This is a genomic window from Dictyobacter alpinus (assembly GCF_003967575.1).
GTDB lineage: Bacteria > Chloroflexota > Ktedonobacteria > Ktedonobacterales > Ktedonobacteraceae > Dictyobacter > Dictyobacter alpinus.
Genome location: NZ_BIFT01000001.1, coordinates 1557127 through 1614797, shown reverse-complemented (window position 1 = coordinate 1614797; position 57671 = coordinate 1557127). Strand labels below are relative to the sequence as shown.

The window sequence follows — 57671 nt, the reverse complement described above, 5'->3', positions numbered from 1 at the left end:
AGCAAGGCATTTGATCTCGAAAGAGCGCTGAATAGTTGCCCGATTACTATAGTATAGTGATCTGCTGATCAACGCTTTTCTCGTAAGTAAGGGATGAGCAACGCTCTTTTTAGGGACGTGTCTTCCCTGGTAGAAAGGGTATATGCAATAAGATCGCGGTCAGACTACCCCAGAGAGTAGCAAGTAGATTGACCATATCATTATCCATCCACTTCAAACCGCGTAGGTAGCTGGTGTTTGTGCCACAGCTATGCACACGCCGTTCAGTCTCTTTGTGGCAGACAGGACAATAATAGATAGTTTGTATGGTCGCACCCAGCAGACTATCGAACAGGCTACCGCTAAAGCCGCTAACCAGAGCGATGAATGGGAGTGACACTGAAGCCTGGCGCTGGAGCAGCTTAAAGACCAGTCCTATCGTGAAGGCGCCGATAGCTGATGCCCCAGCTCCTAGTGTGCTCACGCCACCTGATGTACCCGGTATGGTGGGTTGGCCCGTAGTAATAAGACGTGGAGGTTGCTGACTTAATACGCCAATCTCGGTTGCCCAGGTATCTGCGTTAGCCGTAGCCAGGGCTCCGACAAAGCCGGCCTCAAAGCTAGAGCGTAACGTGGGTGTCTGGCTTAGCCCATATCCCAGCGCCATTACGGTGGCCACACCACCATTAGCCGCTACCTGCGCCAGATCGCGTTGTGAGCCTTTGCTAAATTTATCCGCAGCCGTCGCTGCTTTGTCGGCGGCGCGAAAATGTGAGAAGAGGCTTGAGGAGACAAAAAAGAAAATCAGCGAAAGTCCCCATGAGGGACCACCCAGGCCAAAAGTTGTCGTACCAGTGGTAATTGCGCCCAGGATACCGCTACGGCTTAATGAGCGGCGTCTATAAGCCAGCAGACCAATAGTACTGCTAAACAGGAGGCCAAAGACCAATCGGAGCCCGGTCTGCTTTATCTCTTTGCTGTTAGTTGCATCCCGGGAAGTGAATAAATTGGACATCTACTAGTACCTCATCAAAAATTGCTATGCTTTCTGTTACAGAAATCAGTTCTTATCAGTTTTATCTTAAAGAAGGCATGGTATAAAGCAAGTATTGTTCTTTATGTAAGAAGAACGTACTCTTTGTCAAACTGCCAGTCGGGTATTGTCTCCAACTCGACATAGAGGTGAGGATGGAGTGGGTCGATATGTTTCATTAAATGAATATCCACCACACGATTGTCGTTAAGCCCCAATCCTTCACAGATTGCGTCTTGCGTAATTTTTAGCCCGCCGTCAAGATCGCGGCGGAGTGGTGTAGCGAAATAAAAATCCAGCAGGAGTGCCAGGTGACCTTGTTGGAATTGAAAACGTAATGTTTCAGAGAGCTTCCCCTGTTGTTCGAGCCTGCGTAGTAAACTATGCACATCGCGTTTAAAGCGTCGGGCAACCTGGGTACTGACCCGGTGACCATTGACCGTAGCATATTGTTGATTGATGCCCGGTGGTAATGGGAGAGTCAGACAGAGCCGTGGAGGAGATAGATAGACTTTTCCTTCTGGTTCATGTATTTGCTCATCCATAGCTTTCTCCTGCCTATATAGTACTTTTGGAATAAATAATACAGTGCGTATTGTATCATATCACCATGTCTTATCTTGTAAATCATGATCGTTGTCAAGCTGGAGAAAGAGTGATACACTGCCTAGAACGAGGCCTGGCGAAAGTGAGGAGTAAAAGTGATCAAGTGTAACCGCTGTGGAAATATGACCCCTGCTGGCGCAGTTTGTCAGGCATGTGGCGCACCACTCGCTGGCATGGTTGATAATGGACCAGCCCAACGAATGGGATTTCAAGACCAGCCAGAATTACCGGCATGGTTGGAATCGTTGCGTGCCGGTGAACGTTCGGCACCGCCTGCTAATAATCCTGGGAGTTTTTCTCCCGCCGATCTGATTGAAGAAGGGGCCTTTCCAAGTTGGATGCGCTCAGAACGTGGGGATTCACGTGATAACACGGCAGCTAATCCTCCAGTATCTGCGCGTCCCGCCTCTGAGTCAGATCAGGTGCCTGAATTTGGGAATGCTCCCTCTCAAGGCTTTACGGCCCAATCCTTAATTGATGAGAAGTCATTGCCCTCCTGGATGCAGGAGGGGAAGTCGGCGGCCCCCCCCGCTCCTTCCACACCTGGAAGTCTGGACGCATCAAGTTTGATTCAATCAGATAATTTGCCAGACTGGATGAGAACATTACAGCAGCAGCCTGGACCCAGAAATAATCCAGCGCCGCAGCAACCTGCACCGAGAGTTAACCCGGCGCCACAGCAACCTGTGCAACCACAGGCTCCGTTAGCGCCTGCGCCCTCCCCTGGAGTGGGTTTTTCGGCACGTGATCTGATCGATCAGCAAGCCCTGCCCTCATGGATGCAGCCGCAGAATGAGCGTACTGGTAATACAGGCAGTTCTTTCCCTGTGAACCAGAACCAACCGGCTCCGAATATACCAGCTCCACCAACTCCGGGCCAGACGGGTTTCTCAGCTTCATCTTTATTAGATATAGATGCTCTGCCCTCATGGATGCAGGAAGGTGGCAAGCATACTGGTCAGCAGCCAGGAAATAATCCACCGGCTCCAACTGCCCAGAGTGGAGCCTGGCCGACCGCGCAATCTAATCCAGCCTGGCCTCCTGTCAATCAGCAACCCGCGGCAAGCTTTCAGCAGCAGCCAATGCAAACGCCTCCAATGGGTGGGGGAGCGCCAGCCGAAGGAAATCAGTTATCGGCGGCATCCTTCATCGATCCTAATGCATTACCTGAATGGATGCGTTCAGCTGGTGGTCAGTCCGGTCAAATGCCATCAGCTCAGCCAGGAATGGGTTCTGGTGTGCGCCCCGGTGCTTACGGTGTTCCCCCACGTGTAGAGAACATGCGTGTTCCTAGTCGCCCACGTGGTGAGGTGAATTCCAATGAGAGCAGTGAGCTAGCCGCTAATGTTTTCGCTTCAATGCTTGGTGTTGCATCGGCGACTCCTAATTATCCTGCTCAGCAGCAGCAACCTCAGATGGAGCAGCCAGGTCAGGCCAATCCATTTGGGCAGAGCAATCAACCTGGTCAGGCGAATAATCCATTTGGACAACCAAATCAGGGAGCATCCGCTAATCTCTATGGTCAGCCCGATGTGGGCAATATGTATGGACAGCCCAGCCAGCCCAACCAGGGCAATATGTATGGACAGCCTGGACAAACTGAGCAAGGCAATCTCTATGGTCAGTCAGGCCAACCAAACCAGGGCAATATGTACGGTCAACTAAATCAACCTGGACCAATGGGGCAATCTGGTATATCGCAGCCTAGCATGGGTGGAATGCCTAACACTCCTCAAGGTATGAGTGGAGTATTTCCGCAGAACTATGGTGCAGGTAATAGTTTGTCTGGTATGTATGGCAATAATTATCCTGGTAACCAGGGACAGGGTAATCCCGCAATGGGTGGTCCATCCGCGCCTAATCCGAGTGCTGGTCCATCCTACTCTGGTAATGCTTATCCTACATCGGCGCAGTCATCCGCATCTGATGCCGCGTCCGATCAAAAGAATAACAAAAAACGTGGATTGTTCGAGGCAATTCGCGAGTGGCTTTCTCGTTAGTCGGAGAGAAGAAGGATACCGGAAATGTATACACAACCCTATCCAGAGGGTGGACAGGGTCCAGCTCAACAGAATTCAGCGACCCCCAACTCTCTGCTGGTCGCTGATTGCGGGGCCGTTTTTACCAAGGTCTCGCTTTTTGGCCTGGTTGAAGGCAATTATCGTTTGATGGCACGTGGGGAAGCGCCATCAACGATTAAACCGCCTCTAGAGGATGTTTCTGAAGGCATTATTCAAGCCATTAATGTGGTTGAATATGTGACCGGCAGAAAATTCATAGAGAATAAGCAGATTATTTCACCTGAGAGAGCAGATGGGGATGGTGTTGATATTTTCATTGCCACTGTGAGTGCAGGCGATCCTTTACGTGTCGCGGCTCTGGGAGCTGTGACTCCTGAATTAGATAGTCTGACCTCCCAGGCGGTTTCTGGCTTATATGCGCAGGTACAAACGGTCCCTTCTCCTTCCTATGTAGCGGTGACCACTCCAGCTAATGTGGGTGCTTCTGTCGGTGGTGGTAATGCTGCCTGGACGCAGGAGCGTATGGCGATGGAGTGGGAGCGGCAGGTGAGTCGCTTGCGTGAAATGCAGCCGCAGGCGGCCTTAATCGTTGGCGCGGCGGATGGTCCTGCTGGCCCTTCAGCTCTACAGGAGGCCTGCCAGCTATTGATTAGCGCTGCCAAACAGGGTACCACGCAGTCAGCTGATGGAACACCAAAACATTACTCGGTTGTCTATGCCGGTGCTCCTCAATATGTAGATGCGGTCCGCCGTATGTTACAAAACGTTGCCGATGTGACACGCATAGAAGCCCTGACAGGCGCGGCCCAGTTAGGTGCTGTCAGTGCGGCCATTGGTGCACTCCACGAAAAAGAAGGCTTGCAGCAGGTTCCTGGTTATGATCGGCTTCGTAACTGGTCCCCATTTAGTCTGGTCGCTTCGGCCACTTCGCTCAGCAGCCTGGTACGCTTCCTGGCCCAGCATTATGCAATGAATGTTACCGCTATTGATGTCGGTGGTAGCACAACCACCGTGATGCTGGCAGGGGAACAGGGTGAATTTATTCCGATGGTCAATGCGGGCATTGGTGTGGGAACAAATATTGGTGATATCCTCCAAAAAACGGGTTTGCAGAACATTACACGCTGGCTTCCATTCCTGATCTCAGAGGATGAAGTGCGTCAATTTGTCCTGAATCATATGCTTCATCCCCAGACCTTACCAACGGATTCGCGTGAGCTGGCCTTGATGCAAGCGTTTGCCCGTGAGGCGATTGCCCTGACGATTGAAGCTGCCCGTAAGAGTAGCCATCTGGAGTTGCCGGATACAGATCTTATTCTGGCGACCGGTGGTGTCCTCTCGCATGCGCCCAAATATGGACAGGTAGCGATGATGTTGCTGGATGCTTTACAGCCTCGTGGCGTCACCTCTCTGGTAGTCGATAGCACGATGTTGATCTCGCAACTGGGGGCTGTTGCGACCGCTGCTCCTGTGATGGCGGTACAAGTCAATGAGAATGATGCTGTCTCGCATCGACTAGGGACCTGTGTAATTCCCTTTGGTAATGTCCAGCAGGGCCAGCTGGCTGTGCGGGTTGGGGTAGAATATAGTAATGGCAGACAATTGAATGTTGATGTGATGGGTGGTTCAATCGAAGTTATTCCATTGCAGGTAAATGAGCAAGCTCTGCTAACATTATTCCCGGCTCCAACGGTCGATGTTGGGCTTGGACCTGGAGAACGCGCACGCGCCGCTGAAGAGATCGATGGTGGTCTGATTGGACTGATCATTGATGCCCGTGGCCGTCCGCTGGTTTTGCCCGCTGAAGACACTGAGAGGCAGGCCCGGTTACTTCAATGGTCTCAAGCACTGGGGGCGTAATCGGGAAGATTACTCTCGTGAGAGGTTACCGCCATGGCTTATCCGTCAGGCTGGCCTGTTATTCCGCGACTGATTGTAAAACGAGAGCGTTGGCCAGATGGGCATTCGGTCAGGGGTATCCCATTAGTGTATCGTAGCCAGGAGGTCGTTCCTGACCAACCTGTGCTGCGAATTTCAACCAATACAAACGTATCCGAGCATGAGAAGAGCCCCTCTTCTCATGCCTCATCTAAATCCACCTCTGAGATAGATATTCCATCAGGCCTCCATGGTCGCGTGATCGGCTTTACGCCTCGTAATGGCGTGGTAATTGAGAGTCATGCTGTATTGTTACAGGGCATCGTTGGCGCAGGTCGCCAGGTTGCCGGTGTACTGACCATGTGGCGTACTCCCAGTAACTATGTTTCCCAACCGATTCCCCCTGGGGCGATTCTCGTAGTGCCAGGTCAATTGAGCTTTGCTTTATTGCATCAGGCCTTGAATTCAGGTGTAGTTGGTGTCGTGGCCAGCAGTATTACCCTGAGGGACCTGGAAGGCTTTCTGCGTACCGATTATCTGCACCTGGTCAAAACCTCTGATAGCGAGCAGGCACAGGAGCAGTTGCCGCCTCTGACCATCCTTCTGACTGAAGGTATTGGCTCAGCAACCATGCCCATTCATATCTTGAACCTTTTACGTCAGTATCAAGGATCTGTCGCTTTGCTCTCCGGGGCACTCTCTTTACGGGAAGGATTGTCTCCCGAATTGGTGATCTCGATCCCATTGAGCGAGATAGAAAAGGATTGGCAAGCAATCCAGCCTGATATTACCCTGTCATTAGGTTCGCAGGTACGTATCAGTTCCGGCGAGCGTACAGGTACCACAGGGATGGTCGATTATTTCTTTGTATATGAGCAGCTTTTCCCTTCTGGTATTCGTGCGCGAGCCGTGCGACTTCGCCTGGAGGATGGATCTTTTGAAGTCGTGCCCCTAACGATGGTCGAGAGAATCAGCTAGTAAAGTTATCCACATTTTTGAGGGTTATCCACATCGTAAATAAAAATATGTGGATAACCCTCTATGCATCTTTAATACACTGTAATGGCCAGGTTAAGCTAGGGTAAAATGAGTGAATGGCCCTGCATATCCTTCGGCTGCGGAATATTCATCGCTTGTAAGACGGTGGGGGAGACATCCGCCAGAATGCCATCGCTGCGCAGTTTGGCCTGGGCGAAACGTGGTGACACAAAGTAGAGTGGTACCGGGAACGTCGTGTGCGCGGTAAATGGCTTACCAGTCCCATATTCGATCAACTGTTCCGCATTGCCATGATCGGCAGTAATTAAGACGCTACCACCTGCGGCCAGGGTTGCCTCAACTACACGGCCCACCTGTGTATCGACAGTTTCCACCGCCTTGATCGCGGCTTCAATAATGCCTGTATGTCCAACCATATCGGCATTGGCATAGTTCATAATGATCAGATCATACTGACCACTCCGGATACGTTCGATGGCGGCATCGGTGACTCCGGCCGCGCTCATCTCTGGCTGGAGATCATAGGTTGGTACCTTGGGTGAGGGAACCAGAATGCGATCCTCGCCTTTGAAGGGAACCTCGCGTCGGCCATTGATGAAGAAGGTGACGTGGGCATATTTTTCAGTTTCAGCGGTATGGAATTGGGTCATACCCTGCTCCGCAACTACCCGTGCGAGCGGCATCTCTACCTCATCGGCGCGATAAGCGACCTCCGCATCCAGGCCTTCTTCAAACTGAGTCATCATCACGTAGCTTAGATCAGGGATGCGTGGACCGCGCTCAAATTTACCTTCAGCCTGTGGTGGTAGATCCTGCATCACAAAGGCTTTGGTTAATTGTCGTGCTCGGTCTGGACGGAAATTGTAATGGATTACAGCGTCGCCAGCCTTGATGGTGGACACAGGATGTCCTTCTTCCATAATCACGGTTGGCAAAATAAATTCATCGGTAAGTCCGGCATCATAGGATTGTTGAATGGCGGCCAGCGGGGAAGGAGCCTGTTGTTTAGCCTCACCTCGCGTCATGGCCCAGTAGGTAGCTCCAGTGCGCTCCCAGCGATTATCGCGATCCATGGCATAATAACGTCCGGTGACTGTCGCGACTTTAGCTGGATGATCACCGCCAATTTCTTTGGCGCGTGTCTGCAGACGTTGCATAAAATCAATGCCGCCGGTAGGAGAAGTATCGCGGCCATCCGTAAACGCATGAATATAGACGTGCTCGATAGTATGTTTGGCTGCGAGGCGCAGTAAAGCCTCCAGGTGGGTCTCATGGGCATGCACTCCGCCATCACCCAGCAAGCCACAAATATGGAGTTGAGATTGATTTTTCTTCACATGTTCAATAACCTTCAGGAAGGCCGGATTCTGAAAGAAACTTCCATCCTGAATCGACTCACTGACACGCGTATAGTCCTGGAGAACGCGTTTGCCTGCGCCAATATTTTGATGTCCTACCTCTGAATTGCCCATCTGGCCGTCTGGTAACCCGACAGCGGCCCCTGATGTTTTGACCGCCGTGTGAGGCCATTCACGCGCAATTTTATCGATATTGGGGGTGCGGGCCTGGGCAATCGCGTTGCCCTCCTTGCGTGGATTGATACCCCATCCATCCATGATAATCAGAACAAAAGGGTGTTTCCGTCCGGAAGGTGTCGTGCTCATGTATTTTTTCTACTCCACGATGATATAAAGGGTTAAACGATGGTTGATCTTTTTATTGTAGCACAGTGATCTGATCGCCCAGAACAGCCGGCCGCTAACCGTTGTGTATCTATTCTATTGCCTGTTCCGTGTTCTTGAGTGTACTGGAAGTATTTTTGTCGGTATAATTAGAAATACAAGGAGTGAGAATGTGGTTGCGAATTTATTAAATTTATTCATCATTGTACTGATTGTACTTTTCGTGATTGCCATTATCATACTGGGATTTGCTTTGTATCGTTCGAGGAATGCTGGCAAGCGCGTTCCTTCCAGTACAGCGCCTATTCCTGATGCATCTCAGCGGAATGAACGGACCAGAGTGGATCAAGATCCCACAACTATGTCCGATGTTAATCGTAAATACAATGAGTCAACAAACGATGATGATATAGCGAGAGATCGTTAATATATTGGTGCGCGGATTGAGATTGGAGAAAACCGCTTAAGGCACGTTAAACTTAGGGATTGGTTATTTTTCAGCAACCAGACTGCTTGGAACTGCTAGCAGCAAAAGTTGAAAATCAGTTTTCCAAGCAAGTTGGAACGGAAGGATTAATATGGACAAGACATCTTCAGGCTCCTTAATACGAAGATCAAGCAAAGGGGTAGTTGCCACTTTTGTTGCCTTGTGCCTGATCGCCATCTCAGCCACGGCTGCATTGGCAAACTCTGTCAACATCTACGATAACGCAGGTGTGCTAAATAGATCTCAAGTACAGAGTGCGGCTTCATCGTTATCAAAGCCCATTGACATCTATGCGGTCAATTCGACCGGATCAAGTTCGGCGTTTGATCAGACTGCCAAGCGCAGCATCAAAAACGCGGATATGATCGTGATTGCGTTTAACCCTAACCATGTCTCGATCGTTGGTGGTAAAAATGTTGGTCTATCGACCAGTCAGTATAAAGATGCTACCAATGCTTTCACCAGCACGATAAAAAGTAGCAACCAGAACTTTACCAGCGCGACCGTTGCGGCCATTGATTCCTTGCGTGGTTCATTGAACAATAGCAACTCGTTTATTCCTGGTGTTGGTGGTGGCGCGGGTAGCTCGATTTTTGGCACCTTGTGCTGCGTGGGTTTGATTGCGCTGCTGGCTATTGCAGCCTTCGCAATTTTCCGCCGACGCCGTGGTGGTAACATGGGCAATGGTGGTTTTGGTAATTTTGGCGGAGGCTTCTTTAATCGTCGCCCTAATCAGACACCTTATAACCAAGGTCCTAACTATCAAGGTAACTATCCTCCTAACTATCAGGGCAATTATCCTCCCAACTACCAGGGTAACTATCCTCCACAGCAGGGTGGCATGAATCCCTGGGCAGCTGGTGGCTTAGGCGCAGCAGCTGGTGGATTGGTTGGCTATGAATTAGGTAAAAATGCCGGCGAAAATGATCGCGGTAACGAAGGCGGTTTTGGTGGAGGAGCCAGCAGCGACTTCGGTGGAGGCGGCGACGGTGGTTTCGGCAGCGGCGACGGTGGTTTCGGCGGAGGAGCCAGCAGCGACTTCGGTGGAGGCGGCGGAGATGGTGGTTTCGGCGGTGGCGATGGTGGCTTCGGCGGAGGTGACAGTGGTGGTGGTGGTGGTGATTTTGGTGGTGGCGCTGGTGGAGATTTCTAACGCCACTTCAGTAGTACTCTATCCCGGGCTGCATAACAATGTCCGGGATGGACACAAAGAAAAAGAGAAGGGAGCAGGTTTCGTTGGAAACCTGCTCCCTTCTCTTTTTGCTAATTAATGAGCAGTTGTGCATATCAAAGAGGTGGCTAGCGGACGCGACCACTGCGGCGGGCGATCTCAACCACTCTCAGGCGGCTGAGTGCGCGCATAAGGGCTGCCTGTAGCTCCGCACGCTCGGTACGGGACTGGACATCTTGCAGGCGCTCTTCGGCCTGACGTCGGGCTTGCTGTGCGCGTGCCTCATCAATCTCTTCCGCTTGCTCTGCAGTATCAGCCAGAATGGTTACGCGATCATGGGAGACCTCAAGGAAACCGCCAGAAACGAAAAAGATGCTATCGTTTCCACGCAATTTAATCTCTAAAGGTCCTGGTCCCAGCAGGGCCAGCAGGGGGGCATGTTCAGGTAAGATACCCAATTGTCCATCTGCTCCAGGCGCGTCAACGATTTCGGCCTCACCGTTGTAGAGCTCACGCTCCGCGGTTACTACCTCGACATGCAGTGTATTGCGTGTCGCCATCGTTTAACCCTTCTTCTGGTCGGCGTCGTACGCTGCAACCACATCTTCGATTGCTCCCTGTGACAGGAAGAAGTTCTCAGGAATGTGGTCCACATCACCGTCCAGAACGGCTTTAAAGCTACGTACAGTATCCTGCAGCTTCACATATTTACCTGGTAGGCCGGTGAAGACCTCAGCAACTGTGAATGGCTGTGAGCAGAAGCGCTCCAGTTTACGAGCACGAGCCACGATCAATTTATCATCATCGGACAGTTCATCAACACCAAGAATGGCAATGATGTCCTGCAACTCTTTGTAGCGCTGTAGAACGTTCTGGACGCCACGTGCGACATTATAATGCACATCGCCAACCACTTGAGGATCAAGGATACGGCTGGTGGAGTTCAGAGGATCAACCGCAGGATAGATACCCTTCTGTGCGATTGAGCGCTCCAACACGATGGTTGAGTCCAGGTGAGCAAAGGTTGTAGCTGGAGCTGGATCGGTGTAGTCGTCAGCGGGCACGTAAACGGCCTGCATCGAAGTGATCGAACCATCTTTAGTTGAAGTAATGCGCTCCTGCAATTCACCCATCTCTTCAGCCAGGTTTGGCTGGTAACCTACTGCTGATGGCATACGGCCGAGCAGTGCGGATACCTCAGCACCAGCCTGTGTGAAGCGGAAGATGTTGTCGATGAAGAGAAGAACGTCTTTATGCTCTTCATCGCGGAAGTACTCAGCGATCGCCAGACCACTCAGGGCAACGCGCAGGCGAGCTCCGGGAGGCTCATTCATCTGACCAAAGACCATGGCCAGACGGTCAATTACACCGGCTTCTTGCATTTCATGGTACAGGTCGTTACCTTCGCGGGTGCGCTCACCCACGCCAGCAAAAACGCTATAACCACCATGGCCTTTAGCGATGTTATTGATCAGTTCCTGAATGATAACGGTCTTACCAACACCAGCACCACCGAAGACACCAATCTTACCACCTTTCATGAAGGGGCAGATCAGGTCAATAACTTTCACGCCGGTCTCGAAGACCTCAACGTTAGAAGACTGATCTTCCAGCGTTGGAGCATGGCGGTGAATTGGGTAGTGAGGGGTATCTTCAACTTCTTCTTTGTTATCGATCGCGCGACCCAGCACGTTGAAGATACGACCCAGTGTCTTAGGGCCGACAGGAACGCTAATAGGAGCACCTGTATCGACGGCCTCTGTACCGCGCTGCAGACCATCGGTTGGACCCATAGCTACGCAGCGGACCCAGTTATTACCGAGGTGCTGTTCAACCTCAAGGGCGAGATCTTCTTTAGCACCAGAAGGGCGGGTCAGCACCTGATTATAAATTTCTGGCAATTGGTCCTGGGGAAACTCGATGTCTACCACCGCACCCAGTACCTGCACGATAGTTCCCTTCGCGCCAGTTTGTGTTACTGTCATGTATTTCTCCATTGCGGGGATCTCTTTTGTCTTTCCCCCCGCACAGATATCTCTTTAGAGTGCCTCAGCACCAGCAACTACCTCAAGAATCTGGGTAGTGATGGCGGCCTGGCGGACCTTGTTATACGTCAAGGTGAGATCCTGAATCAGATCGTTGGCATTATCGGTTGCGTTTTTCATGGCAACCATCTGAGCTGATTGCTGACTGGCAACAGCTTCAAGCAAAGCTTGATACACCTGGATATCCACATAGCGTGGGAGCAGAGCTTTAAAGATACTCTGTTCGTCTGGCTCGTAAATATACTCGGTGGCCTTGCCTTCCTGCTCGTCCTCATCCTTTTTTTCAGGTGGCTGGACGGGCAGCAATTGTACCGTCACCGGTGTTTGTGTCACCGTATTGACGAATTTCGCATAAACCAGATATACAACATCGACCTCGCCCTTCAGGAAGGCGTCTACAGCTACCTGGGCAATGGCGGTAGCATCACCGATGCCGGGCCGATCACCATAGTTGGTGAATTCAGCGATCATATCGAGCTCACTACGCACAATGAAATCACGGCCTTTACGACCGACGGCTACGTACTCGACGCCAGGGTTACTTCCCTGCTCTGAGAGCCGGCGAGTTTCATTGCGGGCGGTAGTGGCGGCCTGACGATTCACGTTTGAAGGCAAGGCGCCACAGAGGCCGCGATCAGGAGAGATCAGCACAATGCCGATATTTCTCACTGGACGCTGCTTCAGCAAGGCCAGATCCTCAGCCAGATCGTCATTCCCATTGGCAGCCGCTGTTGACAGGCGGGCCACCAATTCACGAATCTGATCGGCAAAGGGGCGAGCCTGTTCAACTCGCTCCTGTGCCCGACGCATCTTACTGCTCGCCACCATTTGCATGGCTTTGGTGATTTTCGCTGTATTTTTTACTGATCGTATGCGCTGCCGAATTTCTCGGGTTGATGGCATCTATCTGCCTCCTAGCGCTTCTGCTCTTCGCGTGGTGCGGCTGACTTCTGATAATCTTCGATAGCAGCACCCAGTTTCTTCATCAGATCTTTGCTCATTTTATTGCGGCCAGTGATTGAGCTCTCTGTAATCTCGTTCTGGAGATCCTGATAATTGGCATCCATGAAACGATAGAAACCGGATTCCCAGTCGTTGACCAGTCCCAAAGGAACCTCATCCAGATAGCCATTGGTCACTGCGTAGAGGATCATAACCTGGCGCAAAACCGAGACCGGCTGGTACTGTGGCTGCTTCAGGATTTCCAGGATACGGCGACCGCGATCGATACGGGACCTGGTGGCGCGATCCAGATCAGATGCGAACTGTGAGAAAGCTTCCAACTCACGGAACTGTGCCAGATCCAGACGCAGGGTACCAGCTACCTGGCTCATACCTTTGGTCTGTGCGCTACTACCTACACGGGATACTGAGATACCGGTATTCAGAGCGGGGCGCTGACCAGCATTGAAGAGGTCGGTTTCCAGGAAGATCTGACCGTCAGTGATTGAGATCAGGTTTGTTGGAATGTAAGCGGAAACGTCGTTCGCTTTTGTCTCAATGATTGGCAGAGCGGTCAATGAACCACCGCCGTAATCTTTGTTCAAGCGAGCGGCGCGCTCCAGCAAGCGAGAGTGCAGGTAGAACACGTCACCAGGATAAGCTTCGCGTCCTGGAGGGCGGCGAATGATCAGTGAAATGTTACGATATGCTTCTGCGTGCTTGGTCAGATCATCATAAACGATCAGAGCATCGCGACCGGTCTCCATGAATTCTTCGCCAATCGCACAACCGGCGTAAGGGGCGATATATTTCAGAGGAGCAGGATCAGATGCGCCTGAAGCGACGATGATCGTGTAATCCATGGCACCATGCTCTTCCAGGATAGCGCGTGTACGAGCAATCGAGGAATTCTTCTGACCAATTGCCACATAGATACAGATCAGGTCCTGGCCCTTCTGGTTGATGATCGTGTCGATGGCGACAGCGGTCTTACCAGTCTGGCGGTCACCAATGATCAACTCACGTTGGCCACGGCCAACCGGGATCATGCTATCGATCGCCTTAATACCAGTCTGAACTGGCTGGTTTACCGACTGGCGAGTAATAACGCCAGGGGCAACACGTTCGATCGGGCGGAATTTCTCAGTTGAGATCGGGCCACGATCGTCGAGAGGTTGACCAAGTGGATCGATAACGCGGCCGAGCAGCGCATCGCCAACTGGAACCTGGATAATGCGTCCGGTTGTACGAACTTCATCATCTTCACGGATCTGGGTGTAATCACCCAGGATTGGGCAACTGACTGCTTCCTCTTCGAGGTTAAAAGCCATGCCATAAAGCCCTGTACGGGGAAATTCTACCAATTCAAGATATTTCACATCTTGCAGGCCATAAATACGGGCGACACCGTCTTGTACCGCGATTACGGTACCGACACTTGCGGTCGAGGTGGTATCGGCTCCAAAGCCTGCGATGTTTTTCTCTATGATGGCACTGATTTCATCAGCCCAAGATGCCATCGCGTTCCTCCTAGTGTTTCCTAGTGGCTTCTTACTTTTGTCGTTGTATTGTTTTATCGATCTTCTGTGTCTTTTCTCATCAGAGAAAAAATTTTCAGGTGGACTCTGTACGGGGATCTATTTGTTTGTATGCTCTACTCCCGACCTCGATACACCTGTACTAAAAGATCGAGATATTTAAGACTTTAGTGGTGTTGAAATGCTGCCGCTTATCTGTTTGCAGGTTCCGCGAAACCTTCAGTATCTTCAGAAGCAAATTCATCATCGTTACTCAGCGAGATGCCCGAGAGCAACTGCTGCTGCAAGACATGCAGGCGGTTGCGGACACTACCATCGATGATTTCATCTCCTACGCGTGCGACAACACCACCTAAGATACTCGGATCAACCCGAGTCTGGATAATAATGCTTTTGCCAGTCTTCTGCTCAAGCGCGCGTTTAACGACATCCTTCTGGGCATCGTCTATCGGCGCTGCTGTCGTGACCTCTGCGACTGCCTGATTGCGATAGTCAAGCACGAGGTGTTCGAACTCGGTTGCAATATGTGGCATGACATCGACCAGCTCACGCTGGACGATGAGCAGGGCAAGGTTGAGCGACGTAGGCAACACTTTTGCGGCTAAAGCCTGGCGTAAAGCTGTCTCTTTGCGCTGAGCAGGAATTTTAGGTTCACGCAGCAAATAGGCCAGTTTGCGATGAGCAAAGACCTCTGCGATACTCTTTACATCTTCGAGGGTGCGGTCCATCGTGTTCTGTTTCCGCGCAATCTCAAAGATGGCTCCTGCATAGCGGCGTGCAATCGCTCCTTTAAGCATTAGTTATTCCTCGCCTGGTCACTAGCCGTGACAAACTCTTCGACTAAGCGGCGATTGTCGTTGCTATCAACTGACCGGCTGATAACTTTGCTGGCGGCATCAATCGAAAGATTAACAACGTCGCGGCTCAATTCCATGCGAGCACGATTTGCTTCCTGATGGATACGAGCGACCTGCTGCTGTCCAATCTTCTCTGCACGTTCGCGAGCTTCAGTCTCAATCTGCTGAGCAACCTGTGCCGCGTTTTTGGTAGCACGCTCAATAGTATCCTGAGCCTGACGCTTGGCATCAAGGATGATACGTTCAGCGTTGTTGGTTGCCTCTGCCAGATCGCGTTTGGCCTTCTCTGCGTTCTCAATGCCTTCACGGATCAATGCCTGCCGCTTCTCAAGCGTACGCTGAATAATTGGCAAGAAATATTTCCAGAGGACAAAGAAGACGACCAGAAAGGTGATCAACTGCGAAATAAATGCAGCTGCGTTAATACCCAATGCACCTAGTCCGGAATTACCGCCTTCGGCCTGGGCGGCTGCGACTGAAGCGAGGGTAAGTGTTATGTTCACGATAGCGCTTCCTTTCCGTCAAAAGTAATAAACAATGGTCCGTACATAATGCGGAGACGCGGCATCACCTGTTTCCTTCTTTATCTTCAAAGGAGAGGAAAGCAGAATGGACGCGCTACGTCTCCACACTACGATACGAAAAGTATTACTTAAGGGATGAATTTGATCAGCAGGGCGACTACCAGAGCATAAATAGCGATAGCTTCGGCGAACACGATAGCCAGGATCATGTTAGTCTGAACAACAGGAGCAGCCTCAGGGTTGCGACCGATAGCTTCCATGGCTTTAGCGGCCAGAATACCGATAGCCAGGCCAGGTCCGATAGCACCAATACCAATAGCAAGAGCTGCTGCGAGTGGAGACAGGTTCATGTTTAAAAATCCTCCTTAAGGACGAATGTGTTGTTTATTTATGATTCAGGTTTATTTATGCAATCACAGACACAATGTCAGTGAGTAGCAAGCAAGTGTGATGTTGTGCTGTTTGAACTAGTGGCTCGGAACAGCACTGCCCTCATACTCATGGTGTACCTCATGCTCACCCTCATCATGATGGGAGTGGCTGGTAGTACCAACTTGCATGAAGAGCAAGGTCAAGAAGGCGAAAACGAACGCCTGGATGACAGCAACGAAAAGTTCAAATGGAACGAAGATGATGTTGGCCACAGCAGGCAGCAGATAAGCGAAGACTGCGAGCAGTACGCTACCGGCGAAGACATTACCAAAGAGACGGAAGGAGAAAGAAATCAATCGTCCTAGTTCACTGATAATTTCGAGTACACCTACTAAGAAGTCAACCAGTCCCATGCCACCTTTCTCTTTGACTGCTTTAAAGTTCAGATACTTACTGATCTGCTCTTTAAAACCGAGCATTGAGAAACCTAGAATCTGCGTCACGACAACTGAGACCAGAGCCATCGCCAGGGTCAGGTTCAGGTCAGTTGTACCAGGACGTAGCCAGGGAACAATTTGATTAGAGAGATCACCCCACAACAGCGGTCCATTTACGACCGCGTTGGCGTGTTGCTCATCTAAATGAACGGTACCAATGGTATCAACACCAGGAATAACGTCGAGCAGATTACAGAATAAAATGAAGATAAAGAATGTAGCCACGAGGGGGAAGAAGCGTTTGCCTCTCTCCTTACCTGCCACACCCTCGACCAGATTCTGCAGAAACTCAACGACCCACTCAAGGGCATTTTGCAATCCTGCTGGAACCATATTGCGCCGTCGGGTACCAATAAAGAATACCACGAACAAGCAAATAGCGCATATCCACGTACATAGCAGAGTGTTGGTGATCCACGTGCCAGGAATAATTACTTCCGGGGCAATCGCGATCGTTGGAAGTTTCCACAGATTCACTCGGCTTTCCTCCCTATATGCCGAGCTCTGCCAGGTCTGGTTCGATGTGCTTAAGGGATCCGTTTAGCCTACTGAAAGACACTCTTATATAAACGGTATGCTCCATAAATCCCCGAAATCAGGCCAAGCAGTAGCCCGAGAAGTATAAACAAATGTCCGGTATGAAGAAGGCCATCCAGGTAATTCCCTAAAATGGCTCCAAGTGCGATGGGGATGGCTACTGTGAAGCCCATGCCGCTCAACGCTCCCAGCGTATTTAACACAGTAGGGGAAGGCGGTTTCTGTTTCATCCTTATAATCCCATCTCTGTTTTCCTCAATAATACCAGTCGGATTATAGCACAGGGAACATTCTGGATGCAACAGTAGCTATGCTTTTTTGCCTTGCCGCGTGAGGCCCCATGTGCACGGCATTCGTGCATTTTTGTGTGCATATAAATGGCCAGATGAGACCGCCTGAAAAATTCCATACACACAAAAATGAATGGCTGATTAAAAAAAAGTTAGTGTAAGGTTGCAGAATAAAAAATGTGTGCCGAGGCGTTGCAAATGTTAGCATCTTCAATATGCTACACGCGAACTGGTATAAACTAATGGTTGTGCATAATAGTTAAACAAGGGTTTTGAAGTTTATAATAAATAGTATTGCTAGTAGCTTCAGCTTTAGGTAAACTGGAGTCTGGTGGTATAAAAGCAAGAGATAGCTTAGAGGCATTGAATATAAGGAGGAGGCTGTATGCCAGAGCACAGGAAGGTAATTAGCACATTCCAGTTTACGCCAAAATCGCAGGCCATTTTACGTGAGGCCGCTCAGACAGATATACTCTGCATTTCAAATAATGAGGAATTTCTCGCGCGCTTACAAGAAGCTGAAATCCTCTGTTCCTATTGGATTCCTAACAATTGGCGTGTACTTGCACCTCATCTCCGCTGGTTGCAGGCCTCGGGTGCTGGTGTTGATGGCTTGCGTTCTACAGGCATTCTAGATGAGCCTGATACTGTGGCTGTGACGACTGCGGTTGGCATCCATGCAACTACTATCGGTGAATATGTCTTTGGTAGTATGCTTATGTTTAATCGAACCTGGCCGGAGATGGTGCGCTTGCAGGATCGACATGTATGGCCCCATAGTGCAAACTGGTATAAACTAGGGGGACGTGAACTTGTCAATCAGACGTTAGGTATAATTGGTCTGGGCAGTATTGGTCGTCGCATAGCGCAGCTTGGACATGCCTTTGGTATGCGTGTGCTGGCCACGCGTCGTAGCGTTGAACCTGGTATGGTTGATCCCGATGCCGATCAGGTCTATCCCATGGAAAAACTGCAGGAAATGTTGCGGCAGAGCGATTATGTAGTGCTCTCTGTTCCGCTGACCCCACAGACTGAAAGATTGATTGGTGAGCCGGAGTTGCGTGCCATGCGGCCCCATACCTATCTGGTAAATGTAGCTCGCGGGCAGATTATTGATGAGAAAGCGTTGATTCGTGCGTTGCGAGAAGGTTGGATTGCTGGCGCTGGCTTAGATGTCACTCAGGAAGAGCCACTGCCAGCGGATAGTCCCTTGTTCTCGTTACCAAATGTCATTTTGACGCCACATATTTCAGGTGATAGTGTGCACTATGATCAGCGTTTGGCTGATTTGTTTGCAGATAATCTACGACGCTATCGAGCCGGGGAGCCACTGCGGAATCGCTATGATCCGGCACGCGGATACTGATGAGGTGAAAAATGAGTTCAGATTTAGGACTTGTATCGGTGCTGGGGGCTGATGCTGTTGGTCAGCCTGGGCAACGTCGCTTTCGACTTTTTGCCCGGAATACCTGGGCGTCTCTGGTGATGTGGATGGAGAAGGAGCAGTTGGCTGGTTTGGCCGAGGCACTGGATCGTACCCTGGCGCTGATCACTGAAGGCCAGGTCTTACGTACTGAGGCGCGTGCTGGCGGTAATCCACTGGTTGAAGGGATGCCGGCTGACTTTCCACGCTATCCCACTTTTGATGCTCAGGTTGGGCAGATGCGTCTCAGCTATGATGAGCATGATGCTTTTTTCACATTGCTGCTCACTCCTCTTGGTATGTCCCAGGAAGAGGGGCAGGAGCCGGAAATAACGATGGCCGAAGATGAGCAGATTACGCTAGCCTTTAATCAGCAGCAGGCGCAAGATCTTTCCACCGCCATTCAGGTCGTTATCTCTTCGGGACGTCCTGTGTGTCCTCTTTGCCATGCTCCCCTGGATGGAGGACCTCATGCGTGTGTCAAGCAGAATGGGCATCGTGATGTCACGCCGATTGAAGAGCTTAATAATGGTGACGAGCCTGAAGCATAGGGATATGTTTTAAGCGCGAAGGCAGAATAAGATAGGGGCGTATCCATATACGCCCCGCTGGGTGTTTTGTCTGGCGCGTACCAGCTGGTACAACGTACCCTGGAACTTCTACTTTCCTATGTTAGTCATGACATGTATACTTATTGGCTTTTTGTAAGTACATGTCTTCATTGGCTTCGATCATAAGTTTGTGAAGCACTACAACATCAGCATCGGGTAGATACTCAGCTGGTTGCAGGCACAGACGCATGATCGCACGGCCGTTTTCTAGCACCTGAACATAGCCTTTGCTTCTCGGTACGCGATATGTCCTTTGGGGTTCACTTGGGCTAGGTATTTCCAGATAGCCACGCCAGAGAAGTTGACGGAGCTGCTCTGGCGTGAGCATATCACGTAGTAGATTGGCTGCCCGGCGTTCGGCACGTGACCAGCCTTTAATGTATGGGAGTAAAAACAGCCATACAACCGGCGTGATCGCGAGGGCTATGATCATCCAACACAAGACAGAGATGATCAGGGACGCGAAGTTCATCCGCCAACGACTCGTGGTACCAAAACTATTTGTTCAGCTGTGGCATCGAATTTATCAATACGTTGTATTGGCTTACCATCCGTGACTCGGAATGCTGTTGCACCTTTCGCTTTTTCTTGTTCAAAAATTCTTTCCGCCTCGCGGATGGCAGCGATAGCTTCAGGATCACCTGTTTGAATTTTTTGCTCATCCCATGTGAGACGGTCGTCGCCGCGCCGTGACATCACCCGTAACATTCCCACAGTCGTTCCTCCTTCGCAGTTTACGCCATGTTTGCTGCATGGCTGATGCCAACGAAAATCTGTTGTTTTGCTGTGCTACTTGTTACTGTAGCTACTTGTGGTTCGACTTAACAAACTACATAAAACGCGATTTTGTCTGGTATATGTCTGCCATGGTTGTGCGCTCAAGGCGCTACGACTCTTCGTTGTATAAGCTGGACATATACTTGCGCATATAACACATACAACACGCCGGGCGTTTCAACTGTGTATACAAGAAGACACACGTTGGTACTACTATTGTACGTGACGACCTGTGTATAGTCAATGGTTAGGAAGTTATTCCAGCGTCTATTGCTACTTATTGCGTAAATTAGCTGGTTGCCCTGCAAGAGCTATGGGGAGTGTGGGTAGATGAGTTTTCACGTTTTAGTAGAGGTTTTTCTGGGGATTTGTGTTTGTGGTGCTCAGGTTGCACGCTGCCATACTCGTTCCCTGAAGGGAACTCGCTTTTTTACTAATGTGCTGTGCACATTTTTGCAGCAGCTATTTGAATTATGGGTAGAGCCATAATAGATAACGTCGCTCTACCCATAATTTATTGAGGTGGTTAGTTTATTATTTTTCAGTAACAAATGTGATAGCTACGGTGCCGGGGCCGGTATGGGTACCCAGGGCGGCTCCTAGTTTGTAGCGTGGAATTTCGCCGCTATAGACTGGTTTGAGTGCCTCAGCTAGCTGTATGCCTACTTCTTCGCTGGATTCGGCAATGGCTATGTCTTCTAGCGGGCCACTCTCGCTGATTAGCTGGCTGGTACGGGCAAAGGCTTTTGTGCGTGTGCGTGGCTGTTCGACTGGTACGACTGCGCCTTCTTTATTTAAGGTAATGATAGGTTTGACACTTAACATGTTGCCGAGCAGTGCCTTTGCTCCTCCGATGCGGCCACCACGTTTCACATATTCAAGGGTATCAAGGACCGCTAAAAGATGGGTCCGTGAAAAACGATCTTCCGCATAGGTCTTTAGCTCTGCGAGGGTGCTATCCTCTTTATTCATGGCTGACAATTTTTGCAATGTCATAAACATTGCGGCACTGATGCACTTTGAATCGATGGCCTCGAAAGGGATAGTACGCTCTTCTTCGGACAGTGAATTCCAGGCTGTGCAGGCGGATTGATACGTACCACTGAGTTGAGATGAGAGGTGAATCGATAGAATGCCGGTTGCGCCTTCTTGAATTAAGCGCTTATACGTTTCCTGGAAGAGTGCTGGCGCGGGTTGTGAAGTGCGGGGTAGAACTTTGCTTGCCTGTAATTTTTCATAGAAGGTGGCATTATCAATATCAATGTTGTCTTGGTATGTTTCCTCATCAAAAAAAACAGTGAGAGGAACAACGGTAATACCTAGTGCATCTGCCGTCTCTGGCGAAATATCGGCGGTGCTATCTGTAACAATGCGAATAGTCATCGCAGGCCTCCTGGGGGGAAAATATAATGCTATCAAAGTGTAGCCGCAGCCAATGTATCTTTGTTATGGCTGCGGGCTACACTTCTGCTGGTATCCTTTATTGTACTACTGAATTTGCTACTACCATGTAGACATGGCGCTCAGACTTATTCAACAGAAATAATATATGCGTAGTAAGGTTGTCCACCATTTACCACTTCTATTTCGAGTTGAGAATGCGCTGTTTTGATGCGTCTGGCTGTCTCTTGCGCCTGTTCTTCTGTAATGTCTTCACCATAGTAAACAGTAACAATTTCGTACGAGTCAATGTTCATACGTTTCAAGGTATCGCTTAGCGTTTCTTCTATACTTGGATCCGCGACCGAGAGATTGCCATTGATGACACCAATGAAATCTCCTTCACGGACATGCAGGGTACCTAATTGAACTGAACGTACGGCAGTAGTGATTTCTGCAGTCTGGATAGTGCGGGCAGCTTCAGTCATTGTTTTGCAGTTAGTAGAGAAATCAGACTCGTAGTTGATACTGATCAATGCTGCGATGCCCTGGGGAAGCGTCTTGCAAGGTACAACGTATACTTCTTTACTGGTTAGCTCCACCACTTGCTGGGCACTTAAAATGACATTGCTGTTATTGGGCAAAATAATTATTTTTTGAGCGGGATTTTTTTCAACGGCATCCAGAAGTTCTTCAATGCTAGGATTCATGGTCTGACCACCGGAGACAACGGAGCTAACTCCCAGGCCCTTAAAGACTTTTTCAAAGCCTGCACCGGAGACCACGGCTACGGTAGCTAACTGGTCGCTGTTGACCGCTTCCGGTTCAGCTGGCTCGTCGTTGGCATGTTCTGCATCGCTCTCAGCCGCATAGGTCAGACTTTGTTCCTGTAGGTTCTCAATATTGATATCGAGCAGGCTTCCGAGTCCAACTCCATAATCCAGAATTTTGCCCGGAGTGAGTGTATGAGTATGAACCTTGAGCATCTCTTCATCGCCGGCAACCACAGTGGAGACGCCACCCATATCAATAATGGTTTGACGAATACCTTCCACATCCAGACCTTTACCACGCAGTAAGAATACGACCTCGTAGCCGAACTCTTCTTCGATGGTGACACGGCCTTTTTTAGTATGTGTTTCTACTGAAGGTTGAGCAATGGCTGTAGCGGATGCTGCGCCGTTCAAACTGGCCGCACTAGTGGTTGACTCTCCACGCATATAGCGCAGGATACCCTCTAAAATAGTGCAGAAACCTTGTCCACCAGCATCGACAACGCCCGCTTGCTTTAAGGTCGGGAGTAATTCAGGGGTGCGAGCAACAGCCTGGCGTGCGGCGGCCACAATATCTTGCATCTCTACGACAAGATCATTCTGCCGTTCGGCACTCTTCATAGCTGCATCCGCCGTCTCACGCACAACTGTCAGGATTGTGCCTTCGACCGGTTTAATCACTGCCCGATATGCTAGCTGTGAAGCTTTCTGAAAAGCCTCGGCCAGATCTTGAGCATTAAATGTAGGCTTATTCTCAAGTCCAGCGGCTATGCCACGCAGTGTTTGCGACAAGATAACGCCTGAGTTACCACGTGCCCCCAATAATGCATCATGAGCAACTTGTTTGGCGATAGCCCCCGCCGACTTCTCCTGACTTTCGGTGATATTCCGAATCGCGGATTTCATCGTAGCTGCCATGTTTGACCCTGTATCCCCATCGGGAACAGGAAAGACATTGAGCGCATTAATGGTATCACGGTTGACTTCCAGCCAGGCTGCGCCCGCTAAGATCGCTTTCCGTAAATCTTGACCATCAAAAACACTAATGCGTCTGGGTCGTTGACGTAGTATGGGACGTTGTGTGTTTTCCTCCATAGCCGCTGTGCTACCTCTGTCCTTTATTTCTTGTCAGGTGATCCAGGCCCATGGATAAGTCCCTGGACATTAACATTAACTTGTGTGACTGGAATACCGAGCATCTTCTCCGTGGAGAATTTGACGGCACTCATAATATTGTGAGCAATTTCAGAAATACGTAATCCATATTCAAGTGCGACATAAACATCAATGACGAGTTGATCGTCAAGAATCTGGATTCGTACTCCCTGATTGCTATGCTCGGGAGTAAGAAGCACCGCTTGTCCATTACGCAGATGTGGTGAGGCAATACCCAGCACGCCGTAGCAGGTCAGAGTAGCTTCAACCGCAATAGAATGGATTGCATTAGGTAATACTTCTATTTTCCCGAGAGGGTGTGAGCCGTGTTGCGGCTGTATCGCAGATGCTTTTGGCATACGCATGTGTCTTCTCTCTTGCCAAAATAGCCAATATCGGTTATACTCGCTTAACATGTTTGGATTATCCAAGCGGTGTACGCACGAGTTTTCTTGATGCAGTATACCAGAGGCATCACGGATAATCAAGTAAACGAATACAGGGCAATTATAAGCGCCTTCCGTAGAGGAAGGACTTCTTTTGTGCCCATTGCAATTTTCCGGGAGGAAGAAGAGAAATGTCAGCAGGACGTTGTGATATCTGTGAGCGCAAGCCAATGTACGGCAACAATGTTCCCTTTTCGCAGCATCGCACACGCCGTCGCTTTGTGCTTAATGTACAGCGCCGTCGTATTCAGGTTAATGGTTCACCCCGCATGGTCAACATTTGTACCCGCTGCCTGCGAACCATGAGCAAACTGCCTAAAGAGCGCTAAAGTTCACATATGCAAGAAGTACGCATTAAGGTAAACCCCCTGCAGTAGATAATGGTGTCCAGTTCTGCTGGTGCTATGTAAACTACCTGTTGTAGGGGGCTTCCTTATGTAAGCAGTGGTGTTTTGACATCTCTGCTTTTTTTTATGCCTGCGGCCTCGCGCCTGCGGCGCTCGCTTGTTTTTAGTTGCGACACGTGGTCCTGGCTGCCGCGGCAGCCAGGACCACGTGTCGCAACTAAAAGAGGAGTTGGGTTTTGGCAGAGGGTGGAGTGACCAGGCGGCAATACATTTCACTTGGAACTGATGGAAAGAATCATGTTTAAGCAACCGAACCGTGGGGCAAGGAGACGGCAACCCGCAAGGGGATTGCCCTACATCTTTCGTCTTTCTCCTCTGAAAATGAGGCATTTTCATCCCCGGTGGTGTCACGAGAAATGAAGGTCTTGTTTTATTGCTTCAAGATGTAAAGAACATTCATCCTTGAAATAGAGGATAAAGTAAACTGGAAATGAGTATTGTAGGGCAATCCCCTTGCGGGTTGCCGTTTCCTCGCTCTCTGTCAAGGTCCCTGATCATGACCATGTCGAGCTGCGCTACGTGAGATGTATTGTGATTAAGAGGTGTTGGGGTTGGTAGATAGAGAGGGAGGGATCATCTGGCCTGGGCTAGATGATCCCTCCCTCTCTATAGGCATAGTGATTTATGCAAAGTGGCGTTTGAGATCAATTAGTACTTATGGGGTGACGACGGGAACTTCTGTTTTTTGGCGACTATTTTCGAAGCGGGTGCGCAGTTGTCCGCAGGCGGCAGCGATATCGTCGCCACGTTCGGCGCGGACACTGTTGCTGATGCCGCGTTCGTATAGGATGTTGCGAAAGGCACGTATGGCATCTGGACCAGGTGTTTGATAGCTGGCTGAGGTGGCATTGACTGGAATACAGTTAACGTGGGCAAATTGCTTTAGCGGCGCCAGTAGTTCGGCCAGTTTTTCCCCATATTCTCTGGTGTCATTGACGCCGGACAGCAAGACATATTCAAAAGTAACCTGGCGTCTGGTGCTGGCAATATAGTCCTTACAGGCTTCCATGAGCTCGTTTAGTGGATATTTGCGGTTAACCGGCATGGTCCGACTGCGTAGTTCATCGGTGGGCGCGTGTAGTGAGATGGCTAGATTGATCTGCAGGTTTTCCTGGCTTAATTTGCGAATTGCTGGCACCAATCCGACGGTGGAGACCGTCATGTGGCGTGCCCCCAGATTAAAGCCATCGGCACTGTTCAGGATACGCAATGCCTGGAGAACGTTAGTGTAATTGTGTAATGGCTCTCCCATACCCATCAGGACAATGTTGGTGACATGATCAATTGGTGCAGTGCCTGGTAGGCCAGCGGCAGTCCAGGGTTCCTTGCGCAGTTCGCGTGCAAAAAACAGCACCTGAGCCACAATTTCTCCAGCAGAAAGATGGCGATCAAATCCCATCTGACCCGTGGCGCAAAAAGTACAGCCATAGGCGCAGCCCGCCTGGCTGGAAACGCAAACGGTGGCGCGTGAACTGCTCTCGCCAATCGGTGGATAGAGCATCAACACCGATTCGACCAGTTTACCATCAGATAATTCTAGCAGAATTTTGCGGGTACGATCATCTTTAGAGTGCAGTTCGCTACGAATAATCGTTGGTCCGATACTCGCTTCTTGCGTTAAGCGCTCACGCAGAGACTGCGGCAAATTCGACATTGCCGAGAAGTCGTTTTCAAGTTGGCGATAAAGCCAATTATACAATTGTTTCGCGCGGAATGGTGCCTCGCCACGCTCTTTAAGCCACGCCTGTAGCTGTGGCAGCGTTAAGCCGAGGAGATCCGTCTTTTGTGGTGTTGGTGAAATCGGTGTCATGGTCATGGCCTCATTATAGCACGAATTGGCTATACCTGTAATAGCTTTGCTACTTATGATTGGGATACAGCATCCAATAACTGACGTCGGGCCTCTTTTTCGGTGCGGGCGGATGCCACATGTACGACTAAGACATGTAGTTGCCTGGCATCGCGTGTCGTGGCAGTTTTTTGTTCAACCAGTGTCAGTAAGCGTGGGAAACGAGCCTGTACGATCGTATGGAGTGCTTGACAATAGTTCTCACGGTCCTGTTGTTGAAACTGTAACTGAACATGTTGTTGGATCTCCTGGTAGATCCAGGTATTGCGTAATTCATCATAATTATGGTCTGACATCTTTCTATCCTTTTCGCTGCACTCTCAGTAACGGTCCTGACGGCAAAATAGCTTTTCCTTATATATACCAGGGATCCCTTTCAAGGCGGAAAGTAGCGCGAAAAGATACGAAATAGAGAAAAGACGGGCCATTTGGCATATGATCTGTCTTACTTTTGCTTATAATCATACGTATACCGAATAGAGGGGGGGCTTGATAGAAAGCCCGGGTTTAAGATCATCATGGAAGAGAGCCAGATGCATTATGTCGATTCCTACTGAGCAAACAGAGAAACCTGCTAGCTCTGAGCATGAGCAGCAAGCAAACATGGCGAGTTTTCGTCATGTTCTGAAAAATCGCAATTTTTTATTATTATGGATAGCCCAGTTAATCTCGCTGACTATCTTGAATGCCGCAAACTTTGGTTTGATCGTTCTTGTCAATAAGCCACCAAACGGGGCGTTTATGGCGGGTCTGGCGATCATTGCCTTTACATTACCAGCAATCCCATTTAGCGCTATTGCTGGCGCGATTGTGGACCGTATTGATAAGCGCCAGGTGCTCTGGATCAGTAACCTGCTGCGGATGGTCACCATGTTGCTGATGTTTGTATCCGTCTTAGTTGACCGTTCCAATGTATGGTCGCTCTTTGGTCTGATGTTTTTAACATCACTTATTGGTCAATTTTTTATCCCTGCCGAAGGTGCCTCTATTCCTTTGTTAGTGGGTGAGCGAGAGTTGATGCCTGCGCTATCTTTGTTTAATATTTCCATGACATTATCGCAGGCAATTGGTTTCCTGGTACTGGGTAGCGTGGTCGCCAAGCTGTTCCCCCCTTTCTCATTCATGCTTGGGAGCCGTGCGTTTCATGTTGAATCAACGGATATGCTCTTTGTGATTGTGGCTGTGCTGTATATAGTCTGCGTGGTGTTGATCCTGGCGATTCCCAAGCAAGCGTTTCAAGGTGACCATGTGCATAAGCATAAGCATAGGCACCAACAGGACGATGCATATTCTGCTGCCAGTCAGGCGTTGCATACGCTCTGGAAGGATATGGTTACGGGCTGGAGGATTGTACGTGCCGATCGACTGCTGTTTTTTTCTGTCATACAACTCTCGCTGGTCGGTGTGTTGATGCAGTTGATTGGTGAGCTGGCAGGTACTTTTGTGCAGCAGGTTCTTAATCGACCGCCCGAGGATATGTCGATCATTCTGACACCGGCTGCGGTTGGTCTGGTTGGTGCCTCCGTCTTAATGACTCGCTTTGTTGAAAAGGTTGGCCGTATCCGTTTGACTGTCATCGGCTTTATCGCCCTGGCTGCAGGCTTTATCTTACTGCCAGGATTGGAATGGCTAGGGCACTTCATCAATCCTAAACATGGAACAGAGTCTCTGGGCATTTTGCTGGGAGTTATTGTTGTCTTGATCGTACTGGGCATTGCAATGGCTTGTGTGAACATACCCACACAAACTTTGATGCAAGAGCGAGCACCCGAGAGTGGTCGTGCCCGTGTCTTGTCCCTGCAATTTATGATTTATAGCGCAGGCACAATTCCTGTCCTATTGTTTGCCGGTGCCTTTACAACATTGATTGGCTTTACACCATTAATCTTCCTGGTCTCTGCAAGTTTGTTAGCCTTCTGCTGGTGGGGATTCCATTATACTCGTAATACTCATAGCGCGCATGAGAATAAGGCCAACACCATTGCTGAGCAGGAGTTAAAACAGAGAGAGCAATCAGCAACTACTGATCACGCGGATGAAGGGTAAGATGATCTTTCCATAATCTAACGTTTGGCTAAGAAGCGGGGAGGTAAGGGGCGACCAGCCTCTTGTCCCCGCTTCTTAATGTGGGTAGCGCATGCTTATTTTTTTGCCTGGGCTTCGATGGCGGCGGTACGAGTCTGAATAGCATGCAGCCGGGCATTATCAAATTTGTGACGACGATCAAAGGTAAAGAGCCCGTTTTGTTCGACCGATACGTCGGTTAACTGGGTATAGCAGTAGCCAAACATATGTGGATTATCAAGCAGAACATCGCAGAGAGCCTGGAAGCGTTTATAGAATTCTTCCAGCGTATCCGGTGCGGTCCCATATCCCCAACTGGATGTATTATCGCCTTTTTGAACTTTTTCACTCCACCAGATACCACCAAATTCACTGACAAAGTAAGGTTGCTTATTGTATGGGATCGACATAGTTGTATGCCCATCCCGCAAATTGGTAAAGACCTGTCCTTCAGCCATATGGGCATGGCGCTCTTTGTAGTGTTCTAGATCGGTCCAGAAATCTTTGCCCGTCAAATAATCGTGCGAGTCATAGACATCCGCTTCTGGAACCCGGTGTGAATAGCCAGAGACATCCAGCACAGGGCGCGTCGTGTCCATGGCTTTGGCGGCCAGGAACATGGCACGGGTCACATCATCCAGATTGGTGAGTTTGTCTTGCCGATCGTATACGGTCTCGTTAAGTCCGCACCAGCCGACCAGGGCGGGATGTGAGTAGTCGCGCTCAAGTTCTTCGAGCCATTGGGCCACGAAGGCGGGTGTGAAGGTGAGATCGTCCTGCCAGGGTACACGACCCTCGGAGCCCCAATCAGGGAATTCGCCCCAGACCAGATAGCCCATTTTATCGGCGTGGTACAGAAAGCGTTCTTCAAAGACCTTTTGATGTAGACGTGCGCCATTAAAACCAACGGCCTGACTTAACGCGATATCATTTTTAAGTGCCTCGTCTGTTGGTGCTGTCAGGACGCCATCAGGATAATAACCCTGATCCAGGACCAAACGTTGGAAGACAGTTTCTAGATTGATTTTAATGGAGTGACCATCAATGGTGACGCTACGCAGACCTGCATAGCTACGTGCACTATCAACGACCTTACCTTCAGCATCGAGTAGCTCGATTTTCAGATCATAGAGATGAGGATCCTGAATGGACCACAGGCGGCGACGCTCAACTGGAATTGCCAAATCCAAGCGCGGTGAGAAGTCCCAATCGGCGGCACATTCGGCCTGAGCGACAACGCCCTGTGCATCCATCAATTCGGCCCGCAAACGTAGGCCGGGAGCATTATTGGTGATCGGTTGCTCCAGACGGATCAGGCTATTGGCTACGTCTGGCGTAATGCGTGGGCGGCGCAGAGCATATTGTGGCACCGGCTCCATCCACACAGTCTGCCAGATGCCAGTAGTACGGATATAGAAACAGCCCCAGTCATAATAGCGCTGAGATTGTTTACCGCGTGGTTGAGGAGGACGATGGTCATCGCGAGCTCGAACCACAATCGTCTTCGTACCCGTTGCGATCCCTAAATCGCAGGTGAAAGGCGTAAAACCACCACGATGGCGGCCTACCTCGGTCCCATCTACCCAGACCGTTGTATCATAATCTGAAGCCTGGAAGTGCAGTAAGATATGTTGTCCATCCCATTCACTGGGAATAGTCACAGTGCGGCGATACCAGACCGCATGCATAAAGTCTTTATTGTTGATGCCCGATAATTCAGACTCCGGACAGAATGGAACGGTGATACGCTCGGCGAGCTCATTATGTAATAAGCCGCGTTCCAGGCCACTATCACTATTATCAATTTCAAATTGCCATTCACCATTGAGGCATAACCAGGCCTCGCGTTCAAATTGTGGACGCGGATACTCTGAACGTGGGATGCTCATAAATACTTTGTTCCTCCAACGATTAGTGGTACGTTCAACGTTGTATCTAATCATACCCCAAATGGGAGCAGAAATCTATGAGATCCAGCAGATTTCCAGGGCTTTTTAATTTTCCACTTCCTGGCGCCTACGGCGCCGGAGTCTGGTGTGGTGTGTGTTCTGTGGGCGGCCGCGGCCGCCCACAGAACACACACCACACCAGAAATACTCTGTATATGATTTGCCTGACAGTTACTCCCGGCTGAAAATGAAAAAGCCCTGGCAGATTTCATCGACGAGCGCACAATCAGCTGCACGCGAGTACTAAAGTGCCCATGCTTCTTTATAGGTATGGTGTAAAATCGTGTACATAGCACGAGATTTTATACCATACCTATAATCATTGGAGCGCTAAAGGAGCGAAAACAATGTCAAGTGAAATATAAATTTTATGGGAATCAACCACTTATTTTAACCGCATGGGTATCAATGATAAAAACCAGTTCTGTCGCGAATTCGATACGCTGGATACTCCACTGATCATCTTTCACCAGATTTTGGAAATGGTCTGTGTAGTATGTTGCCATGCCTTTATCTTTTCCACCGAGGCTCTGAATAGGATAAGAAACAATGATGTGGCGGGCATTAAGCGTGTGGAGGAGTTGATACGCGGCACGCTTATCCACCTGTTCCAGGCAAGGCAGAACTTTAAGGACCAGAGCGAGATCTACATGCTGTGTGGGACAGGATTGAATAACGTCGCAGACCTGTGCTTTGCCTGTGATGGACATGCGTTGAAAATATGCTGCCAGAAAATCCATAATATGTTGATAAATATCATAGGCACAATAACTGCTGGGGAGGGATCCTCCGGATATCATCCAGGGCAGGGCTAACGGATTGAGACCACAGGCGATATCTATGATGCTCTGGATTGGTGGTAGATGGGTGAAAATGGTGTGGTAAAAATCTTCAAGGATGGGTAGGCGTTCCCGCGTGGAGGCATGATAGGCCATAATGTGGCGACAGCTTTGCTTGAGCGTTTCTGGCGATCCAGACAGCCGGGCTTCGGCAATGGTGGCAAGCCAGTTAGGATAGTCCTCATGACCATCCAGGTACGCGCCACCAATCTGATGCAGCTTATTTTTCGTGGCCTTAACCGCTTCTTTAAGCGTGCGCCGTTTCAGTAGTTCCTGCGCCCCGATAGCGCTGACAAGTTCAGGACAGATATCCTTGTATTTGCTACTTGTCAGCACCGTCTCGTTCAACTGTTGGAGCGCGAGTGTTTTATCTATCTTGAGCATAATAGAGCTCTCTCAGGCGTTCTGTAAGCATTGTCATAAAACGTAAATTATGAATGGTTGCCAGACGGAAAAAGAGTGTGTCGTTGATTTTGAATAGATGATGCAGATAGCCCACTGAATAATTGGTGCAGCAGAGGCAGTCACAATACGCTGAAACAGCATGATCACTTTTGATGTATTTATCGTCGTTGACATAGATATAGGAGAACCACTTTTCGCCTGGCGCGAAAGTAGAGGTGGCAGCGCTGAAGGTATACATGCGGGCGTGGCGAGCATCGCGTGTGGGCATGGCACAATCAAAGATAGCGTAGCCCAGGCGTGTTAATTCCACAATACTTGTAGGATGTCCGACTCCCAGGGCGTGCATCTGATATTGCGCGGGGATCAGCTCGCGTGTGTAGGTAATGATATCTGTGAGTAGCTTTCCCTGTTTATCTAATGGCCAACCACCATAGCCAAAGCCATCAAAGCCGATCTCCAGGAGCGCCTCGGCACAACGTTTGCGTAATTCCTCAGAGCCACCACCCTGGATAACGCCAAAGAGTAGGGGACGCTTGTCATCAGACAACTTTTTTTGTTTGAGGAGACGCTCAAATTCTTTTTTGCTACGTTTCGCCCAATCGATGGTATGCATCACCGCCACTTCCTGGATGTCAGCCGGTGCATCCACATGGGTACAATAATCCAGACACATGATGATATCGGCTCCGTAACTCATCTGTAGCTGGACAGCCTTTTCGGGCGTGAGCTGAAATTTACGATCCGATCCTTCGGGTTTAAACGCAATGCCATCATGGCTTAAGGAACCAAATTTTGCATTCTGCTGAATTAAAGAATAAGCCTGGAAGCCACCTGAATCCGTAATAATTGGTCCCTTCCAGCCGCTCATAGTATGTAAGCCACCCAGAGCCTGAATGGTAGAAGTACCGGGGCGCTGCATTAAGTGGAAGGTGTTCATGACCAGGGCCTGTATATGATGATTGCGTAGATCGGTGGCATCGGTAGAGCGCACGACACCAAGTGTGGCATCAGGCATAAAAACTGGCAGTTCAATAGTTCCGTGGGGGAGATGCATACTTCCATATTGGGGCTGTTCAGCTCGTCCGTGTTCCATTGTTTTCCTTACTATTAGCAGCGTGAGTTTCTTGTATTTGCATCGATATATATGCGTGAGAATAATGTGAACATTATAACATGCATCTCAAACTCGTGAATATAGATGGCTCCCTTGTGTCTATTTACTTCCTATGTTCTCTTCAAACTAGTAAGACACAATGAAAAATATGGGGATATTTTAATGCGAGTGTGGGTCAATAAGATACTTTTACTGAGGTCAGGAACTAGTTTTCTTATGGATATATCAATTTGCTTCTATTTGCTGTGTTATATTGGACAGAGACGAGGAAAATACGTACAATAACTCATAACAATGCAACATTGTCTACACTAGAATTCAGGGTGCCAGCTTGATGTTCCAAGAGGAGCGATGTGCATAGATAGGTACGTTTCTTTGTGCCTCTTCATGTCCCATTGATGCTGTTCACGCGTCATGATGGTTATATCCTGATCTAAATGTATGAGACTACGTTTATTTTTAAGTAGAAGAAAGAGCAATACATGCGTGATCTCGCAATCAGAGCCATCAATGCTGCCAGGCAGTTTGGTGCGAGTTATGTAGATGTACGGGTCATGGAACGTACGGCCGAAGGCATAGAGGTAAAAAATGGTCGGGTGGAAGGTGTGTCTAACGCAACTAGCAGCGGCTTTAATGTCCGCGTGATCGTGAATGGCGCCTGGGGATTTGCCAGCAGCGCTCGTATGGAAAATGCAGAGGCCGAGCGAATTGCTCAGCAGGCTGTACAGATTGCTCGTGCCAGCGCTCTTGTGGCTGGCGATCCTGTGCGTCTCTCGGCTTTACCCCCTCAAAAAGGCTCATATCGCACACCCATGCATACCAATCCTTTTTCTGTTCCCTTGCATCAGAAGGTACAGCTTTTGTTAGATGCAGATGCAGCCATGCAAAGTGTTAAAGGGGTAGCCATTACCAGCGCGAACATGGAATATTCGCGTGAGCATAAATTCTTTGCCAGTTCTGAAGGTAGCGAAATTGAGCAAGAACTGTTCGACACCGGGGCCGCTATCTCCGCTACTGCGGTTGATCCTGACAGCAGCGAGATGCAGACGCGCTCCTATCCCAATTCCTTTGGTCGTCAGGCTGGCACCGTAGGCTATGAGTTCATTGAGGCGATGGATCTGATTAATCATGGTGCGCGCATCGGTGAAGAGGCTGTACGCCTGCTGACGGCCCCGCAATGTCCCAGTGGTCTCAAAACTGTCATTCTTGATGGACCGCAGACCGCGCTGCAGGTTCATGAGTCCTGTGGTCATCCAATCGAATTGGATCGTGTGCTGGGCTATGAGGCTGGTTTTGTAGGAAAAAGCTTTTTGACGACCGACAAGTTGAATGGCCACTATCGCTATGGTTCAAATGTCGTCAATTTGACTGCGGATGCCACTGTTCCAGGTGCGTTAGGCACCTTTGGTTGGGATGATGAGGGTGTTCCCGCTCAGCGCACACCAATTGTTGCTGAAGGTATTTTTAGTGGTTACCTGATGTCGCGGGATACCGCTCCCTTGATTGGCTTAAGTAGCAATGGGTGTGTACGGTCAGATGGTTGGAATCGCCTGCCGATGATCCGTATGACGAATGTGAGTCTTGAGCCGGGAAACTGGAAGTTTGCTGATCTGATTGCCGATACTGCTGATGGCATCTATATGAGCATCAATAAAAGCTGGAGTATCGATGATCGCCGTCTGAATTTCCAATTCGGGGTTGAACTGGCCTATGAAATCAAGGACGGCAAGTTAGGGCAACTGTACAAAAATGCGACCTATACTGGTATTACGCCACAATTCTGGGGCTCATGCGATGCCATTTGTGGACCAGATGAATGGACCGTCTGGGGCACACCCAATTGTGGCAAAGGCGAACCTATGCAAGTCATGCGCACCGGACATGGAGCGGCACCAGCCCGTTTCCGCAACGTTCAGGTTGGCGTTGGACGTTGGTCATAATTTGAGGGAGTAAATAGCATGTATTCTGATGAGGCAAGTGTGCGCACACTGCTGGAAAAAGTTCTGCACTATTCCCAGGCGGAACAGACCGAGGTGGTATTTTCGGGAACGGAGAGCGCACTCACCCGTTTCGCGACCAATCATATCCACCAGAATGTGGCTGAAAGCGATCACGAGATCCGCGTGCGGGCTGTGGTTGGTAAACGTATTGGGGTGGCTACCACCAATCAACTGGATGAAGAGTCATTGCGCCGTGTGGCCGCGCAGGCGCTTGAGATTGCGTGCATTCAACCAGAGAATCCTGAGTTTCATTCTCTCCCAACCTTTCAGCCAATCACGCCAGCGGCCGGCTATAGCCCACAGACAGCCCGCTTTACGGCTGAGGAGCGGGCTCGACGCGTAGGGATAATTGTGCAGCTGGCCAAAGAGCGCCATCTGGAGTCGGCCGGTGCGTTCTCAACCAACACGCACTATACGGCTGTGGCAAACTCTTTAGGCATCTTTGCGTATGAGCCCCGCACCGATGCTGAATGCCATGCAGTAGTGATGGCAGATGAGCATGGTTCTGGTTATACCCAGCGTATGGATACCGATGCTGACAGGTTAGACTTTGAAGCCATGGCTCGCGAAGCAGTCTATAAAGCGGAGCGCAGTCGTAATCCTATCGACATCGAACTGGGTGAGTATCCTGTGGTGCTGGACGCCTATGCTGTAGCCGACATGCTGCAGAACCTTGTTTTCATGGGAATCTCCGCGACCGCCGTCCAGGAAGAGCGTAGTTTTATGAATGGACAGTTTGGTAAACAGATAGTGAATCCCAAAATCACGCTCTACGATGATGGGCATGATCGCGCCGGCTTGCCCCAGGCCTTTGATTATGAAGGTGTGCCGAAACAGCGTGTAAATATCATTGAGAACGGTATTGCTAATGCCGTAGTCTACGATTCTTTTACCGCCGCTCGTGATGGCAAACCAAATACCGGACATGCCCTGCCCGCGCCCAATGGTGAGGGTCCAATGCCGCTACATACCATGTTAGCAGCGGGAGACGCAACCCTGGAAGAATTGATTAAAGGGGTCGATCATGGTATCTATGTCACGCGCTTTCACTATACCAATCCTTTACATCCTGTCAAAACGCTGTTGACGGGCATGACCCGTGATGGAACTTTTCTGATCGAACATGGTGAGCTGACCCGCCCAGTCAAGAATCTGCGCTTTACACAAAGCATCCTCGATGTATTGCGTGGCACTTCGGCACTTGGTCGGGAACGCATCCAATACACTGACTATCTGACTATTGTTGCGCCTGCCTTACGTGCGGAACGCTTCAATTTTACAGGTATCACTGGCGTATAAATACTATCCAGCTTGATTGTCAGAAAGTTGTATAAACAGGATGTGAAATTACTCACATCCTGTTTGTATTTTGGAACCTTTCGTCGTTGTATCAGTATGTATGATAATAGACCCAACAGTTGAATGCATATATGTTGTGAATTCGGGAGGAATAAAGCGATGTCTTTAAGCTGGATTGATATCCTCTTTCTTGCTACCGTGGCGTTATTAGTGTTTAATGGTTTTCGGAATGGAGCCGTCTTTAGTCTGGTGAGCTTGATTGGACTTCCAGTAGGCTTGTGGGTCGCTTATAACTATGGTCCGCAGTTTACCCGTATGTTGTCGTCAAATGGAATTCCGGCTACTCCTCTCATTTCCTATATCGTGTTGTTCTTTGGAACTGTCTTTGTGGTGCATATTATCGGTAATTTTATTCGTGGAGCCGTTAAAAGCACACCACTTATCAGTCAAGGCGATACCTTGCTGGGTGGCGCGATTGGTTTTGTGGAAGCCTGGTTGCTCTGGCTCTTGCTACTGATTGTCCTGGGGGCTTTTTTAGGAAGTTTGCAGAATTCCATGGTTCAGGGCTCAAACTTGATCCCTGGTTTAAATATTCATCTAGATCAATTGCAGGGATGGCACGATTTTTATAATCAAGCCGTTACAAATAGTTTATTCGCAAAAGTGAATGGACTTTTTGTGAAGTCCCTTCCCAGCTTGCCATAATATTGATTAGTTATAGAACAGTTCTCGTGAATACATTTTTTTATTCAAGTATGAAACTTGCGTTCCTTCTGTCTAGTTCATACAATACATATATATGACTGTCTGAACTAGCAACAGAGCGGAGGTTTCATACGACAAAATCTGAACGTTTCTTTGATACGGGCGCAAACAGTGGCCCTGAACGGGCTTATCTGGTAGCGGTTGACTCAACGCATAACGATAGTGTATGGAGCGTTGAGGACTCAGTGAATGAACTGGGTGCGTTAGCCCGCACGGCTGGCGCGGAGGTTGTGGGGACAATGACGCAGCGCCTGCCACATCCAGATTCAAATACGTATCTGGGAAAAGGACGTGTGCAGGAGTTAAGCGATATTGTCAGGCAATTGAACTGCGATCTTGTGATCTTTGATGATGAGCTTTCACCGACGCAACAACGTAATCTGGAGAAGTTGCTGGATGCACGAATTGTTGATCGGACTGCGCTTATCCTCGATATCTTTGCCCAGCATGCCCGCTCGCGTGAAGGTATTTTGCAGGTGGAACTGGCCCAGATGGAGTATTGGTTACCGCGACTTAGCGGGCAGGATGTGGAGTTCACACGTCAGGCTGGTGGTTCGCGGGGAGCCACAGGCGGTGCTGGTGGTGCGATTGGTGTACGCGGACCCGGTGAGACGAAACTGGAGATTGATCGTCGCCGTATTCGCAGTCGTATCTCGGATCTTAAAGAAGCGATTGAGGATGTACGCAAGCAACGTGCCATTCATCGTCGACAGCGTGAGGCTCAGGCTATGCCTGTCGTGGCGGTAGTTGGATATACTAATGCTGGCAAGTCTACCCTGTTTAATACGCTGACTGAGGCAGGTGTCCTGGCTGAGAATATGTTGTTTGCCACCCTGGATCCGGTTACTCGTTATATCGTACTCCCCAACCATCAGGAAGTTCTCTTCACAGACACCGTTGGCTTTATCCAAAAACTGCCCACCAAACTGATCGCCGCTTTTCGTGCGACCCTGGAAGAAGTGGTCGAAGCAGATATATTACTTGAAGTAGTAGATATCAGCCATGAAAACGCGATTGAGCAAAGTGAGACCGTGACAGAGATTCTGGATGAGCTAGATGCGCTGGACAAGCCTCGGGTAACCGCGCTCAACAAAATTGATCTGGTCGCTGATCCCAGTGATATCGATACCAGCCTGTATGCTAATGCTGTTCCAGTCTCCGCCCTCAAGAATCAAGGACTGGATGTACTATTGACCACCATCGCGCAGGTAATTGCCGATAACATGGCCCTGGTCGATGTGCTGATTCCTTATCGTAAAGGCGATCTGGTCGAACTTTTTCATCGCCGGGGCAACATTGTGCAGGAAGAGCACCTGGAAGATGGAGTACATATTGTGGGGCGTATCCATCGCACGCTGAAAGGATATTTCCTTTCGTATTCCAATGCCGAGAACTGATCCAGACTACTGTTTAGCCGATTAGCTCAGCACTATGTGTGCTGAGCTTCTTTGCTCATTTTATTCAAGCGCGTGGCGACATTCATGATTGCTCTGCAACAGCATACAAGATGTGCTATCTTACTTGTCGACCCGCATCTGGTATGCTATCCTGCTGAATACAATCACCCGGATCTCCAGTCAAAAAAGGCGCAAATTATGTCAGAACGGAAAATGCATTCAAAATATCGCTCTCTACGCGTCCTGATACGATCAACCAACGATCATCCTTCTAAAAAGCGTGAAGTGGCTAGTATTATGCAGGAGCACTCTGTGAATCATAAATCAGAGCAAATGTCTACCGTTATCTCTGAAGCGGAAACGGAAAAGGAACGGCATGCCCGGCAAGTCAAAGAATTGCTAAGGCTGTGTGGCTTATTGCGCGCTGATCTCAAGTTAGAAGAGGTATTACAGCAAATTGTTGCGTCCACGGCCGTATGTACAGGCTTCAGGGCACTCAATGTCAATTTGCTAGATCCGACCGGGCGTATGCTTTCTTCGGCAGCTATAACGGGTGTATCAGAAGAAGATAAGCGGACTCTACAAGAAAAACCTTTCCCTGTGCAAGTTCTTACCGATGCGATGCATCCCGACTTTTTAATCAGTCAGAGTTATTTTATACCTCATGAGCATAATGATACCTTAGCCAAAATTCCACGGGTAACTGTTCAAGAAATGGAACAAAGAACATACGGGGCTGACGAATGGCATCCACGGGATGGTCTCATTGTACCTTTGTATAGTCCACGTAAAGAAGAGTTGCTGGGGTTTCTCTCATTGGATGATCCGGAGGATGGGAAGGTTCCTACGGAAGAGGCGGTTGAGGTCATTGAGCTTTTTGCGAATAAGGCGGCCACTGCTATTGATAACGCCCGTCTTTTTCAGAGCCGTGAGGCTGAGCATCAGGCTTTGGAGGCCGGTGTTACCGCTTTAAGTGAGGAGATTCAGCTTTTATCTCAAGGGGATATGCGCCCACTTATTTCATCGCAACATCCGCGTTTACAACCCATTGCAGACTCCTTGAATTCGACGATTGATCGTATCAGTGGCTTGTTACGGGATATGCAAGCGGTCTCTGAAGCGGTCGAGGTGCATACCCAGACCGTCCAACAGAACTCCGAATTGTTGGTTCATGATACACATGTGCAGGAAATGCAGGTTGATCAGATCTCACGCACGATTAATGATTTTGCCCAGATGATGAGCAGGATCTCCGAACGGGCGGCTAATCTCTCTAACACGGCTCTAGATGGAGTGGATGTGACCAATGAGGCACAAACCACGGTCGATCGAACAGTTGAGGGAATGAGCCTGGTACGTGAGGCGACGTTACAGTCGGCGCGTACGATGAAGAATCTGAGTGAGAGCGGTCAGGAGATCAATGAGACCATTTCCAGCATGAATGATCTTACGATGCGTATGCATTTGCTGGCGCTGAATGCAGCCATCGAGGCCACGCGTGCTGGCGATCAGGGACAGGGCTTTACGGTGGTCGCCCAAGAGATTCGCGCGCTGGCTATGAGTAGTTCAGATGTGGCGCGTAAAGTTGGCGATTATATCCATGTTATTCAGCAAGAGACCGCCAAAGCATCTCAGCGGGTGGAGCAGAGTACGCAGGAGGTAGTCAAGCAGACTGAACTGGTGATGCAGACGGGGGTAGCGCTGGATGCGATTGGGGTGGTGACCGATCAACTGACCCACTTGATCGATGGTATCTGCTCGACCGCTGAAAATCAATCTCAGGGTTCACAACTAGTGGTGACAGCCATCACCGAGATCCTGCGTATGACGAGTGATGTTACCCGTCATATGCGTGAAATGCAACAATCAACCAATCGTCTGGTTGAATATACCAATGCATTGCGCGCGCGCCTGGCTTTAATCCATTTGCGCGAGCAATAGCATATCTTTTAGCATTCATAGCCCAGGCTGCGCGCGGCTTCGTAAGCGGTCTGGGCCTCTGTGTGTCTGCCTAGCTGTTCCAGTACCTGGCCTTTATGATAATACAGAATAGCCTCACGTGGGGCCAGAATGATTGCCTGTTCATAGGCACTTAATGCCGTTTCCGTCGTATCTATTTCCATTGCATCAAGCGTATGTGTGGTAGTCGCAAAAAGTGGCGAATAAAGCTCATTCATATCGTGCGAGAGAGCAAGACTGTCCATTGCTGCCCTTTCTTACATCCTTTTTAATCTACTCTAATGATCCGTTTTGATCAGGCTACCCATCCTACATAAAACAGTATTTCTATTCATTCTTTTTGAATGCATGCTTGTTGGTTTGTTTGCTCTGATAGTCCTATTGCACGTTGGCCTGCTGTGTTTGGGAACGCTAGTGTCGGTACCAGAAATGATCCCAGGCCTCCCAGAAGGTGTTTCCTGTTGCTGAAACCATGCGTGGATTCTCAATCTTTACGCCCTCTCGACCGATAAAGCTATTGGCGTGTTCCGGAGTAGCCAACTCAACGCGGAAAGTCACTGGTCCGGTGGGTTTGTATGGTTTTGGCCAGTTGGCCTTTAGACTCAAGGCTTGCGCTACTTCCATCTCGATCAGTGAACAGGCATCCTGTGGTGCGAGATTTTTAGCACTATAGCGACCCAGACCTTGTTTGACCTGCGCGGTCACGATCTCTTCTCCCAGCAGTGCTTTTACTTCCTGGCAAGTAGCTTCATCACCCGATGCAAAGATGGCTGGCACATTCCAACTGCCTGCTATGGCAGCCAATATGCCGCTCTCACCGACCAGTGTATCGTTGATCCAGGCGTTATGCCACTCCTCGGTAGAGACAGTATGGCAGAGTACTCCGTTGGGTGTGCCCGCCATAGCATGGGCGCCCACAAAAAGAATCGCATCACAACCTTTTTCAAAGGCATCGATATAACGAGCCCATGGATAACCAAAGACATATTCCGCGCCAGACTCAAGGTGTGAAGGAAGAAAGCTCTTAAAGCTATAGGCTCCGCCAGCACCATGACAATCAACAACAATTACTTCATGGGCTCCCGCAGCTCGGGCTCCTCTGACCGCTGCATTCATCTCATCCGTATAAAGTTTGCGACATTCCTCGTAGAATGCGCTTCCGGCGTTTACCTGCTCCCATGTTTCAATACAAGAGATCCCTTCCATATCACAGAAAATAATGACGCGCATGTGTTCTCTCTTTCCCGTTAGTGCAGATCGGTCATTTCGATGTTTGCGATTTCTGAAAGACTACGTTTCTTCGGTGTAATGGGATTTAAAAGTATGTGTGCAGACACTCTTTTGTGTATTACTTTGTATCATACTACTATCCTTAGAACAGATAAAGTAGATCTAGTACTTTGTACCCTTATCAAGCTCTGCCTTGGATCTAAACAAGCAATCGCTATTAAATTTTTGAGCCATGCTGTCTCATATTGCGCATGTATTAGATAGATAATTCATGCCTGCTTCTTTTATAATTGTTGGGGCAAAATTGTGCACAGCACAATTTTGCCCCAACAATTATAAAAGAAGCAGGTTCCCGTCAGGGAACGAGTGTGGGCATCAGACACATCCTTACAGACAAAAAAAGCGCACCTTTGGTGCGCATTGAATGCAATGTTTTTAGCTGGTGAGTCGACTACTTTGATAAGATGTTGTCTACATCTTTCAAAAGATCATCCAGCTCAAATGGCTTTTCTATATAAGGTAAGCGCAGCCTATCCAATTCTTTCTCTGAAAAATTTGCGCTCATGAATAGAACTGGCGTATCTTCAAGGCCCTCAGTTGTATGAAGAAGATTATAGAGCTCAAGACCATCCATGCCTGGTAGCTGATAATCCAGCAAAAACATATGTGGCTTGCGGCTTTTGATGAAGTTTAAAGCTTTAAATGCATCCTCCGCCAGAACAGCCTGATATGGTGTTTCCTGTTGGAAAGCATGGACAATAAATTCACCAATATCTATATCATCTTCAACTATCAGAATTGTTTTTTTTGCCACAGATTCGTCAGGGGCAGTTTCTGAACTAATTGGCATATGTTGACTCCCTTTTTTGAATCACTGAAAGAAATAAAGTCATATTAGGTACGTCATCCGAAGGAAGACCGTTTCAGTTAGTGGTAATCACAGGAGATTAGTCAAAATATGCTTTTGTACTTTTTGCTTCTTGAGGTTGTATTTTGCTTTACTCTTGACGGAGTCGTATATTATCCTTCGACATTGTATGAGGAGTAAGGAGGAGTCTGCATAAGCTTATTGATTGTTTTAAGCAGTTCATCTAATTCAAAAGGTTTTTCTAAGAAAAGCACATTACTTTGCTTAATTACATCTCTTTCCGTGCTGGCACTAAGAAAAATAGTCGGAACATTTTGTAAGCCGGTAATTGTATGAAGTTGTTGATAAAGCTCAAAGCCATTGATACCAGGAGGTAGGAAATAATCCAGGATAAACAAATCAGGCGTCATACTTTGAACCGTTTTAAGTGCCTCATCGGCATTGGTAGCGAGGTATGGAATAAAATCTGTCTCTTGTGAGATAACGAGAGTCAGAAACTCACCATTATTTGGATCATCTTCGACAATTAATATCTTTTTTTCTTGTGACGTATCTTTGTAATCCTGATTCATCCTTCGATCTCCTTGTTGCAGGAATGGCTGTGCTTCTGATATTGTAACATTAATAATCAAAATAATGTACACGTGCCTTGATATATAACAAGGAGACTCTCCTGATTACTTCCGCGGGTCTATATTACTTGACCATGCCAGGAAATATTGGCGCTATCTTTAGCCAAATTGTACGTAAATGCAGTGCCTGATCACTGATGGTTGCATCATGACACGCAAAGGCATCTTCATAGTGTTGCTTGCATCCCATCCTCTTTTGTGACGATCATGGCCTTTGCGTGTCATGATGCTAGAATCTGTTTGTTAGCGCCTGCGTCTGCCGCGTCTCTTTACTGGAGGCGGATCATATTCGCGATACAGGCGTTTGCCTATTTTCCAACCAAAGTAGCCACAAACGATTACTGCAATGATGGCAACAATGATCATTACAATGCGAATGGTCGTACTCAAACTACTATGCAACAATCCTGATAGGGACTCAGCGTAAAAGCGGCCAAAGAGGGCTACGCTCAAACTAAGCAACATACCAACCATTGTACCCAGGCAACAACCAAGTGGTCCCCCATTAGTCTCTCCTTGTGCCTCCGGTGGTAATTGAGAGAGCGGGGAAGCCGGAGTGGTCGCGATATCCTGATTGGCGGCCTCACCAGAAGTCGTTACCTCTTTCTCCGGTTGCGGTTGCGACGTCTCACTACTAGAGTTCTCTGCTGAAAACGAATCTGATGGCATGGACACAGAAGTTAATCCTTTATATCTGTTGTAATAACGATTGATGGACAGATTCTGACGGGACTAGAAGGTGCCAAATTGGCGATCGCCGGCATCCCCAAGTCCTGGAATTATGTAGCCATTATCGTTGAGTGCCTCATCAAGTTCGGCAACATAAATATCAATATCAGGATGCGCCTGAGCCAGTCGCATAAGTCCATACGGTGCGGCAATGATGCCTAGGTAGGAAAGTCGTGGGATGCCACGGCGTTTCAAAATATTGATTGCATCAATAGCCGAGCCACCAGTTGCCAGCATAGGATCTACGGCATAGACCACCTGTAAATCTACTTGATGTGGCAAGCGATTATAATATTCCATTGCCTGCAGCGTCTCTTCATCCCGGCGTAACCCAAGATGCCAGACCTGGACATCGGGAATTACCTGACGGAATCCTTCGGCCAGGCCAAGGCCAGCGCGTAAAATAGGGGTAACGCCGATCCCACCTGCCAGTCGATAACCAGTGGTCGATTGTAGCGGAGTCTCAATGGTGCTGCTCTCTAAAGAGAGGGTCTCGGTAGACTCATATGCCAGCAGGGCGCCAATCTCTTTTACCAACTGATAGAACTGTGGTGGTGGCGTATTCTTGTTACGTAGCAATGTCATTTTATGAGCCATGACTGGATGGGTTGAAATATGGACACGTGGTAACTTCAATACCTCTTCTCGGCTGGGCTGAGGGATGCCTTGCATCGGCAATTTTGACTTACCACCCTGTGGACTTGTTCCTAGCATGTTTGTACTCCAATTTATATAGCACATCAAAATATATTGCAGTTAAATATACTCAGAATTGTATCAGAGTTAGCCAGAGGAGTCGAGTCTGCCATCTACACCCTCCTGGGTAGGGGGAGTAAAGGCTTTTTATAGTCCATAGGTCAAGTATGCAGAGAAAAAAACTACCTTTATGCTATACTACACGCATGGTAATTGCCGCAGCTGAAATTACATTGCATTTGCCGGATGCACATTCATTAAAAGACAAAAGGCAAATTATAAAATCGGTGATGGCTCGTGTGCGTAATCAGTTCGAAGTCTCGATAGCCGAAGTGGGTGAAAATGACCGCTGGCAGATCGCCAAAATCGGACTGAGTTATGTTAGCAATAGCAGCCAGCACGCTGGCGAAGTCGTTGACCATATTCGACGTTATATTGAAGAGACACGTCCGGATCTGGTTATCTCCGCCTTTGAAAAAGAAATAATTCATTGGTAAATGTATGGCACAAATGCTTAATTTTTTACCTTCCAATGCACCATCACCTGTCTATGTGCTTGGTGTACGTGTGGATCGCCTCACTCAGCGGCAGGTACTTGCAGCCCTGAGGCAAATCCTTTCTTCGGCCAGGGCCGGTTCCAGGCCACCCTGTCAACAAATTATTACCGTAAATCCTGAGTTTGTGATGGCCGCGCAAAAAAACACGCTCTTTCGCCAGTGTATCAATCAAGCCGCGCTGGTCACGGCTGATGGTATGGGGATTGTCTGGGCGTCTCGTTTGTTGCGCCAGCCAACACCTGAACGTGTAACAGGCGCTGATACCCTGGTTGAGTTGGCCCGACTGGCCGCTGAAGATGGTTATCGCTTATATTTGCTCGGGGCGGCTCCTGGTGTGGCTGAGATCGCTGGGACCCGCTTACAGGAACTGGCACCGGGCCTAAAAATTGTCGGCACCTATGCTGGTTCTCCGGCACCTGAAGAAGAAAATGAGATCCTGGAGCGTATTCGTACTGCCCAGGCTGATATAGTGTGTGTCGCTTATGGTGCACCCGCGCAAGATCTCTGGATCTATCGCAACCTGCAGCGGCTACCAGCCTCCCTCGCCATGGGTGTGGGTGGCGCCTTTGACTTTTTAGCGGGCCGTCAGCGCCGCGCCCCACATTGGATGCGCCGCACCGGACTGGAGTGGCTGTATCGATTGTATCGTGAGCCATGGCGCTGGCGGCGCATGTTAGCATTGCCACTATTTGTTTTCCAAGTAATACGAAAAGGGAGTCGCCCCTCATGAAGCTCGATGCTCCCACCTCTCTACCATCCAGTGCCTCCTTGCGCTCCTTGATACAGGACTTCTCCGGCAAGCGGGTATTGGTTATTGGGGATATGGTGGCTGATGAATATTTGATTGGTAATCCAACACGCATCTCTCGCGAGGCACCAGTGCTGATCCTGGAACTGACGGAAGAGCGTACCGTCCCAGGGGGAGCCAGTAATGTCGCGGTTAATGCTTCCGCCTTGAAGGCCGAGGTTTTTCTCACAGGAGTGGTCGGCAATGATCTGGCGGGCCAGAAACTACGGCAGGCTATTGCCGCATTAAATATGAACCAGGATGGTTTGATTTCAGATGCCAGCCGCCCAACCTCAACCAAGACACGCATTCTGGCCGGCAGCCCCCAGATTGTTCAGCAGCATATTGTGCGGCTCGATCGGGTTGATATGTCGGACATTGCAAATCCCTGCAAAGGCCAGATCATCGATTATATTGAGCGTATCTTGCCAGAGATGGATGCTGTAGTGCTCTCGGATTATGCCAACGGTATGATCAGTCCTGAGATAATCAATGTCTGTATTCCGGTGGCCAGGGCCCTCAACAAGGTTGTGGTGGTAGATGCGCATGGCTCACTCTTCCGTTTCCAGGGTGTGACGGCGCTGACACCTAATCAGCCCGAGGCCGAAGCAACGCTAGGTATGACAATTAATACTCTGGCTGATCTAAATGAGGCTGGCCGACGTTTATTAGAGGGAAGCAAAGCGCAGGGAGTTCTGATCACTCGTGGTAGTGAGGGCATGAGTCTGTTTGAAGCAGGCAAAGAGCCGCTGCACCTGCCAATCCATTCGCTATCCCTGGGCAGCGAAATTGTTGACACCAATGGTGCAGGTGATACCGTCGCCGCTACCTTTACCCTGGCCTTAACCGCAGGTGCCAGTATGTTTGAAGCCGCGTATCTGGCCAATGCTGCCGCCGCCCGGGTTGTCCGGCGCATGGGTTGTGCCAGCAATACACCAGAAGAATTGATGAGTAGCTTGCATGAGTAATTTTCAAGAATCTACGCAGAAAAAAATAATGCAGCGAGCCGAACTGGCTACCGAAGTACAGCGCCGTCAGCAGGCAGGAGAGCGCTGTGTCTTTACCAATGGCTGTTTTGACCTTATCCACCTGGGACATATACGTTATCTGCAAGAGGCACGTGAACTGGGAGATTTTCTGGTGCTGGCCCTGAATAGCGACGAGAGTACACGTCTGCTGAAAGGTCCCAATCGTCCGTTAGTACCCGAACAAGAACGCGCAGAGATCCTGGCAGCGCTGACCTGTATTGATTATGTTACTATCTTCCCTGAACGAGCCGCCAGCGGCTTAATTGATCTGCTTCACCCGGATATTTATGTCAAAGGCGCGGACTATGTGTTGGCCGAAGGAAATCAACCGGACCTGAAGCGTTTGCCCGAAGCGCCACATGTACAGGCCTACGATGGATCTATACAGTTTATTCATTATCTGGCAGGACATTCAACCACTGCGTTAATCGAAAAAATCAAGCATCTACCATAAGCAGCACTAAAGCTTGATCCTAATGTATAAAAAATATTGGTTATGTGGAGTATGACATTTAGCTTATTCTTGTGGGGCTCCATTATTTTTGTGTGCTGACCATGAAGGAGCAAAATTTTATGGCCAAAGATTCTATCGATGAAGAAACTCTTTCATCTGAAGATAAGCGTGAGGATGGGACGGTTGAGGCTATTCCAACTGTGCTGGGTGGAAGTAATGAGGATGGACAGTCCTCGATTGAGGTGATAGAGACGACACCAGTTCGTCAAGAGGTGTCTGATGCTCCTCAGACGCTTTCTGAGGCGAGTGCGGAGTCTGTGGACGTACCAGGAACTCCTATGGAGAATGTATCGGCGCCTACAAGCGATCGGCGCGAACTAATGAAGTCGGCGTCCCTGGTAGCGTTGGGAAATCTGGGGAGCAGCGTGCTGGGTATGTTGCGTCAGAGTTTTATTGCTTATACCGGTGCTGCTATTTCGGGTCCGTTTTTTGCTTCAATCTCGCCGGCGCAAAAATTCAATGATTTCATTGTCAATGGTTCGGTGCCTGGTGCTCTCATTCCTACCTTCAATGATTATGCGGACAACCGGGAAGAGCTGCGCCGCCTGGTCTTCACTCTCGTCAATCTCGTCCTGATCGTGATGGCAATATCCTCAGTAGGATATTTTTTCGTTGCTCCCTGGTTTACCAATACCATCCTGGCACCTGGATTTCACGAGCAAGAGCGACTGCTAACCCTACACTTTACGCGCATTATTTTCTTTTCCTTGCTTGCATTGGGACCTTTTGCCGTCTTGCAGGCGGCCCTTTATGCACAGAAGGAATTTGGTTGGACAGCTTTTGCGGCCGCAGCCTACCATGCTGGTATCATTGTTGGTGCTATTTTTACCGCGGTTGTGAGTGATCGTTTCTTCGGCTTGAGGCAGTATGGCCTGGCCTTTGGTGTGATCCTCGGAACGGTAGGCGAGATTGTGCTGATCATTCCAGGTATGCGCAACCAGCATATGCGTTATATGTGGGTGCTTGATCTCAAACATCCCGCTTTACGGCGTATTCTCAAACTCTATGCCCCTGTTGCCTTTAGCTTCCTTTTCTCTGCCTGTATCGCCTTTCTGGATCAATTTCTGGCCACCCAGACACCGTGTATCGATATCATGCGCCAGGCAAAGAGTTGTGGAGATGCCAACTTTTCCGCCATGAATTTTGCCACCCTGTTGATTCAGTTTCCTGGTGGACTGGTCGCCTCGGCACTCTCATTTGCGGTCTTGCCATCGCTGACCACATACATGCGCGAAGGAGACATTGAGCGTTTCAAAAGCATGTTGCTGCTAGGTTTTCGCCTGGGATTGCTCTTGATGATTCCTGCTGCGGTTGGTTTGATTGTATTAAAACTACCAATTGTGGCCTTGCTCTTTCAGCGCGGTAAGTTTACAGCGGCCCAGGGAGTTTTGACCACGATCGCATTGCAGAACTATGCTTATCAACTCCCCTTTATTGCCATTGATCAGCTATTAATTTCAGCTTTCTATGCGCGGAAAAACACCATCATCCCGGTAGCGGTTCTGGTAATCAGCGCGATGGGATATATCGCGGTCGCCCTACCATTCTGGCAAACGGCTGGCATGCCAGCCCTGGTCCTGGGTAATACCGTGCAAAATATTCTGCATCCTATCATTCTCCTGTTGATCTTGTGGAAATCGATTGGCTCGCTGCATCTGCGTGGCCTGCTGCCAGCGCTGTTGAAGATTATTGGAGCCACAGCCGTCATGGGTCTGGTAGCCTGGGGGTTGCAGTATGTACTGGGTCGTTTCCAACTTTTCTCAACCTCAACCTTTATTGGCAGTGTTCTTACGGTCATTATCGCGGGGGGGGTCGCAGCTACCATCTACTTTGCCCTGGTAATGTTCCTCAAAGTGGAAGAGGTCTCCATGTTAAAAGGAGCGTTACTGGCTAAACTAGGGAAGAAATAAGTAGAGTGTTTAAGGTTTGGTAGAGCACTGATATACGATGTGAGATCACATGCCAGTGCTCTACCAAACACAGCATTACGCAGTTCTATAGGGACTGAAGCAGCAAAACAAGCTTTTTCCATAGCCTCTGAGTTGAGATTACATATTGAAAAGCTATTCAGGGGATGTGTGCGAACAAATTATTCTCGCCAGTGATGTCATTTCCAACCCTTGAGGTAGCTAACTGGAAGTATTCGGTGCTACGCCATTTACGTTGAAGTTCACGGGGAAGACGAATGATAGGGAGAACCGTATCCACCTCACTACGATGCATATCCCAGGATTGTTTCTTTGCCAATTGCCAATTCTCAACATCCAGCAACACACTGATCTGATCATCATCAAAGCCCGAGTGTTCAAGATCCAGATTTTTAAACACATTATCAAAGGCCTGATCCTGGATCCACTCGGACATCATCATTACCTGGCGGCGTGAGTAAGAAGTATAATACAACTTCGCAGCCGAAAAAGCTGGTCCCATTTCGGGATAGAGCGCGCTATCCGCCGCCGCATGGAAGGCTCCGATGGTAGACTTATAAATAGCGATATGATCAGGATGGCCGTACCCGCCCGATTCATCAAAGGTAATCACCACCTGTGGGCGAAACTCACGAATAATTCCGACCAATTTTCCAATAACCTCGGCTGCACTGGCATTAATGAACGCCTCAGGATCCTGGTTGGCGGCTGTTCCTGGCATCCCCGAATCACGGTAGCCCAGGAACCATAATTTCTGTACCTGAAGCACTTCAGCGGCATCCCGCATTTCACCTTCACGGATCTCTCCAAGGTTATTTGGAGCAGTCAGAATGGAGTCTGAGGTCTCACCAACCTCTCCGCGTGTAGCGTAAACCAGACCCGTCTCAATACCGAGTCCTTGATACTTGAGTAATGCGCCACTGATCAATCCCTCATCATCGGGGTGGGCGAAAACGCCGAGCAGTCTTTTCGTTGACATGGTTCTTGTTCCTTCTTCCTCTGCCTGCCTTGTGGATGGAACCTTTATGCTAATGTAGCATGTGTTAAGAATGACTGTCAATTCTGCCTGCACATGATCAGGGCTTTTTAATTTTCAGCCGGGAGTAACTATCAGGCAAATTATATACAGAGTATTTCTGGTGTGGTGTGTGCTCTGTGGGCGGCTGCGGCCGCCCACAGAGCACACACCACACCAGACTCCGGCGCCGTAGGCGCCAGGAAGAGGAAAATTAAAAAGCCCTGGCACATGATCCACATCCTTACAGAAGAGTTTTATCATACGTATATAAAGTTTCACGTATCTACTTTTGGCCTGGACTCTTGTTTTGCAGTGCAAAGAGTTTTGAGTGTGGTATGGTGGAACACGGTCGGCGTGCCGCCATACCACACTCAAAACCTAGAGCTAAATAGTTCGCAAAAAATTATTCATTTTATATTCCTTTACACCTATAAGAGGTAAATTTCTATAAAATCTCTCTATTTTATAGAAATGATTTTGTTATACAATTCATTTTTTGTAATGCCATATCCTTAAAGAATAGAACGCGCATTTAGACTATGACTCTATCTTTCCTGTGGCAAATATGTTACAATATGTTTGGTGTGTAAGGCTATGCCTATTTTTGCATATAGCAAGCGCCTGTACCGTGGATGAGTATACTTCACGTGTTTATATTTTGATTGAAACCTTCATTTACTGCGGGCCGTGTTTGGTGGGTAGCATGGCGATTAAGAATCATGCACTTAAGAGTTTGAGGAGAGTTGAATGGCAAGATCAACATTAGATAGAGAACTTTTGGAGTTAGATTCCCAGATTCAGCGACTTGGTTCTCTTGTCGATGATGCATTGGAGAAATCTCTGGAGGCCCTTGCTACGGGTGATATGGCTCAAGCGGGTATGGTTATTGAGGCTGATTCAACAATTGATAGTGTGCGTAAAACTGTTGAAGAGCATGCTATTCGTCTACTAACAATGCAGCAACCGCTTGGTGGTCGAGATCTGCGTTTTCTGACTTCAGCTCTAGCGATTGCTGGCGATCTTGAGCGTGCAGGAGATGGCGCCGCAGGTATCGCACAGATCCTTTTACGTATGATGCCTTTGCGCGCAGGAGAGGGTGCGAGTACACAAACAGTTGGCGATACCCTTATCTCTGAAGCTTCTGCCCTGCGTGGTATTCTCGAATTGGGCCGCGAAGCTCGCCGTGTGCTGCAGGGAACAATGAAAGCTTTTGCCGAGCGCGATGTGAAGGCTGCGCGTTATATCTGGGAAGAGGATGATGTGGTCGATGTTCGCTATCATCTGGTACGCCATGACTTAATGGCCATGATGGCGGGTGCCCATGCCATTCCTACACTCCAGAATGATGCCAAGGCCCTACAGCGTGTAACCTATCTTTTATGGATTGCACATAAATTAGAGCGTGTCGCCGACCACTGCACCAACGTTTGTGAACGTCTGGTATTTACCATCGATGGTGAAAACGATATAACTGCTTCTTCTGCTGAACGTCCATAAAAATACCAAAAGACGCCGTCCATCTCTCTCAGATGGACGGCGTCTTTTGGTATTTTTATCTCTAGTCATTTGTGTTTTTATGCTTTGATGGCGCTCCAGAAAAAATTAGCCAGCTGGACATAGCCTTTGGCGCTGGGATGGAAACCATCGCCGCTAATATATTCTGGATGGGATGTGATCTGGCTATCTCTGGCGGTTAAATCGACGATTGTGACTCCATACTTTTGGGCAAGAGTTGCTAACCGGGTATTCCAGCGCTGAACTTCGTGACGCATCTGCGTTTTTCCATCGGAACTGGTTCGAGATAAGGCTGGTAGCAGGGTTACATCTGGCAGATTGGCCATGACAATACGAGCCTGGGTCTGACTATGGAGTTGGGCTAGCATGGTGTCCAGATCCTTCATATAGCTATCGTAAGGTACGCCCGCTACAAAATCGTTGGTCACCAGCCAGACGGTGATTAATTGTGGATTGGTTGAGAGGGCCAATGGAAGTTCCCGATTGATGGCCTCATGCAAGTGAATACCACTTACACCCAGATTGAGCGTATGTGATCCTTGTGGTAAGTGGCTGCCAATCAATGGTACATATCCTTGCGAGCCCGGCTGCGTGCTGCCAACTCCGACTGCATCCGAAGCGCCGAGCGCTACATACACAATAGGTCCTGTGGGTAGCTGTGTACTGGTTGTACCGGATGGTTTCGCCGTTCCCTTGGGAGCAGTTGTCTTTGTCGCCGAGGTTTGTTGGGTTGGTGTACTACTACCGCAAGCAGTACATCCAATAAGCAATACACATACAAAAAGTAAAGAGAAAAACGATCGTTTCTTGGAGATTGATATCTGCATAGTGCAATTCACTTTTTTCGAAATCAGGTTAGACAGGAATGAAACAACTTCTTCATTGTAACACACCATTTCATTTACGAAAGGATACAAAAATTTTTTGCAGTGTAGAAAATAGAAAGGGCACTCAAGCGAGCACCCTTTCTATCTAAGTTTACCTATATTGTCTTCCTGTTGTTCTGTCGAAATAGTTTAGAAAGATGGGCCGCCCGCTACGCGGGCGAGGGAGGTAGGGGGAGGCCAGGGCGCAGCCCTGGAACCCAGTCAGGGGATTGCTATCCCCTGCACCCCTGCCTTTTCCATAAACTTTGACAGATTGCTGAAAAATGCGTAATTATGATCCTGAAACTGACGAGTAGCCTGCCTGACCATCAAAGTTATAAAGATTTTCAATCTTGATGAAATCTAGACCGGTCTCGCTGATGCGCTGTAGCAGGGATGTGATCTGGGCATGGGTGATTGTACCCTCACCGAGGAAGCGGTTACGCCAGTGGTCTGTGGTAAAGGTTTCAGGCATGCCATTAGGCCAGACGCGGGCACCACGGTTGGTAATTAACTGTAATTTCAAACCTTCGCCATTGACTTGCTGCAAGATTTCGGCCAGTTTATTGCTGTCGTGCTCTGGCCAATCCACGAAGACATCGACGCCAACCAGTTCTTTTTTGCTGGTGTCGCGTGTAAGGGCTGCGGCCTGTTTCGCTGCACTTGGTGGGGCTGACACATACTTAACCGCTTTGAGTGTTTGAGGAGATTGTCCCAGACGAGCGATTACAGCCTCAGCAAATTCTTTGGTGCCGACCTTCTGTTTGCTCACACCTTCAGCGAAGATATCATAGGTATGGATACCGTCTTCCATTGTGCGTAGCCAGGCATTATGGACGCGGGTCGCTACATCTGGTTGATCGATATGGACCAGCATCATGACGGCGGCCAGGAGCAGACCAGAAGGATTGGCCAGATTCTGTCCCGCACGACGTGGGGCAGAGCCATGGATGGCTTCAAACATGGCACACTGCTCACCAATATTGGCTGAACCAGCCAGACCGACCGAGCCAGCAATCTGAGCGGCTACATCGGACAGGATATCGCCATAGAGGTTTGGCATGACAATTACATCAAAGGCCTCTGGAGTATCAGCCATTTTGGCTGAACCAATGTCAACAATCCAACTCTCATTCTCGATATCAGGATACTCTTTGGCAATTTCATCAAAAACTTTGTGGAAGAGGCCATCGGTGAGCTTCATGATATTATCTTTCATGAAGCAGGTCACTTTTTTGCGATTATGGGCGCGTGCATATTCAAACGCATAGCGCACAATTTTTTCAGAGCCTGGTCGGCTAATAAGTTTGAGCGACTCCATCATATCCGTTGTCTGGCGATACTCGATACCTGTATAGGTGTCCTCTTCATTTTCACGGATAATTACCACGTCCATGGTAGGATGCTTGGTATCTACAAAAGGATAATAAGAGACGCAGGGGCGCACGTTAGCATAGAGACCGAAGGTTGTTCGTGTGGTCACGTTCAAGCTTTTGTAACCGCCACCCTGAGGCGTTGTAATAGGAGCTTTAAGAAAAACTTTTGTGCGCCGCAGGGATTCCCACGCACTGGGTTCGATGCCTGCACTAATACCTCGCAGATAAACCTTTTCTCCGACCTCGATTGTCTCAGGTTCAATCTGTGCGCCGGCCGCCTCAATAATGTGCAGCGTCGCATCCATAATTTCAGGGCCAATACCATCACCGTGGGCTACTGTAATTGGTGTCTTATTTGCCATTTATGTAGGAGTCCTTTCTCCGTATTGCCGCTCCTGTATATAGGAGCCAGGATGTAAGGTTTGGAACATAATAAAGAGCACGTACTCCTCCTCATCTGAGGTATAGTTGTACGTGGCTTCTTGAAATAACTTTGGCTAACCATGGAACAAGGTACCAATGATTACCCGCATTGTACCACATGAAAAATTTACTTCGTCGCTTTTCCGCCATCGTCAACAATCGTTAGCTTGCCGGTATTGATATCAATGACCAGACCGGAAACTGGTAGTTTTGGCAAGAACGGGCTGTTGCGAATGACATTAACTACTTCCTGTACATTCATATGGACTTCCTTGAAGGCACCAATCCATTCGACCAGGCCATTTACATCTTTAAGTCCATATTCTCGTATCAATTTGTCGGGATCAACACCCAGTGCCTGCATGGTCGCGGTAAGCACGGTAGGATTGACCTTCGAGAGTCCACATTCGGTATGTCCAACGACAATAACCTGGCGTACACCAAGCAGATAGATACCGCCTGCCAGCGAGCGAATCAGATCATTAGCGGCTTCCGGGCGATCGGGAGAAGAGATCGTCGCGCCTGCCGTGCGTAGTTCCAGTACATCGCCACGTTCCAGTCCAAGCGCGGGCTCAAACATATTCACCAGACGGCAATCCATGCAGGTCACCAGGGCCGTATTTTTGCGTGGGGCATGTCCAACATGAGGTACAGTTGTATTTTGGAGAAAGCGTTCATTATTTGCAAGAATTTCTTGAAGCATCGGTTACCATCCTTTTTCTCTTATCCATTGAGAAATAGTCTATGCAATGTGTGCAGTTTGCCACAGTGTAACATGTGGTTCAGGCAGATACAAGCCAGATTCATAGGCCCTTGCTAGAAGCCAATGCACGCCCTAAAAAAGGCTTCTAGCCAGGATAGGATGGTTAGCGAATATTGTGGATGACACGCGTCCCCCAGGCGTATGAACCAGGGGAGGAGCCACGCAGGATGGTGGTTGGTAAGCCGCTCTCCTGTTCATAGCGCTGGCTGATCTCTGCAATCGCTTTATCGGCATTCTGACGAGCCAGGATCGCTACCGTTCCTCCGCTACCGCCACCCGTAATTTTCGCACCGTAGAGCCCGGATGCCCGACCTGTTATACGAACCAGTTCAACCAGGTGGTCAGTACCGGCAGAACCAAGTCCACAGCTACTATAACTGACATGCGATTGATACATCAACTCACCTAACAGGATTAGTTGCTCCGCGCTGGTAGCAGGCTGTTGTAAGAGGGCGCGGAAAAGCCGCACGCGCTGATGCTCATAGATGGGATGGGCCGTCGGTTGGCGTATAGCATAGGTACGTTGAGGATCAATGTGTGTTACTGTATCGGTCGTGCCACCATAGCGCTCCAGAAAGGCAGCACCTGTCATTGCTAATGGAACCTGTTCTCGATAAATGGCTTCCCAGAGAGAAGGTGGGACATTCGCCAGATAACCCTGCCAGAGAGGATCAGCGATCTCCACATATGATCCTGTTTGGGATGCCACTGTATAACCACTGAGATCTGCAATAATGCGATACCCCATAAAGGCTCCTACACGTACCGATCCATAGTCCGCGCCTATGACAGAGTGCCGTACGCCTGAATCGATCCCCCAGATCTCCACACCCTCTGGTAGCGGTACGGCTTCCTGTAGCTCAGCTGGCTGGCATAAGAGCGCGAGTAAGCTATTATCTTCCCCACAGGCCGAGGTCATTTGATCCATTACTCCACATGGTGCACCAACGACCAGATTCTCGACTTTTTGGCAGAGCATCGCTATCTCACGACCGCTCAGGCGCAGTTGATATTGCTCATTGAGCGCCTGCATTACCGCTACTTCAAGGGCTGCTGAGGAACTGACACCTTTGCCAATTGGTACTTCGCAGTGCAGCATAATACGCAATCCCTGCTCCGCACTAAACTGCCGCTCACGCTGCAACACAACCAGGGTTCCAAGCACATAGGCCGCCCAGGCCGTCTCAGGATGACTGTTCAGCAGGATGTGAGCGGCCTCATAGCTGATCGGTTGCTCATCCACGCGTAAAGCAGCCAGGGGCAGATCGACTATGGGTTGACCATTGAGCCCGCTGGCTGCGGTACTACAAACCGTGATAGTTGGAGCGCTATTTGTCTGCACCGCAGCCATGGTTGCTACCGCCAGGGGCATCTCTAGCACCAATGAGCCCGAATAATCCGCGATGCCACCCATTAAATCCAGCCGTCCGGGGGCACGCGCAACAAGCAGAGGAGCGGCAGGATTAAAAAAATCGGTGTGCTCTGTATTTAGCTGTATCAGAAAGCGTTCAAGATCTGGTGCAGGCTGCTCCAATGGTAGATTATGATAGTGCCACATAAGGGGAGATGACTCCTTTCATTGCCATGCAGTTGTACTTGCAGTAGTACATTCATCCATTGGTGTTAAGCGGTGGTTGGTAAATGCTGTTGGAGTAGTATCATCAATGTTGGTGCGACCTGCTCATAAATGGCCTGATTCGCATAACCAATCCAGGTCATGTTGGTTGAGACATCTAGCGGGGCTGCTAATTGTTGGCCATGTTCATCGGTAACAATAATACCAGCTTTACGCGCAATCAGTTCGGTACAGAGATCATACGGATGACAGCCGAGACCTGAGGCTTGTCCACGTGCGGTTAATAGAGGTTCGGTAAGTGGTCGTAGATCAGCGATCCAGCGATCATGGCCCATGATTAATTCATAGAGTTGTCCGCCGCTACAGATATATTGATCTTCAAAGGCCTGTACCTTACCGGCCTCAGCCGGCCCAAGTGTGCGCAGAATCAATTCATCATCGATGGCCGCCAGTTCGGCCCGCACGCCAGGGAAGAAGCGTGAGATATTGCCATAACCCTGAGCAATTGTCTGTGCCTGAGATGGCTGGGGATGCAAAGGTGTGCGCTCGCCTGTCAGGCGATTATAGCGCTCACCGTGAACCGGTTGCTCGGCGACTGTCCACAACGTATCGCTCAAATGCTGCTTAACCAGCGGAATCTCTGTCTGTACGGCCAGTTCAATATCAGCTAGATTAGTGCCACTGCCACGATTGGGAGCCACGCCAGTCAGGATCCACGCGGCACGTTTCTGATACATCAAGCCACGAGTGCCATCAATAGGATCAATAATGATCACGAGTTCAACCTCCGCTGGATCGTGATCCGGAGGAAAGACCATTAAGCCATCTTCACCCAATCCTTCTGCCACCAGGAGAAAGGACCAATGGTTGCCTAAGCGCTCAAAGTACTGTAACAGAACCTGTTCTGAAATACGGTCAATGGCAAAAATAGTATCTCCGGCCTGTTCGGCAACGATCTCACTCAGCGCTTGCAGTGAACTACGCTCACAGGTGGCAACCACCTCATCGCGAATCGCTTCATGGATCTGACGAATAGTGATTAAGAGTTCATTGGCGGCACGAATCATATTTCTCATCCTTGTTCTCGATAATGCA

General features: G+C 49.2%; 55 protein-coding genes (1 of these 55 running past the window's edge). 20 read left to right on the top strand and 35 right to left on the bottom strand.

All coding sequences use genetic code 11. The annotated features are described in order from the left end of the window. Window positions 1-109: 109 nt before the first annotated feature. On the bottom strand, window positions 110-994 hold the full coding sequence (locus tag EL633_RS06300; RefSeq protein WP_126626370.1) for a DUF92 domain-containing protein: 885 nt from the start codon (window positions 992-994) through the stop codon (window positions 110-112). Window positions 995-1095: 101 nt separating this feature from the next. Beyond that, on the bottom strand, window positions 1096-1557 hold the full coding sequence (locus EL633_RS06295) for a RusA family crossover junction endodeoxyribonuclease (protein WP_126626369.1): 462 nt from the start codon (window positions 1555-1557) through the stop codon (window positions 1096-1098). Window positions 1558-1713: 156 nt separating this feature from the next. Here EL633_RS06295 and EL633_RS06290 point away from each other — a divergent pair, with 156 nt between their 5' ends. From EL633_RS06290 to EL633_RS06280, 3 genes are read left to right on the top strand one after another with little or no spacing between them, the layout of a single operon-like run. Then, window positions 1714-3618, top strand: coding sequence for a polyadenylate binding domain-containing protein (locus tag EL633_RS06290; RefSeq protein WP_126626368.1), 1905 nt, complete (start codon window positions 1714-1716; stop codon window positions 3616-3618). Between the two features lie 24 nt (window positions 3619-3642). Further along, the gene (locus tag EL633_RS06285; RefSeq protein ID WP_126626367.1) at window positions 3643-5499 is read left to right on the top strand and encodes a glutamate mutase L; all 1857 of its coding nucleotides are present in this window, start codon (window positions 3643-3645) and stop codon (window positions 5497-5499) included. Window positions 5500-5532: 33 nt separating this feature from the next. Beyond that, complete coding sequence (locus EL633_RS06280) at window positions 5533-6495, top strand: hypothetical protein (RefSeq protein ID WP_126626366.1); 963 nt, start codon at window positions 5533-5535, stop codon at window positions 6493-6495. Between the two features lie 98 nt (window positions 6496-6593). On the opposite strand, the gene gpmI is transcribed toward EL633_RS06280, so the two are convergent. Then, entirely contained in the window at window positions 6594-8180 is a 1587-nt protein-coding gene (gpmI, locus tag EL633_RS06275) for a 2,3-bisphosphoglycerate-independent phosphoglycerate mutase (protein ID WP_126626365.1), read from the bottom strand. 190 nt (window positions 8181-8370) lie between these two features. On the opposite strand from gpmI, the gene EL633_RS06270 reads away from it, so the two are divergent. Both EL633_RS06270 and EL633_RS36495 read left to right on the top strand, forming a co-directional pair. After that, window positions 8371-8625, top strand: a complete 255-nt coding sequence (locus tag EL633_RS06270) for a hypothetical protein (RefSeq protein WP_126626364.1) — start codon at window positions 8371-8373, stop codon at window positions 8623-8625. Window positions 8626-8776: 151 nt separating this feature from the next. Further along, window positions 8777-9838 carry a hypothetical protein gene (locus EL633_RS36495; RefSeq protein ID WP_161981990.1) on the top strand — a complete coding sequence of 354 codons (1062 nt, stop codon included), beginning with the start codon at window positions 8777-8779 and terminating at the stop codon, window positions 9836-9838. 146 nt (window positions 9839-9984) lie between these two features. On the opposite strand, the gene EL633_RS06260 is transcribed toward EL633_RS36495, so the two are convergent. From EL633_RS06260 to EL633_RS06220, 9 genes are all read right to left on the bottom strand, one after another. Beyond that, window positions 9985-10416, bottom strand: a complete 432-nt coding sequence (locus tag EL633_RS06260; protein ID WP_126626363.1) for a F0F1 ATP synthase subunit epsilon — start codon at window positions 10414-10416, stop codon at window positions 9985-9987. A 3-nt stretch (window positions 10417-10419) separates the two neighbouring features. Beyond that, the gene (atpD, locus tag EL633_RS06255; protein ID WP_126626362.1) at window positions 10420-11841 is read right to left on the bottom strand and encodes a F0F1 ATP synthase subunit beta; all 1422 of its coding nucleotides are present in this window, start codon (window positions 11839-11841) and stop codon (window positions 10420-10422) included. A gap of 54 nt (window positions 11842-11895) precedes the next feature. Next, window positions 11896-12804: an ATP synthase F1 subunit gamma gene (gene atpG / locus EL633_RS06250; protein WP_126626361.1), complete on the bottom strand. Its 909-nt coding sequence runs from the start codon at window positions 12802-12804 to the stop codon at window positions 11896-11898. Between the two features lie 11 nt (window positions 12805-12815). Then, window positions 12816-14363 carry a F0F1 ATP synthase subunit alpha gene (atpA, locus tag EL633_RS06245; protein ID WP_126626360.1) on the bottom strand — a complete coding sequence of 516 codons (1548 nt, stop codon included), beginning with the start codon at window positions 14361-14363 and terminating at the stop codon, window positions 12816-12818. A 209-nt stretch (window positions 14364-14572) separates the two neighbouring features. Further along, window positions 14573-15178, bottom strand: coding sequence for an ATP synthase F1 subunit delta (gene atpH, locus EL633_RS06240; RefSeq protein ID WP_126626359.1), 606 nt, complete (start codon window positions 15176-15178; stop codon window positions 14573-14575). After that, complete coding sequence (gene atpF / locus EL633_RS06235; RefSeq protein ID WP_161981989.1) at window positions 15178-15741, bottom strand: F0F1 ATP synthase subunit B; 564 nt, start codon at window positions 15739-15741, stop codon at window positions 15178-15180. The genes atpH and atpF overlap by 1 nt, the downstream gene beginning before the upstream one ends. A gap of 149 nt (window positions 15742-15890) precedes the next feature. Next, entirely contained in the window at window positions 15891-16112 is a 222-nt protein-coding gene (gene atpE, locus EL633_RS06230; protein ID WP_126626357.1) for an ATP synthase F0 subunit C, read from the bottom strand. Between the two features lie 117 nt (window positions 16113-16229). Beyond that, a complete protein-coding gene (gene atpB / locus EL633_RS06225; protein ID WP_126626356.1) occupies window positions 16230-17108 on the bottom strand; it encodes a F0F1 ATP synthase subunit A in 879 nt (292 codons plus the stop codon). 68 nt (window positions 17109-17176) lie between these two features. Continuing rightward, entirely contained in the window at window positions 17177-17398 is a 222-nt protein-coding gene (locus tag EL633_RS06220; protein ID WP_218027423.1) for an AtpZ/AtpI family protein, read from the bottom strand. Between the two features lie 445 nt (window positions 17399-17843). Here EL633_RS06220 and EL633_RS06215 point away from each other — a divergent pair, with 445 nt between their 5' ends. Then, entirely contained in the window at window positions 17844-18824 is a 981-nt protein-coding gene (locus EL633_RS06215; protein ID WP_126626355.1) for a D-2-hydroxyacid dehydrogenase, read from the top strand. 11 nt (window positions 18825-18835) lie between these two features. Next, on the top strand, window positions 18836-19432 hold the full coding sequence (locus tag EL633_RS06210) for a DUF3090 family protein (protein ID WP_126626354.1): 597 nt from the start codon (window positions 18836-18838) through the stop codon (window positions 19430-19432). 121 nt (window positions 19433-19553) lie between these two features. Here the strand turns inward: EL633_RS06210 and EL633_RS06205 are convergent, their stop codons facing one another. The 5 genes from EL633_RS06205 to EL633_RS06185 form a co-directional block, all read right to left on the bottom strand. After that, on the bottom strand, window positions 19554-19964 hold the full coding sequence (locus EL633_RS06205; RefSeq protein ID WP_126626353.1) for a hypothetical protein: 411 nt from the start codon (window positions 19962-19964) through the stop codon (window positions 19554-19556). Next, complete coding sequence (locus EL633_RS06200; protein WP_246039205.1) at window positions 19961-20200, bottom strand: hypothetical protein; 240 nt, start codon at window positions 20198-20200, stop codon at window positions 19961-19963. The genes EL633_RS06205 and EL633_RS06200 overlap by 4 nt, the downstream gene beginning before the upstream one ends. 603 nt (window positions 20201-20803) lie before the next feature. Further along, on the bottom strand, window positions 20804-21652 hold the full coding sequence (locus EL633_RS06195; RefSeq protein ID WP_126626351.1) for a DegV family protein: 849 nt from the start codon (window positions 21650-21652) through the stop codon (window positions 20804-20806). A gap of 146 nt (window positions 21653-21798) precedes the next feature. Further along, complete coding sequence (locus EL633_RS06190; protein WP_126626350.1) at window positions 21799-23517, bottom strand: DAK2 domain-containing protein; 1719 nt, start codon at window positions 23515-23517, stop codon at window positions 21799-21801. Window positions 23518-23540: 23 nt separating this feature from the next. Next, the gene (locus tag EL633_RS06185; RefSeq protein ID WP_161981988.1) at window positions 23541-23936 is read right to left on the bottom strand and encodes an Asp23/Gls24 family envelope stress response protein; all 396 of its coding nucleotides are present in this window, start codon (window positions 23934-23936) and stop codon (window positions 23541-23543) included. Window positions 23937-24154: 218 nt separating this feature from the next. Between EL633_RS06185 and rpmB the strand changes: the two genes are divergently transcribed. Next, entirely contained in the window at window positions 24155-24352 is a 198-nt protein-coding gene (rpmB, locus tag EL633_RS06180; RefSeq protein ID WP_126626348.1) for a 50S ribosomal protein L28, read from the top strand. 733 nt (window positions 24353-25085) lie between these two features. Here the strand turns inward: rpmB and rlmN are convergent. Together rlmN and EL633_RS06170 are read right to left on the bottom strand one after the other, a co-directional pair. Further along, window positions 25086-26240 carry a dual-specificity RNA methyltransferase RlmN gene (rlmN, locus tag EL633_RS06175; protein ID WP_126626347.1) on the bottom strand — a complete coding sequence of 385 codons (1155 nt, stop codon included), beginning with the start codon at window positions 26238-26240 and terminating at the stop codon, window positions 25086-25088. A 53-nt stretch (window positions 26241-26293) separates the two neighbouring features. Beyond that, on the bottom strand, window positions 26294-26575 hold the full coding sequence (locus EL633_RS06170) for a hypothetical protein (protein ID WP_126626346.1): 282 nt from the start codon (window positions 26573-26575) through the stop codon (window positions 26294-26296). 244 nt (window positions 26576-26819) lie between these two features. Here EL633_RS06170 and EL633_RS06165 point away from each other — a divergent pair, with 244 nt between their 5' ends. Then, window positions 26820-28325, top strand: coding sequence for an MFS transporter (locus EL633_RS06165; RefSeq protein WP_126626345.1), 1506 nt, complete (start codon window positions 26820-26822; stop codon window positions 28323-28325). A 95-nt stretch (window positions 28326-28420) separates the two neighbouring features. Here the strand turns inward: EL633_RS06165 and EL633_RS06160 are convergent, their stop codons facing one another. From EL633_RS06160 to tgt, 3 genes are all read right to left on the bottom strand, one after another. After that, on the bottom strand, window positions 28421-30232 hold the full coding sequence (locus tag EL633_RS06160) for a glycoside hydrolase family 2 protein (RefSeq protein WP_126626344.1): 1812 nt from the start codon (window positions 30230-30232) through the stop codon (window positions 28421-28423). A 437-nt stretch (window positions 30233-30669) separates the two neighbouring features. Next, the gene (locus EL633_RS06155; RefSeq protein WP_126626343.1) at window positions 30670-31515 is read right to left on the bottom strand and encodes a class I SAM-dependent methyltransferase; all 846 of its coding nucleotides are present in this window, start codon (window positions 31513-31515) and stop codon (window positions 30670-30672) included. Further along, entirely contained in the window at window positions 31499-32629 is a 1131-nt protein-coding gene (tgt, locus tag EL633_RS06150) for a tRNA guanosine(34) transglycosylase Tgt (RefSeq protein WP_126626342.1), read from the bottom strand. The genes EL633_RS06155 and tgt overlap by 17 nt, the downstream gene beginning before the upstream one ends. Window positions 32630-33132: 503 nt before the next feature. Between tgt and EL633_RS06145 the strand changes: the two genes are divergently transcribed. The 5 genes from EL633_RS06145 (at window position 33133) to EL633_RS06125 (ending at window position 40052) form a co-directional block, all read left to right on the top strand. Further along, window positions 33133-34590 carry a TldD/PmbA family protein gene (locus tag EL633_RS06145; RefSeq protein ID WP_126626341.1) on the top strand — a complete coding sequence of 486 codons (1458 nt, stop codon included), beginning with the start codon at window positions 33133-33135 and terminating at the stop codon, window positions 34588-34590. An 18-nt stretch (window positions 34591-34608) separates the two neighbouring features. Then, window positions 34609-35949 carry a TldD/PmbA family protein gene (locus EL633_RS06140; protein ID WP_126626340.1) on the top strand — a complete coding sequence of 447 codons (1341 nt, stop codon included), beginning with the start codon at window positions 34609-34611 and terminating at the stop codon, window positions 35947-35949. A gap of 159 nt (window positions 35950-36108) precedes the next feature. Further along, on the top strand, window positions 36109-36654 hold the full coding sequence (locus tag EL633_RS06135) for a CvpA family protein (RefSeq protein ID WP_161981987.1): 546 nt from the start codon (window positions 36109-36111) through the stop codon (window positions 36652-36654). A gap of 98 nt (window positions 36655-36752) precedes the next feature. Next, entirely contained in the window at window positions 36753-38111 is a 1359-nt protein-coding gene (gene hflX, locus EL633_RS06130; RefSeq protein WP_126626338.1) for a GTPase HflX, read from the top strand. A gap of 198 nt (window positions 38112-38309) precedes the next feature. After that, complete coding sequence (locus tag EL633_RS06125; protein WP_161981986.1) at window positions 38310-40052, top strand: methyl-accepting chemotaxis protein; 1743 nt, start codon at window positions 38310-38312, stop codon at window positions 40050-40052. 8 nt (window positions 40053-40060) lie between these two features. Here the strand turns inward: EL633_RS06125 and EL633_RS06120 are convergent, their stop codons facing one another. The 6 genes from EL633_RS06120 to upp form a co-directional block, all read right to left on the bottom strand. Further along, window positions 40061-40315 (bottom strand): tetratricopeptide repeat protein, encoded by a 255-nt coding sequence (locus EL633_RS06120; RefSeq protein ID WP_126626336.1) that lies wholly within the window; start codon window positions 40313-40315, stop codon window positions 40061-40063. Window positions 40316-40481: 166 nt separating this feature from the next. Continuing rightward, a complete protein-coding gene (locus EL633_RS06115) occupies window positions 40482-41300 on the bottom strand; it encodes a M55 family metallopeptidase (protein WP_126626335.1) in 819 nt (272 codons plus the stop codon). Between the two features lie 451 nt (window positions 41301-41751). After that, entirely contained in the window at window positions 41752-42150 is a 399-nt protein-coding gene (locus EL633_RS06110; RefSeq protein ID WP_126626334.1) for a response regulator, read from the bottom strand. 170 nt (window positions 42151-42320) lie between these two features. Continuing rightward, window positions 42321-42740, bottom strand: a complete 420-nt coding sequence (locus EL633_RS06105; protein ID WP_126626333.1) for a response regulator — start codon at window positions 42738-42740, stop codon at window positions 42321-42323. 303 nt (window positions 42741-43043) lie between these two features. After that, window positions 43044-43475, bottom strand: coding sequence for a hypothetical protein (locus EL633_RS06100; RefSeq protein WP_126626332.1), 432 nt, complete (start codon window positions 43473-43475; stop codon window positions 43044-43046). A 57-nt stretch (window positions 43476-43532) separates the two neighbouring features. After that, the gene (gene upp, locus EL633_RS06095; RefSeq protein ID WP_126629357.1) at window positions 43533-44201 is read right to left on the bottom strand and encodes a uracil phosphoribosyltransferase; all 669 of its coding nucleotides are present in this window, start codon (window positions 44199-44201) and stop codon (window positions 43533-43535) included. A gap of 191 nt (window positions 44202-44392) precedes the next feature. On the opposite strand from upp, the gene EL633_RS06090 reads away from it, so the two are divergent. The 5 genes from EL633_RS06090 (at window position 44393) to murJ (ending at window position 49021) form a co-directional block, all read left to right on the top strand. Continuing rightward, window positions 44393-44722, top strand: a complete 330-nt coding sequence (locus EL633_RS06090; RefSeq protein WP_307720614.1) for a DUF503 domain-containing protein — start codon at window positions 44393-44395, stop codon at window positions 44720-44722. A 4-nt stretch (window positions 44723-44726) separates the two neighbouring features. Next, on the top strand, window positions 44727-45512 hold the full coding sequence (locus EL633_RS06085) for a WecB/TagA/CpsF family glycosyltransferase (protein WP_218027422.1): 786 nt from the start codon (window positions 44727-44729) through the stop codon (window positions 45510-45512). Further along, window positions 45509-46537, top strand: a complete 1029-nt coding sequence (locus EL633_RS06080) for a bifunctional heptose 7-phosphate kinase/heptose 1-phosphate adenyltransferase (protein WP_161981985.1) — start codon at window positions 45509-45511, stop codon at window positions 46535-46537. The genes EL633_RS06085 and EL633_RS06080 overlap by 4 nt, the downstream gene beginning before the upstream one ends. Further along, window positions 46530-47051, top strand: a complete 522-nt coding sequence (locus EL633_RS06075; RefSeq protein WP_126626330.1) for an adenylyltransferase/cytidyltransferase family protein — start codon at window positions 46530-46532, stop codon at window positions 47049-47051. Before EL633_RS06080 ends, EL633_RS06075 begins: the two co-directional genes overlap by 8 nt. Before the next feature lie 119 nt (window positions 47052-47170). After that, complete coding sequence (gene murJ, locus EL633_RS06070) at window positions 47171-49021, top strand: murein biosynthesis integral membrane protein MurJ (RefSeq protein ID WP_161981984.1); 1851 nt, start codon at window positions 47171-47173, stop codon at window positions 49019-49021. Between the two features lie 157 nt (window positions 49022-49178). Here the strand turns inward: murJ and EL633_RS06065 are convergent, their stop codons facing one another. Then, complete coding sequence (locus tag EL633_RS06065) at window positions 49179-50018, bottom strand: PIG-L family deacetylase (RefSeq protein WP_126626328.1); 840 nt, start codon at window positions 50016-50018, stop codon at window positions 49179-49181. Between the two features lie 786 nt (window positions 50019-50804). Between EL633_RS06065 and phoU the strand changes: the two genes are divergently transcribed. Then, window positions 50805-51554 carry a phosphate signaling complex protein PhoU gene (gene phoU / locus EL633_RS06060; protein WP_126626327.1) on the top strand — a complete coding sequence of 250 codons (750 nt, stop codon included), beginning with the start codon at window positions 50805-50807 and terminating at the stop codon, window positions 51552-51554. 77 nt (window positions 51555-51631) lie between these two features. Here phoU and EL633_RS06055 read toward each other — a convergent pair whose 3' ends face one another. The 6 genes from EL633_RS06055 to galT form a co-directional block, all read right to left on the bottom strand. Continuing rightward, entirely contained in the window at window positions 51632-52399 is a 768-nt protein-coding gene (locus EL633_RS06055) for an SGNH/GDSL hydrolase family protein (protein ID WP_161981983.1), read from the bottom strand. Between the two features lie 331 nt (window positions 52400-52730). Next, entirely contained in the window at window positions 52731-54176 is a 1446-nt protein-coding gene (locus EL633_RS06050; protein WP_126626325.1) for an NADP-dependent isocitrate dehydrogenase, read from the bottom strand. Between the two features lie 188 nt (window positions 54177-54364). Further along, on the bottom strand, window positions 54365-54940 hold the full coding sequence (locus EL633_RS06045) for a beta-class carbonic anhydrase (RefSeq protein ID WP_126626324.1): 576 nt from the start codon (window positions 54938-54940) through the stop codon (window positions 54365-54367). Window positions 54941-55103: 163 nt separating this feature from the next. After that, the gene (locus EL633_RS06040; RefSeq protein WP_126626323.1) at window positions 55104-56558 is read right to left on the bottom strand and encodes a galactokinase; all 1455 of its coding nucleotides are present in this window, start codon (window positions 56556-56558) and stop codon (window positions 55104-55106) included. Between the two features lie 65 nt (window positions 56559-56623). Next, a complete protein-coding gene (locus EL633_RS06035) occupies window positions 56624-57643 on the bottom strand; it encodes an FIG domain-containing protein (RefSeq protein WP_126626322.1) in 1020 nt (339 codons plus the stop codon). Window positions 57644-57648: 5 nt separating this feature from the next. Then, window positions 57649-57671: the end of a galactose-1-phosphate uridylyltransferase gene (gene galT, locus EL633_RS06030; protein ID WP_126626321.1), read on the bottom strand. 1030 nt of this gene lie beyond the right edge of the window; only the last 23 of its 1053 coding nucleotides appear in the window; its start codon lies off the right edge, out of view; its stop codon occupies window positions 57649-57651.

Bases quoted from the DNA above. Each gene is read 5' to 3' on its own strand.
- EL633_RS06300 (WP_126626370.1), bottom strand. From the start codon at position 994: ATGTCCAATTTATTCACTTCCCGGGATGCAACTAACAGCAAAGAGATA.
- EL633_RS06295 (WP_126626369.1), bottom strand. From the start codon at position 1,557: ATGGATGAGCAAATACATGAACCAGAAGGAAAAGTCTATCTATCTCCT.
- EL633_RS06285 (WP_126626367.1), top strand. From the start codon at position 3,643: ATGTATACACAACCCTATCCAGAGGGTGGACAGGGTCCAGCTCAACAG.
- EL633_RS06280 (WP_126626366.1), top strand. From the start codon at position 5,533: ATGGCTTATCCGTCAGGCTGGCCTGTTATTCCGCGACTGATTGTAAAA.
- gpmI (WP_126626365.1), bottom strand. From the start codon at position 8,180: ATGAGCACGACACCTTCCGGACGGAAACACCCTTTTGTTCTGATTATC.
- EL633_RS36495 (WP_161981990.1), top strand. From the start codon at position 8,777: ATGGACAAGACATCTTCAGGCTCCTTAATACGAAGATCAAGCAAAGGG.
- EL633_RS06260 (WP_126626363.1), bottom strand. From the start codon at position 10,416: ATGGCGACACGCAATACACTGCATGTCGAGGTAGTAACCGCGGAGCGT.
- atpD (WP_126626362.1), bottom strand. From the start codon at position 11,841: ATGACAGTAACACAAACTGGCGCGAAGGGAACTATCGTGCAGGTACTG.
- atpG (WP_126626361.1), bottom strand. From the start codon at position 12,804: ATGCCATCAACCCGAGAAATTCGGCAGCGCATACGATCAGTAAAAAAT.
- atpA (WP_126626360.1), bottom strand. From the start codon at position 14,363: ATGGCATCTTGGGCTGATGAAATCAGTGCCATCATAGAGAAAAACATC.
- atpH (WP_126626359.1), bottom strand. From the start codon at position 15,178: ATGCTTAAAGGAGCGATTGCACGCCGCTATGCAGGAGCCATCTTTGAG.
- atpE (WP_126626357.1), bottom strand. From the start codon at position 16,112: ATGAACCTGTCTCCACTCGCAGCAGCTCTTGCTATTGGTATTGGTGCT.
- EL633_RS06220 (WP_218027423.1), bottom strand. From the start codon at position 17,398: ATGAAACAGAAACCGCCTTCCCCTACTGTGTTAAATACGCTGGGAGCG.
- EL633_RS06215 (WP_126626355.1), top strand. From the start codon at position 17,844: ATGCCAGAGCACAGGAAGGTAATTAGCACATTCCAGTTTACGCCAAAA.
- EL633_RS06210 (WP_126626354.1), top strand. From the start codon at position 18,836: ATGAGTTCAGATTTAGGACTTGTATCGGTGCTGGGGGCTGATGCTGTT.
- EL633_RS06205 (WP_126626353.1), bottom strand. From the start codon at position 19,964: ATGAACTTCGCGTCCCTGATCATCTCTGTCTTGTGTTGGATGATCATA.
- EL633_RS06200 (WP_246039205.1), bottom strand. From the start codon at position 20,200: ATGTTACGGGTGATGTCACGGCGCGGCGACGACCGTCTCACATGGGAT.
- EL633_RS06195 (WP_126626351.1), bottom strand. From the start codon at position 21,652: ATGACTATTCGCATTGTTACAGATAGCACCGCCGATATTTCGCCAGAG.
- EL633_RS06190 (WP_126626350.1), bottom strand. From the start codon at position 23,517: ATGGAGGAAAACACACAACGTCCCATACTACGTCAACGACCCAGACGC.
- EL633_RS06185 (WP_161981988.1), bottom strand. From the start codon at position 23,936: ATGCCAAAAGCATCTGCGATACAGCCGCAACACGGCTCACACCCTCTC.
- rpmB (WP_126626348.1), top strand. From the start codon at position 24,155: ATGTCAGCAGGACGTTGTGATATCTGTGAGCGCAAGCCAATGTACGGC.
- rlmN (WP_126626347.1), bottom strand. From the start codon at position 26,240: ATGACACCGATTTCACCAACACCACAAAAGACGGATCTCCTCGGCTTA.
- EL633_RS06170 (WP_126626346.1), bottom strand. From the start codon at position 26,575: ATGTCAGACCATAATTATGATGAATTACGCAATACCTGGATCTACCAG.
- EL633_RS06165 (WP_126626345.1), top strand. From the start codon at position 26,820: ATGTCGATTCCTACTGAGCAAACAGAGAAACCTGCTAGCTCTGAGCAT.
- EL633_RS06160 (WP_126626344.1), bottom strand. From the start codon at position 30,232: ATGAGCATCCCACGTTCAGAGTATCCGCGTCCACAATTTGAACGCGAG.
- EL633_RS06155 (WP_126626343.1), bottom strand. From the start codon at position 31,515: ATGCTCAAGATAGATAAAACACTCGCGCTCCAACAGTTGAACGAGACG.
- tgt (WP_126626342.1), bottom strand. From the start codon at position 32,629: ATGGAACACGGACGAGCTGAACAGCCCCAATATGGAAGTATGCATCTC.
- EL633_RS06145 (WP_126626341.1), top strand. From the start codon at position 33,133: ATGCGTGATCTCGCAATCAGAGCCATCAATGCTGCCAGGCAGTTTGGT.
- EL633_RS06140 (WP_126626340.1), top strand. From the start codon at position 34,609: ATGTATTCTGATGAGGCAAGTGTGCGCACACTGCTGGAAAAAGTTCTG.
- EL633_RS06135 (WP_161981987.1), top strand. From the start codon at position 36,109: ATGTCTTTAAGCTGGATTGATATCCTCTTTCTTGCTACCGTGGCGTTA.
- EL633_RS06125 (WP_161981986.1), top strand. From the start codon at position 38,310: ATGTCAGAACGGAAAATGCATTCAAAATATCGCTCTCTACGCGTCCTG.
- EL633_RS06120 (WP_126626336.1), bottom strand. From the start codon at position 40,315: ATGGACAGTCTTGCTCTCTCGCACGATATGAATGAGCTTTATTCGCCA.
- EL633_RS06115 (WP_126626335.1), bottom strand. From the start codon at position 41,300: ATGCGCGTCATTATTTTCTGTGATATGGAAGGGATCTCTTGTATTGAA.
- EL633_RS06110 (WP_126626334.1), bottom strand. From the start codon at position 42,150: ATGCCAATTAGTTCAGAAACTGCCCCTGACGAATCTGTGGCAAAAAAA.
- EL633_RS06105 (WP_126626333.1), bottom strand. From the start codon at position 42,740: ATGAATCAGGATTACAAAGATACGTCACAAGAAAAAAAGATATTAATT.
- upp (WP_126629357.1), bottom strand. From the start codon at position 44,201: ATGCAAGGCATCCCTCAGCCCAGCCGAGAAGAGGTATTGAAGTTACCA.
- EL633_RS06090 (WP_307720614.1), top strand. From the start codon at position 44,393: ATGCAGAGAAAAAAACTACCTTTATGCTATACTACACGCATGGTAATT.
- EL633_RS06085 (WP_218027422.1), top strand. From the start codon at position 44,727: ATGGCACAAATGCTTAATTTTTTACCTTCCAATGCACCATCACCTGTC.
- EL633_RS06080 (WP_161981985.1), top strand. From the start codon at position 45,509: ATGAAGCTCGATGCTCCCACCTCTCTACCATCCAGTGCCTCCTTGCGC.
- EL633_RS06075 (WP_126626330.1), top strand. From the start codon at position 46,530: ATGAGTAATTTTCAAGAATCTACGCAGAAAAAAATAATGCAGCGAGCC.
- murJ (WP_161981984.1), top strand. From the start codon at position 47,171: ATGGCCAAAGATTCTATCGATGAAGAAACTCTTTCATCTGAAGATAAG.
- EL633_RS06065 (WP_126626328.1), bottom strand. From the start codon at position 50,018: ATGTCAACGAAAAGACTGCTCGGCGTTTTCGCCCACCCCGATGATGAG.
- phoU (WP_126626327.1), top strand. From the start codon at position 50,805: ATGGCAAGATCAACATTAGATAGAGAACTTTTGGAGTTAGATTCCCAG.
- EL633_RS06055 (WP_161981983.1), bottom strand. From the start codon at position 52,399: ATGCAGATATCAATCTCCAAGAAACGATCGTTTTTCTCTTTACTTTTT.
- EL633_RS06050 (WP_126626325.1), bottom strand. From the start codon at position 54,176: ATGGCAAATAAGACACCAATTACAGTAGCCCACGGTGATGGTATTGGC.
- EL633_RS06045 (WP_126626324.1), bottom strand. From the start codon at position 54,940: ATGCTTCAAGAAATTCTTGCAAATAATGAACGCTTTCTCCAAAATACA.
- EL633_RS06040 (WP_126626323.1), bottom strand. From the start codon at position 56,558: ATGTGGCACTATCATAATCTACCATTGGAGCAGCCTGCACCAGATCTT.
- EL633_RS06035 (WP_126626322.1), bottom strand. From the start codon at position 57,643: ATGATTCGTGCCGCCAATGAACTCTTAATCACTATTCGTCAGATCCAT.